Source organism: Fibrobacter sp. UBA3629 (genome assembly GCF_002374005.1).
GTDB lineage: Bacteria > Fibrobacterota > Fibrobacteria > Fibrobacterales > Fibrobacteraceae > Fibrobacter.
Genome location: NZ_DFLC01000012.1, coordinates 142,398 through 199,826 on the forward strand (window position 1 = coordinate 142,398; position 57,429 = coordinate 199,826).

Consider the following 57,429-nt stretch of genomic DNA (forward strand, 5'->3'; position numbering starts at 1 on the left):
TTCCGCAAGGATCGCCCTGTATTCACCGAGAGCCATTTCGTATTCACCCTTCGCCTCGAAAATTGCCCCCTGTTCTATGCGGGGGTCAGCGGCAAAGGCGGCGCCAAACGCGAGCGCCAACATGACAGCAGATACACGAATATTCATGCATAAAATTTAATAAAAATCCACTACGGGGCAGACTTGAAAATCTTCATTTGACGCACAGAGCCCGCCATCGTAAGCCGTACCACATACACTCCCGCACGCAGGCCCGAAAGGTCGACCACGCGGGAGGCGCTGGAGAGCACCTTCGTGCCGTCCATCTGCAAGACATCTACACGGGACGGGCCCGCCGCATAGACTTCCAGGCGGGATTCGCGGGCAATATAGCGCATGGGCTCACCATGCAGGGATTTCGAGACCACGAGAGCGTCCGTACCATCCGAGGATTCCGCACTCGACGAGCTTTCCGCTTTTTCGGACGAAGAAGATTCCTCGGACGAGGAACTCGACTTCTCGGAACTGCTGGACAGATCCTCGACCGGTGCCGAGGATGACGAAGAAGCGGGAGTCGAGGATGACGAAGAAACCGGCACAACATTCCCGTTCCAGCCCTTGTACGCCACGAGCGCATCCTTGAGCGGCTGGTTCACATCAGAAGAAGCATCATCAACAGAATTGTCGAAAATCCACTTGAAATCGCCACCCTGCACACGGCCCGCATACCGGACAACGTTGTCCCTAGCCGTTACGGCATCGTCCGCCTTGTAGCTGTACATCACGGAGTTGTCGGTATCGAAGTTGTTGTAGGTGTTTGCGCCGTCATACGACTTGACCGTAGAAGGCACCTTCGCGCTGCGGCTATCCACAACGTACGCATCGAAATCCTCGGAGGTATTGATTCCCTGGCTTGCCGCCGTCGTTTCTACCCCCTTTACCTTGTACGAGGTCGCGCCATACGGAATGAACGTGTAGGAACCTTCAAAATGGTTGCCGTAAGCCTTGATGGTACCGCCCGCTTCCTTGCTGAACGTGCCGTTGTTCGTCGGGTCGCGCTTGGTGCCGCTCGCATACACGTCCGTCCCCTGCATCGAGGTGAGCATCGGGTACTTGCAGTTACGGAAGTAGTTGTTTTCCATGAATACCGAGGAACCCAGCGTAGAGCCCGCGCCATACTTCGCATTGCCGTCGTAGTAGTTGTTGTACACGTGGGCGCTGTAGTAGCGCACGCGCGGATGGCGGCTGTCGGAATGGTCGTACCAGTTATGGTGATACGTGATGTAGTAGCCATCGTTCGTACCTTCCTTAAGGCCAAGCAAGTTCGACTTGCCGTTGTCCCAGAAATGGTTATAGCTGAACGTAATGTACGTGGAAAGTTTGCAGTCAAGCGCGCCATCGCCCTTCACCTGGTCCTTGTCGCTGCCCGCATCGCCGTAGAAGAAGTCGCAGTTGTGCACCCACACGTACTGGTTGTTCTGCTGCAGGCCAACGTTGTCGCCTTCATCGCTGTTCACGTTCATGATTCCGAGATTACGGATTTCCACGTTCTGCGCGTTCTTGACGCGAATTCCCCAGCCGTTCACCGTCGCGTCGGGCCCGACACCTTCCACCGTTACGTAGGAGTTTTCGGACTTGCCGAGGTCAATCACCATGTCGCCCTGCACAAGCGAATCCGAATCCGTCACGTTGCCGACAAGGCGCAGGTCGAGCGGAGTCGTCTCGTAGCCCTTCTTGTAGCAGTTCAATATGCCCTGGAAGCTCTTGCAAGTTGTCTTTGTACCCTTTGAACTTGTAGCCACGTCCATCGTCACGGTATTCTTGGTGCTTTCGGTAATGTAGAGCACCACGGCGCCATCCTTGAGCGTGCCATCGGCCTTGTACGCACCGGGAACGCGCCCGTTAGCAAAAGCAAAACCGCTGCGGTCGTGCGCCTTTACCGAAAGCGTCTTTGTAGTGGCAGAAGCGCCTTCCTTGCCGCTCTTCACGCCCACAATCTTGAGCGTGTAGTCGCCCGCCTTGAGTCCCGGAACGTCTACGCGCCAGGTGGAGCCGTACTTGCGGACAAGTTCCGCATCGACCTTAACATTGCTCTTGCCATTACCCGAGTAATACACGTTGTAACTGTCGGAGCCGTCCGACGCCCACTGGGCATAGGCAGATTCGAGCCAGCCACCGGCATCGCCGAGGGTCACCTGAGCACCCGCCACGGCCACCAAACCGAGGCAAGAAATAGCCATAACCAAACATTTCATACATCCATCCCTTTTTCGGGAACACCGCGAAGACATTCCGCTATTTGTTCTCAAATTGTCTCTCAAAAATATAATTCATTTTCAGCATAACTTGCAATTATTTTCTCTATTTTTAAGTAATTTTACAAAAATACGTTCTCAAAATTTTATAAAAATATCATTTTCAACGCAGATTTTGCGTAGAATATTGTAAAAAACACGGAAAGTCATGATACAAAAGCCAACAAAAAACAACGCTTATTCCGGAAGTCGCCCCCTTTTTCACGCCTATTTTTTATTCTTGTAGAAAATCAATTTGGAAAAAAGATGAAGTCTAGATTACTTTTGACAATGTTGTCCCTACTTTTTGCAACAACATTTGCAGAAAACGCACCGGACACAGCCAATTTCGATATTCTTCACGGAAGCGCCTACTACTATTCCGTAAATGCGCCGAGTGAAGCCCCTTCCACACTAAGAAACCTCTACACCCCGCACCTCATGTTCGGGCACAACCTCGCCTCCATCAACCTCAACGTGAACACCGGCGGCATCGCAAGCTACGCCTCCGGCAGCCACACCTCCTATATCGCCCTCCAGGGCAGAGAGGCCATGTTCGGCATCGCTACCAAGACCTTCGGCCTGGGCTTTGGGCTCATCATCGACGAAAAAGTGGACCTTTCCAGCGAAAAGGACGCCTACCACAAGGACGAATCCACAGAAATCGTCAGCAAGAACGCGCTCTCCCTCCGTTTCTCCATGCCCCTGCAATCAGTCGACTTCTTGGCGTTCTTGAGATTCACGCAAGGCGTCGATTCCGTTGCCATAAATGAGTACGCCGACAGCGAAGGCAAGAACAACCTGGATTACCACAGAAACAACTACGAAATTTCCGGTTCGCTGAGCCTCACAAACCGGCCTTCCGCCAAAAACTTTTTCTGGAGCTCCGGCATAGGCGCAACCCGCAACAACAGGACAAGGGAGACGACCTACAAAAGCACAATCGACCCCGACGACAACTACCACAACCAGACCAACGCACAGGACAGCTACATCTATGCGAACCTCTTCTACAACTTCAGCAGCATCGTCCTGAAATCGAAGAACGCGCGTCTCCATGTCGGCAACAACGCCCGCCTCTACGCCACCCTCTACGACCAGGTCGAAGACAAGGATAGCCATCGCAAGGACTTCTACGTAACCGGATCGCTCATTCTCACTCCCAACATACTCGCCGAATACGCATTCAACGAGAACTGGATGTTCTGGGGTGCGGCAAGCTACACCTGGACCACCTCCGGCAACCACGAAGACTACATCGAATACTGGAAAGACGAAAACGAAACGAAGAACAAATTTACGCGATTCTCCACCAATACCGGTGCAGTCGACGTGAGCACGGGACTCCTTTTCAAGTACAAGAAGCTGACTCTTGAAGCGGGAGTCGCCTCCAATTTATTCAGCAACCCCTTCAGGGGCTTCAGCGGCAACAACGTCCAGTACAACTTTACCGGGATTGTCGAATTTTAATCGGGAGAAAACATGAAAAAGACGCTATTCCTTTCTCTGCTCTTGATTCTAGCCCTTATTGTCGCGTGCACCTCGGACTCCGCCATCACAGGGCCGCACAACAGTTCCACCCCGCATGACAGCGCATACGTCTATTCCAGCAGCTCGAAGAAGGCCTCCAGCAGCAGCAAGGCCATCGAGAGTTCTTCCAGCGCAAAGTCCTCGTCCAGTGAAGACGACGAAATTTCCAGCAGCTCCGCAAGGTCGAGTTCTTCCGTAGCATCGAGTTCCAGCGAAGACGACGAGGAAAGTTCCTCCAGCGCCGAAGAAGAATCGAGCTCCAGCGAAGACGACGAAGAAAGCTCTTCCAGCGCCGAAGAGGAATCGAGTTCCAGCGAAGATAACGAGGAAAGTTCTTCCAGCGCCGATGAAGAATCGAGCTCCAGCGAAGCCGGAGAAGAAAGCTCATCAAGCGAAGAGGATCCGGGTTCCAGCAGTTCGGCGGAGCCGTCATCCTCGACATCAAACGAGGAGACCTCCAGTTCGTCGGACGACGTGGGAAACTCTTCTAGCAGCGAAAAAGTTTAAGAAACAATAACAAAGGACAAGCAATGAATATCAAACTGATTACCTTGACTGCGGCAGTCGCCTTCGCAACCGCCATGGCTCAGGATTCCAGCGAAGACACAAGCGCAGCCCCGCAGGCAGAACCTGCCGTGGAAGCTCCGGCGCCCGCACCAGCCCCCGCTCCCGCCCCCGCTCCCGCCGCCCCGGCTCCGGCAGCCACTGCGCCTACCACCGCACAGGCGACCGATTCCACCACGGAAACTCCGAAGGCAAACCGTATCCACGGCATCGCCTACAACAGGGTCGGCAACCAGGCCGCAGACGCAACAATCCGTGACAACCTGAACAAGCCCTACAAGATGGCCGGCGCCAAGCTTGTCTATATGGAACCCACGAGCAACTTCAGCGCAGTCGCCTTTGGCAACGGCAACACCAAGTTCCTCTCGTTCGATATGGAACAGGGGCTGGGCCTTGCCACCGCGGGTATCGCCAACGGCATGATGGGTATCTCCTTGAGCTACGCCCTGAGCAAGCAGATTACCTTTACCAAGAGCAAGGACGCCTACGAAATGGAAACCGAGGACACCTACACGGTCAACGCGGGTGACATCCTCCGCCTCCGCTTCGCCATGCTCCTCGGCGCCATCGACCTGAACGCATCCGTCTTCTGGCTCACCTACCAGAACGAAACGTCCACTAGCGAAGAATACAAGGACGCCGACACCAAGAGATCTACCGACATCGACCGCGACTACTGGGATATCGGCGGAAACGTGTTCGTGAGCAACGACCCCTCCGCCAAGGGCATCTTCTGGAACGCGGGCGTGAACTTCACCCGCCACGAAAGCGCCTACGAAAGGGAAGCAAAGAACGGCAACTCCACGTCCACCACCGAAACGACCGGGGAAGACGCGAACATCTACATCCAGCCGTCCATCAACATCGGCGCAAGCATCCTCCAGAACAAGTTCGCCAGGGTGCTTCTCGGCATCTACGCCCGCGCACCCTTCGTCTTCTACGATGAATTCGAAGACGAAACGAACAAGAACAAGGATTCCTACTTCACCATGGGAATCTACGCCGTACCCAACATCTTTGCCGAACTTAGGCTCGGCAACTGCTGGAAGGTATTTGCAGGCGCGAACTTCAACTGGACCGTATTCGCCATGGAAGACGAAGAGTTCATCACCGACTACAACGACGAACTCGACATCGTGAAGAACAACACGACAAACATCAGCATGCGCACGGGAACGACGAACGTGGATATCGGAGCCCGCTTCCAATACAGCAACTTCGCCGTGGAAGCCTCCATCGCCAATACGTTCTACTCGAATCCGTTCGGCGGGTTCGCGGATGAAAACTTCAACTTCATTGCCAACTTCGGCGGGTTCATCTACTTCTAACAGGGAGGCATCATCATGAAAAAAACATTTGCCATTCTTCTTGCGTCCTTAGCAGCAGTCGTCCTTTCTGCATGCTCCGCCGCAGACGACAGCACGATAACCTCCCCGCGCATGGGTAAAATTGCGAACGACATCTGTCCCAACCCCACCGCCATTACGGTCACCGCCTCGTACACCACCATCAAGTGTGACGACGGAACCACGTACAAGTGCGATGATCTCGGCTGCGAGAAGGATTAATTTATTATAACCCTACGGCAAGCACAGTTTGCCACGCGCCCGAAAGGGCGCGTTTTTTATAGTTTTTCAAGCTGGGCGTACAGGTCGTAAAGCCTCTGCACCCCGTTCTCGAGTCCGAAGTAATGCCTTATGTAGGGCACGAGAAGCACAAGGAACATCACGTCGAGGCAAAACACGGCAAGTGCGGGGTTAGAGACGAAGAAAAAGAAACCGCCGACCGTCAACAGCGCAAACAGCACCAGGACAATTTCGTGCGCAAGCCTCTCGTGCTGGAAGAATCCGATATGCGTACGTACCGACAGCAGCTGCGCTTCCGTCAGCGGGGTACCTTCTGTGACAAGGTCCTGGAGCGATTTTTCGTAGTCGGAGAGTTTCTTGAGCATGGCGAATCCTTTTTTGTGCAAAATAATCAAAATATTTCAAAAAAAACATGAAATTTCGTAATAAGAATAGTATTTTAAGGGCATGGAACCGTTACAGTTTACCTCGCTTGTGTCTATGTTCTTTGCCAACTGCTCCCGCAATGACTTTGGCGGGTGGTACAAGCGGGTCGAAGGCCAATGGCTGCACTACTCGCGCGAATTCCTTCGCGACAGTTCCATCTACCTATCCATCGCCCTGAACAGCCGCGGACTCAAGCCCCGCGAAAGTGTCGGCATCATCGCACCGAGTTCCCCCGAATGGTTCATCGCGGATATCGCGACGCAAATCAACCATGCGCAGGTGGCCCCCCTGTTCCCGAACATCTCTTCAGAAAATTTCAAGTTCCAGTGCGAGGATTCCAACGTCCAGATTCTGTTCGTGAATTCCGTCTCCGAGCTGGAAGCTCCGCTCAAGGAATTCCTTCCACAGTTCAAGCTGGTCATCTGCATCGATTCCAATTCCGAGCTCCCCGAAAACGCCATCTACTGGAACACCCTCATCGACGAGGGCAAGGAGCTCGCAGAAACGAACCGGTACTTCAGCTGGGTAGACGACCAGATCCAATCGATACGCCCCGACGACCTTTTCAGCATCATCTACACGAGCGGTTCCATGGGAGCCCCGAAGGGCGTGGAGCTCACGCACAGGAACATGCTAGTGCAAATCCAGAACCTCCTCGAGCTCTACCACATGAACCGGAAAGAGGACTGCTGCCTCACGATATTGCCGGTCGCGCACGTGTTCGAGCGCATGGCGGTCTACTTCTACACGCTGAACGGAGTGCGCATCTACTTCGGCGACACCCCGAAAAACGTGGCGACCATGCTGACCGAGGTCCGCCCCACCGTGATGATCGTCGTCCCGCGCATCCTCGAGCGCCTCTACGAAAGCATAACCATCATCGGCGACAAGGCGAGAGGCCCCAAGCGGCTGCTCATCCAGAACGCCATCAAGCTTGCAAAGATAAGCGAGCCCGGAAAGAGGCGTTCGCCCATGCAGCGCATCTACGACCGCCTCGTCTACCGCAAGATGCGGGAAGCTCTCGGCGGAAGGTTCAAGCTCATCGTGAGCGGCAGCTGCGCCTTGAACAAGTCTATCCTCCGGTTCCTCCTGAACATCGGGCTTCCCGTATTCGAAGGTTACGGCATGACGGAATGCAGTCCGGTCGTCACCGCGAACAGCCCCAATTCCTCGAAGCCCGGGACCATAGGCAAGCCGCTCGCCCACCTCCAGGTAAAGATCGGCGACAACAGCGAAATCCTCGTGAAGGGAGAAAGCGTGTTCCGCGGCTACCACAACGATCCCGAGGCCAACAGCAGGGCTTTTACCGAAGACGGTTTCTTCAAGACGGGCGACCAGGGATTCTTCGACTCCGACGATTTCTTGAACTTCACCGGGCGTATCAAGGAACTCCTCAAGACGAGTACCGGCAAGTACGTGTGCCCGAGTCCCATCGAACTCGAAATCTGCCGCCACCCCGTCATCGAGCAGGCGCTCGTCATCGCGAACGATCGGAAGTTCACCTCCGCGGTCATCTGGCTGAACCCCGAAGGCGCACGCAGGCTCCTCAAGTTCCAGAAAGAAGAATTCAGCATCGAGAAGGCGCTTCAGTCCGGGCGCGTGCGCGAGGCAATCAACCGCCACATCACGCGCGTCAACAAGAAGCTGAACCACTGGGAACAAATCCGCAAGTGGACGCTCGTCGGCGACGAACTCACCACCGAATCGGGACTTCTCACGCCTACGCTGAAAATCCGGCGCAAGGTCGCGGAAGCCATGTACGCCGACAAGATCGAAGCGATGTACAAATAAACTACTTGGCGATAGCCTTGAAGCTTCCCGTCGGTGTCGTTTCGCCCGGCGGCAAAATCATCATGACCTTTTCCATGCGAGTGCCGTCCATCTTGAGGACGCGGAAGGTGTAGCCCTTGACCTTGATTTCGGCACCCGGGGAGGGAATCACGCCGAGAGTCGCCTGGATGAGTCCGGAGAGGGTTTCCACATGGGAATTCTCGGGAGCCTCAAGTTCGACGCCCAGTTCCTCTTCCAAATCCGAAAGCGTCATGAGCGGGTCGAGGATGTAGCGGCCGTCCTTCAGTTTCTGCACGTCGTCTTCCTCGTCGGCATCGTCCTCGTCCTTGATTTCGCCGACGATTTCTTCGAGGATATCCTCAAGCGTCACGAGGCCCGCGGTTCCGCCGTATTCGTCGATCACGATGGCAAGCTGGTTGCCCGTCTTGCGCAGTTCGGTCAAAAGATCGTCAATTTTCTTGTGGTAGGGCACGAATACCGGCGGCATCACTATCTTCATGATGTCGAAAGGTTCATCGCCATGTTCGGTATACCATTCCAGGAAGTCCCGGTTCGAGAGGATTCCCACGATGTTGTCCATCGTATCCTTGTAGACCGGCAAGCGCGAATGGCGTTCGTTGTTCAGCACCTTCACCAAATCCTCGAGCGGCGTATCCACGTCGATGGCGCACATTTCCACACGCGGGGTCATGATTTCGCGCACGGGAGTTTCCACGAAGTCGAAAATATTGAGGATCATCTGCTGTTCCTCTTTTTCCAGGCCCTCGGCATCGCCGGACTTGACATCGGAAAGGTCGGCCTGCACGGCATCGCGCATCTCTTCGGGCAAGAAGTTCAGCTTGGAATCGTAGCCGAGAAGGTTCAGCATCTTGACAAACACCACATGGCAGAACTTGGCCACCGGCACAAACGGGAGGCGAATGAGCCTGAACAGCGGCACGAGGACGACAGACAACGTATCGGGCTTGAGACTGGCGAGCAGGTACGGGATGAACACCGTAAGCGTATAGAGAACCGCACTCGCAAATACCAGATACGCAGCGACACTCAAGTAGGGATAGGTGCGCACGAAATCCCACTGCGAATTGGCGAGTACAAAGAACCCGAGAACGCCCGCGCTCACGTTGCCGAAGATACGCCCGATAGAGACGCACTCGTTGAATCCGTGCCAGCGGACGAGCTTCGCTATTTTTTCTTCGCGCTCGCTGCGGTCATGCGGATCGCGCTTTGCGAAGATGAGGCTGAACGCGCACTTGGTCGCGGAGAACGTCGCCGAAGTCAGGACAAAGATGCAGAGGAATACGATAGCGAGGATTTCGGACGTTTCCATCATGCACCTTCCTTGTAAGGGTCGAGCCCCAGGAATTCGCATTCTCGCTTGCGCATCACCTTTCTATCGGCAGCCTTGATGTGGTCGTAACCCGAAAGGTGCAGAAGCCCGTGGACAATCACGCGCTTCATTTCGGCATAGAACGTATTGCCATATTCGGGAGCCTGACGTTTCACCTGGTCACGCGCGATGTAGATTTCACCGAGCATTTCTTCGGCACCCGGGAATCCGTCATCGTGCCACTCGAACGAAAGGACATCGGTCACCTTGTCGAGCCCACGGTAATCTCGGTTCATGTTACGGACAAACTCGTCCGTACAAAGTACGATATTGACGCTCCTTTCCTTGCCTTCTTCGGCAAGGAGCTTGCGCGCCATTTTTTCGAACTTGTCCTTATACGGAAAGCTTTCGATATCGCCTTCGCAAAGGAACTCTATACTGTAAAATTTCTTTTTACTACTAGCAGGGTCTGCCATTAAATGTTATACCACTTCTTGAGATTTTCAATAATGGCTTCGGCCTGGGCCTTGCCACTGATATTGAACTTGCTGCGGGCCTTGAAAGCACCACCAGCCTTCTGGTAGCGGCGGAGGTACACCTTCGGTTCCCCGAATTCGCCCGTTTTCGCGTTTTTTTCCTGACAAAGGAACATCATCGTCTGCCAGGCGCCCTTGGTGAGGACGGCCTTGTCCAGTTCCTTGATCACTTGTTCGCCAGTTTCGGCATCGACCATTTCGACGGTCGGTTCTTCAACTTCCATGCTCATTTTGGACCTCGCTAAAAAAAAATCACAAAACACTCACACCAAAGATACATTTTTCTTCCACCTCGGGCAAAATAATACATATATTTGTTTATGGTATTCATCTTGCAAGTGAGGCTACATGTCTTTTTCGCAAAATTTAAAAACATCCGTTATCCTTCTGGTGGCACTCGGCACCATGGCCATGGCAAAGAGCACCACAGGCAGAGTGACCGACCGCGTCGGTGACGTCAAGGTCCAGAGCGCCAAGACCGGGAAATGGGAAGAAAACATCCAAGTAGGCGCGCGCATCCGCGAAAGGGACCAGATCAGTACCGGCGCCGAATCCTATGTGACGGTGCGCCTCCCCGACGGAACCTCCATCACCGTGCAAGAACAATCCCTGGTCCAACTGGACACCCTGGATTCCGAGAACGGCGTCCAGATGGCCTTCACCGACGTGAAGACGGGTAAAATCAAGTTCGAAGCCCAGAAGCAGAAAAACGGTGGATACCTCAAGTTCAAGACCGGTGTGGCAACGGCAGCCATCCGTGGAACGGTCGCCTTCATCGGTATAACCCCCGGCGGAAAGGCGTTCGTCTCGGCCAGCGAAGGTAAAATACGCACCACGCACAACAAGACCGGCAGGGAATGTGACGTGAGCGCGGGGCAGACGCTCTTCTTCACCAAGAACAACGACAACTGCAACGTCGTGGAAACGCAGACTTCCGGCGACCCGAGTTTCGTCAATGAGCTCGAAAGAATCCTCGACAACGACAGCCTGTCCATCGAAGAAATCACGAAATCTCTGAAAGATGCGGACGCGAACCTGCTACAGCTACTCTCCAAAATCAGCACGGAGAGCGCCTGCACGTTCGAAAGCCTAGAAGACACCGTAACGGTCAACAAGGTTTCCATCAAGGGATCCTGCCCCTCCGGTACGACCCTGCAGATCGCAGGCGCCTCCCAGAAAGGTACCGGCAACGCGTTCGACATTCCGGCCGAATGGGCCCCGAGTGCGGACGGCGATAAGAAATTCCCGGCTACATGCTCCATTGTAGCAGTCACCCCTTGCGACAAGAACAGCACCGACAAGAATTCCAAGAAAGGCAAGCAGAAGAAACCCGAAACATGCTCGAAGCCACTCACCTTCAACTGCGGCGAACTGCATACCTACTACAAGGCTCCCGTTTCCCCGGACACCGTCGTTGCGGACACTGCCGTGGCAGACACCTCGGTTCAAGACACCTCCAGCACCAAGTCTTTCTCGATAAAGACGGCCTCCCCGGTAAAGGTTTGCGACCCCGGTTCCGTGACCATCGAGGGTACGTTTGACCCGAGCGACCCCGAAGCCTCCCTCTATGTGAAGCTCGGGAACTACACATCCCGGAACCTTGTCCCGCTAAGCGCGAACGGCGAATTCTCTCACACCGTTACCATCAACGACATCGTCGGGAACTGGAACGTGAAGAAGGCGACCGTCGAATACAAGGGCAAGAGCGGAAATCGCAGCGCCCACATCGAACTCGACATCGACAAGACCTGCAAGCAGGTGAACCAGGGACGCCCGATCGTATCGTTCACGTCGAGCGACTCACTCCGCTGCAAGGCGACCTTCATGGTTTCCGGTGCAAAGAGCGACATCGTCCTTGTCGAAAGCGAAATTGACGGAGACCTCATCAAGGAAACCACCTTCATGCAGGACGACCCCATAAAGATCAAGCTCAAGAGCGGCATCCACACCTACACCTTCACGGCCAAGGACCAGGCCGACAACAGAAGCACCCTGCAAAAGAAACTCAGCTGCCATCCCCAAAGCAACACGTCTGTGGAATTCACCGGCGGCGATTTCGAGCGCCTCCGCGTTCCGCCTCCGCCGCGAGGAATGTCAAGCACCTTCGTCAGGAACATGCATTTCAGAATCACCAATGTCCACTCGCTTAACCCGGCCCACATCAGGCGCCTCCAGGTAACGCAGGGGAACAAGTCGCTATTAAACATTAGCAATGGCCAGATTACCGACCTTGACTACGACGTTCAAGTCAACCTGACCCGCGGAGAAACGACAAAAGTGACCGTCACCATAGACATGAAGAATGGCATGAAGGTCGTTAAATCCAAGACTTACGAGGTCCGCTAATGAAGTATTCCTACAAGACCCTTATTTCGACCATTGCACTCGGTTCCACCCTGGCTTTTGCCCAGGCTACCCAACCGGCAGCGCCGGCCCACGTAGCAGAAGAACCAGCCCCGGCAGTCAAGGAAGCTCCTGCAGCGGCGTCCGCCGACTCCTCGCAGGCAGCGGCAACACCCGCAGCCACCCCTGCTCCCGAAGCTACAACCGCACCCGAAGCAAGCCCTGCGCCTGCAGAAAGCTCCACAGCCGCGGCAACACCTGCCGATTCCCCGCAGGCTGTAACCGACTCCACTGCAAGTGACAGCACAATGGCAGCTCCCGAGGAGCAAGCTGCAGCGCCCGCAGCAGAACCCGCCGTGGCCAAAGCCGATTCTTCGGCAACTGTCAATGCCGATTCCGCAGCCGCAGGATTTGTCGCCGACACGACAACACCCCCGCCGTCACTGCTTTCGGGAACAGAAATCTCGGGCAACGTCCATGGCTTCTTGAAACTGGACAAGTCGCCCTACCTCGTCACCGAAAACCTGACCGTCGCCCCCAATACGAGCCTCATTGTCGAGCCGGGCGTCGTCCTCTACTTCAAGCCCGGGACCGGCCTCGTCGTCAACAAGGGCCAGCTGGTCATCGCCGGTTCCAAGACCTCGCCCGTCATTATGCGTTCCGCCTTCGACCGTCCGAAAAGCGGGGACTGGAAAGGCATATCCATTACGGGTGACGAGCGCGCCGAAATCCGCCACCTGCAGATCAGCGATGCCGAAGCAGCCATCGCCGTCGAAAACGGCTCGATGGACTTCCAGAATTCGAGCGTCGAGAACACCTCCGTTCGCGGCGTCTTTGCGCGCAATTCCGAAATCAAGGTCAGCGACTGCGAATTCAAGGGAAACCGCGTGGCGGTCCACATATCCAACTATGCCGACGGTTCCATCGAACGCAGCACGTTCACCAAGAACGAAATCGGCATCCTGAATTCGAAACTCGCAAGCGTATCCATCTCCTCGACCGAAATTTCGGACAACGAGCTCGGCCTTCTGAGCATGGACAACAGCATCGTCTCGCTGAGCAACACCAAGATCGAAAAAAACAGGCTGGGCGTTGCTTCGGCAGAAGTTCTCGCTCCCGAAATCATCGAGAACGTCAAGGGCAATGAACTCGACATGAACAACGAGGCCGTGGCAGCCTCCTCGGCGCTCCCGCCCAACCCCGAAATTCCGGGCGTCGAGCAGCGTCCTGTCCGCGAAACCGACAAGATTGCCGACATCGTAAGCGAGAGGGCCGCAGCAGCCGACACTACCGCCAAGCGCTGGACAGTCATCGGAAACGCCATGCTCGGCGGAACGTTCCACCTCGTCACCACAAGCAAGAACGAAACCGGCAAAGATTACATTTCCAACGGGGACACGATCGCTCCGGGCAAGGACTACAAGAACATCTTCCAGGTTCCCGGACTTGCAGGCAGGGCCAGCGCTTACCTCTACATGCAGTCTCCCGACGGCAAGACTATCGAGTTCAACACCGACCTTACGGTGGATTCCTGGAACCATTTCTCTCCCAATCCTGTCAGCCTGCGCTATGCGGACAGCTACAATAACGTAGCCCTCGGCGACTTCCAGCTCGTCGGCGGGGAAACCTACATGGCGAACCTACCGGTGTTCGGTGCCGACTACACGGTATCGCTCCTGAAGAACAACGCGAACCAGCCGCTCTTCCAGCTGAACGGATTCTTCGGAGAAGCCAAGAGGAGCCTCGTGGAAGGCGCTCGCCATCCCTACATCTACAACGACTACATCGACGACGGTGAACTCCAGGCCCAGCGTCTCGCTTCTGGCGGTTTCATCAAGTGGGCCCCGGTGCGCCGCTTCGATGCGAAGTTCGGCCTCGTCTACGCGACCGACGAACTCGAAGACCCGCTCCTGCGCGACGGTGCTAGCGGCAACTGGACCACGAGCGACCCGATCCAGAAATCCCTCACGCTCTATGCCGACGGGAACTGGCTGTTCTTCCCGGGCGACATCGAGCTCAACGGCCAGATTGCCGTCGGCCGCGCCGACACTGCCGACGTCATCCGCCAGCGCGCCATCAACAAGGTTTTCGCCGAAGAAGGAATCAGTTCGGCCTCCTACAACCTCCTGCGCAAGCTGATGAGGAACCCCAACAGGATTGACCAGCTTACCGAAGCGGAACTTCTTTCCATCTTCGGAGACAACACGACGCTCCGCAAGGGCCAGATGATCGAAAAGCTGAAGACCCTTATCGAGAAGGCAAAGCTCGTCCAGACGGAAGAAGAAAACGACCGCGACGACGGACGCGTGCTGGGTCTCAACTGGGGCAGCCAGAATTTCGCCATCGGCGCATCGCTCAACTGGAACATCTACAAGACAAGCATCAACGGCCACATCAAATACGTGGGCGAAGAATTCTACAGCGCAGGCTCTCCCGACCAGCTCTCCGACACCCGTGAATTCGGTGGCCGCATCGAGCAGGAAATCCTCACGTTCTGGGATCTCGGATTCGAATACCAGATTAACGTCGAGAATGCAGCCAAGGGAGACAAGACAAACATCTTCGGCCTGGGCGAAGGTTCGGAATGGGGGCTCTTCGCCGATGACGAAGGTTCGTGGTTCGACAAGCACGAGCTCGACAACGACCGTACCAAGTACATCCACAATATCGGCCTCGACAACACGTTCAAGATTAACAAGGACATCGACGTGACCGCGGCATACAACTTCGAATACAAGAACCAGTACCGTCCGTTCCAGCTGCACGGAGACTACATCCTCGAAGACGGCATCTATCGTGACGACTGGTTCGATGCTCGCAAGGGCAGGGATTCCACCGCGATTGACGACAACGGCGACACCACCTACGTGGATGCAGAACGCTGGGGCGAATACATGAGCCTCGCCACCAAGCCCTGGATTGCGAGCCGCTTCAAGGAACGCCTCTTCAAGCATACCTGGAATCTCGGAGCCTCCCTCCGTGCCCTCAATTCCGTATTCAAGGTCAACGGTCGCTGGACCTACCGCACCGACGGCTCTGTATTCGAACGCGACAGCCTCATCGACGGCATGGAACTTTCGAACACGACCTGGGACAAGCTCGGTTACTTCTTCGGCGGTTCCGACTACTTCGAACAGAGCTACCCCATGTCCGTCACGACGACTCTCAACATTCTGCAGAACCGCTTTGCCGTCACTCCGCGCTTCAAGAGCTACAACCGCGACAACATGGGCGAATTCGAAATCACCGTCGAGGATGAATTCGAGATGCCGTTCAAGAACCGCTTCTTCGTGCTGACCGTGAACGCCTCGTTCCGCTACATGAACACCGACTGGGAAGAAGAAGGCGAAAGCTTCGACGAAACCGAAATCGATGTTCTCAGCAACGCGAACCTCCGCGTGAACCATAACAAGAAGTTCTACACGGAATGGTTCCTGGGCAATGCGCTGTACTACCGTCCGGACAATCCGAGCAACGAATACAACGACTTCTACGTGGGCGTGAACGCACACTACGTGTTCTAAACCTAGATTCAGATTTCAAAAGGCGGGCCGAACGGTTCGCCTTTTTTTGAACGCAGAGTTTTTTATTTTTGACAGCAATGTTCACCTACCGCTTCAGAGAACTGCAGGTCGCACTCGACCGCAAAGGCCAAGTCCGCGAGGCCCTGGCACGAGAACTGCGCGTGCATCCCGAATGCATTTTCAATCTCGAGGTGGAGAGGTTCTCGCTGGATTGCCGCAGGAAGGGCGATCCGAAATGGAACTACAACGTCATCTTCGACGTGGAAAAGCCGTTGCGCGTTTCGGGAAACGCGGCGCGTGGCCTCGTGGAGGCTACGCGGGAGCGCGAGGCGCTCGACGGCGATGAATTCGCACACAGCATCCCGATGGCTTCGCACGTGGACATCGTAGGCGCGGGACCCGCAGGGCTGTGGGCAGCCCTCCACCTGCTGCGTCGCGGATTCACCGTAGATTTATACGAGCAGGGCAAGCCCGTAGAGGAGAGATTCCGCGACATCCGCAGGTTCTTCGTTGACCGCAAGTTCAACGCACATTCCAATGTGCTGTTCGGCGAAGGCGGGGCCGGTGCTTTCAGCGACGGAAAGCTCAACACGCGCACCCGCAACATCTTCAGCGAAACGGTTCTGCGCGACATGGTGGAATTCGGAATCGACGAAAGCGTCGTCACGTTCGCAAAGCCGCATATCGGTACCGACAGGCTCGTGCTGATGCTGAGGAAAATCCGTGCAGAGATTGTGCAGCTCGGCGGAAAATTTCATTTCAACACCGCGCTCGAAGATATTGAAATCAGCGACGGAAAGGTAAACGCCATCAAGATACGCGATGTCTCGACAGCAAACAGTGCCGCTAGCTGGAAAAGTTGCGAAGCGCTCGTGCTTGCCACGGGACATTCCGCCCGCGACATCTACACTATGCTGCACGCACGCGGAGTTGCACTCGAAAGCAAGGCTTTTGCGATGGGCGTCCGCGTGGAACATCCGCAAACGCTCATCAACATGAGACAGCTTGGCAGGAGTGTCGACACGCGCCTCACGGGTTCCGCCGAATACTTCCTCGCGACCCCGACGCTCTCCAAAACGAGCAGCGCCTACAGTTTCTGCATGTGTCCCGGCGGAGTGCTCGTGCCCTGCGCCTCGGAACCGGGAACGCTCGCCACCAACGGCATGAGCTACAGCAAGCGCAACGGCTGGGCAGCAAACGGAGCCATCGTCGTTCCCGTGGAAGCAAGCGAGACGCTTTTCGGCGGCCTCGAATTCCAGCGGAAAATTGAACGCGACGCATTCGACGTCGGAGGCAAAGGCTACGCCGCCCCCGCACAGACCATCAAGGCATTCCTCGCCCACCACGCCGACAAGAGCCTGCCCAAGTCCACCTATCCGTGCGGGCTTGCCGCATGCAACTTGTGGGACTGGCTCGACAAGAAAATCTGCAAGTCGCTCGCCGAAGGGTTCCTGAATTTCGACCGCAAGATTCCGGGATTCATCGAAGAAGGCCTGATTGTAGCCCCCGAGACGCGCACGAGCTCTCCCCTGCGCATCACGCGCAACAACGACACGCTCGAAAGCATCAACACGCAAGGACTCTTCGTACTTGGCGAAGGCGCCGGATATTCCGGCGGAATCGTCACGAGTGCGGCAGACGGAATTCGCCTCGCCGTGCGTGCAAAAAAATCCCGCTAATGCAGAGGCTTTCCCTGAGCCGGCCCCCGGGACACAAGCCAGAGAACCGCGACCGTATCTGCAACACAAAATCCCAATAGCCATGCGGCCGTGCCGCCCTGGAATCCGTAGCTGTGCAGCCCGACACCGAGCAGGTTCACGCCGAACCAGCAGAGGAACGTAACGATCACGTTGAAGCAGTTGAGCAAGGCGAAGTTGCGCATATTCACCAGGCGACCCGCACGCAAATGCAGCAGGAGCATCGCCCACAGGATGACAAACAGCGCACCACATTCCTTCGGGTCGAACCCCCAGAAGCGCCCCCAGGCAAAATCAGCCCACACGCCGCCCAGAAGCGTGCCAATGATGGTAAAGACCGCGCCAAAGACGAGCGTTCCATACAGGAGCGAATCGAGCGGGGTGCGTTCTGAAGATGCGCGGAACAGCGCCACATGTGCGACAACTCCCGAAAGAATCATGCCCGCAAACCCGAGCGCAATCGTAAACACGTGTATCGTGAGGAACACGGAGGAATTCAATACGGCAGGAATCGGCCGGAACGTATCGCCCGGCTCCAGCACGAACTTCGCAAAGAACAATAGCAGCGCCGCCATGAATGTCACGGGAACCATGAGCGAGAAGGTGCGGCGCTTGCAGAATATAAACGCTCCCGATTCGAACGCCATCAGCAGCATCGCCACAAGCAATACGATTTCATACAGGCTCGAGAGCGGAGCTCGCGCGGCAACATACGTGCGCAAGGCAAACGCCACCGCAAGAATTCCTGCCGTCGCGATACAGGCCACGTTCGCGGCAACATCCATTTTCCGCGACTTGAAAACCATATTCAGCGATGCAAGCATGCAGGCGATAAACGCCAGGATAAAAGCTATCAATGCAAAATTCGCCTTGTGGTAAAGCACTTCCGCCGCTAGGCGTGAATTATCCACGCTAGTTTTGGAGTCAACCACGACCGAAAACGCCACCCGCTTCGCAATCGATTCGTATTGTTGGACATTCGCAAGCAACCGGCGCATTTCAAGAGTCGCCGGATGGCTGTCATCCCGGCTCGCATAGAGTTCCAGCAAGTTCCGCGCCGGGAGCAAGTCCGCATAGCTCACATAACGGCGGTCTTCGGGCAAGTGCAGCGCCTGGGCCACATCGCTACGGAGCACCTTGAATATTGCAAGGTCTTTCGCCTCTTCCGGGTTGTTCAGTATCAAGCGGACAACATTCCCTGCCGAAATCTTTCGAACATCCTGCTTTTCGCAATACGGGACTCCAGCCCCGCACTTGTAAGTCACGCGCCCGTTCACATCGTCCAGGAACCCGCGGGCAAAAGATTCGAAGGGACGCACCGCAGAATCCACAAGAACAGGAGAATCAGCCTTCAAGCCTACCCAAATAGGAACCGGTCGCGCCGACGCCTGCGAATTGGCGGGCACCATCGCGACAAGGCACGCAACATACGCCAGCACTGGCACGATTTTTGAAGCCACGCGAGTAGCCGATGCTTGAGCAGCGCTCTTTCGCGCACCGCGCACCTTCACCACGTAATGGAACACCGCCCCCAGCAGGAACAGCGCCATGAACGCATACGGCACAAAATGGAACGGGTCGTAATAGGCCTTATACATCGCGACATTCTTGTTTCCCGCCATCGGGACATCGCCACGGAAATGCACATAGTAGGGCCACGCATCCGCAATCTCTACAGGACGCATGCCAAGGCTATCGTCTGCAGCAAAGAACTTCAGGTTCTTCCCCAAGGATACATCCAAAGCCGTCGAATCCGCCGTTACGACACCGAACCCGTTATATTCCCGCTTGATTCCGCTTCCGGCAACGCCACCCGCAAGAAGCACGAGGAGCGCCACGTGCATAAGCCAGAGCCCCGCATTCTTCCAGCCGCGGGGCATCCGGAAGACCATGCTCGCGACAAGATTCACGCACGCAAGAATTGCGATACTCTTGAACGCAGGCAGCGGCACCACACCCAGCGTCCATATGAAATAGCTGTCAAAAAAACGGTCGATGGCAACCGATGCCGAAAAACCGGCCGATTCCGCATTCGCCTGCGCCAGGGTTCCCCAGAACGTAAGCACAAGGAAAGCGACGAGAATTGCGACAGTCACCTTCAGCGAAGCCAACTTTTTCAAAAAATCTTTCGTCCTTCGTCTTTCCACTTTCGTCTAAACAGCCTCCACCCAAACGAACTTGCGTTCGTCGAGTTTCTGTTCGCCATCAAAACGGTAGGCGACAAGCCGTCCATCACCGCGGTAACCCGCCACACTGTAGTCCAGGCAACACACGTTGTCGCGTATGAGTTTCGGGAGTCCGGTAAGCCAGTAGTGTCCGAAGAACACGGGCCGTTCGTTCTCACCGTAATAGCCATGCCCAAGGACTTCCGCGGGCGCATCGCAGGCCGGCAGTTCCACTCCCGGCTGGAAAGCGAGTTCCCGCAGGCTACTGCCCTTCGGGTCAATCCACCATTTTAGCCGCGCACGCTTGCGAAGAACGTTTTCGCCATCGCGGAACGTGATTCCCGCAGGCAGGTCCATCTCGGGGCCCTTCAGGAAAAAGTTTATCGGGTCAAAGAGTGAATCGGCGTATTCGTTGAACTGGTCGTTCGCGCGGGCAATAAGTTCGTCAAAGTTCCCGTCGGCAAAACTGCGGATGCCCACGGCATCCAGCGCACGTGCGGCCCCCAAGTCAAAGCAGGCATGCTGCGCCCGGAACGAATCCTCTTCAATAAAGAACGGGAGCGTCCTCAAAAACAAGAGCATGTCCTCGAATTCTGCACGGCGCCCACGGTAGCTGTCCACGGTCTTCGCATGAATCGCCACCTTGTTGAAGCTGTGCTCGCGCAGGTAGCCCCCAGGAATGCAGTGAATCACATGAGAGCCGCCGGCGCCGTTCATTTGCCAGAAACAGAGCGCGTTGAACTCGTGGTTCCCCATTAGGGCGACCGCCGAACCTGCGTCGCGCATGGCACGCACCAGGTTTATAACCTCGCGCGACTGGCTCCCGCGATCGATGTAGTCCCCCAAAAATACGACGGAACGCTCGCCACCCGGGTAGCGGAATGCGCCCATGGATTCCTCGTAGCCAAGCTTCTGCAGCAGGGCTCGAAGTTCATCGCAATGGCCGTGAACATCGCCAATAAAGTCAAGGGAATCCGTCATACCTCCAATATAACAACTAATGGCTCCGCCCATGCATGCGCCATGCTTTTTCAGTTGCTATCTTTCTCCACAAACACTTGAACGGAAGGTCCCCCATGGAAATAGGAAAATATAACCGCGCACGCGTCGAAGCAATCATGCCCCAGGGCTACTACCTGGAACTCGAAACGGGAGGCCGCGTGCTCCTCCCCGGCAAGCGAGACGAGTTCACGCTCCAAGAAGGCGAAATTCTCGACGTGTTCGTCTACATGGATTCCGAAGACCGCCCCATCGCGACCCTCGACAAGCCGCTCGCCACCGTCGGCGAATTTGCCGTTCTCGAAGTAAAAGACGTGAACCGCTTCGGCGCATTCCTGGACTGGGGTTTAAACAAGGACCTCTTCCTCCCCTTCAAGCAGCAGCTGGGAGAACTTGAACGCGGCGACCGCTGCGTCGTATTCGTGCTCGAAGACGAAAAGAGCGGACGCATCGTCGCGACCGAAAAAATCAAGAGCTTCATCGACACCGACACCTCGGAACTCCACATCGGCCAGAAAGTCCAGCTCGCCGCCTACGAGGTGACCCGCGACCATATCGACTTCCTCGTCGATTACCGCTACACGGGACGCCTCATGGTCAATCCCGCGACGCCGCGCATCTACATCGGCGACACGATGGCAGGCTACATACAACGTTTTACCGAAGATGGAAAGATAACCCTCAACCTCACTCCCGTGGGCTACAAGGGCATCATGAAAAGCGAAAGCCCCGCGGCCATCCTCCAGAAACTCGAAGAAGCGGGCGGATTCCTGCCCTACGGCGACCACAGCGATCCCGAGGACATCCGCCGCGAATTCGGCATGTCGAAGAAGACCTTCAAGAAAATCCTGGGGACGCTCTTCCGCGAAGGGAAAATCATGCTCGACGACGACGGGTTCCGGAGCATCTAGCACCTTACAACAACAAAGAGAAGGCTCCCCTGCGGGGAGCCTTTCGAATATCGGTTCAAGCCGGATTCGACTAGAAGAACTGGGGCGGCCAACGCGGGTTCTTCGAGGACATGTCTATCTTGTAGAAGTCCCTTTCGAAGCGTCCGTCGTCAAGTCCGTACATCTGCATCACGTGGCGGGCAATCCACTTGCCGAGTTTCATCACGGTGAGCTTCTTGCGCAGGCGACCCTGGCAGTCGCGGTTCATGATGTCCGGGAGGGTGGACGTCGTGAGGATTTCGTCGATGGCCGGGCTGTTGAGCTTTTCGCGGGCCTCGGGGCTCGTGTGGAAGTGCGTCACGCCGAAGCACACGCGGTTCGGATTACCCTTCTTGATATGCTCGCAGCACTGCACGATGGTCGTACCCGTACGCACCATGTCATCGAACACAATCACGTCCTTGCCCTGGATTTCCTCGATGCTGATGTCGGAGAGTTCCGGGTTGAAGGTCATGCTGATTTCACGTTCGCCGGTACGCACCTTGTCCATCACCACGCGCTTGCATTCCGGCAGGTCGAGTGCCTCGTAGACGGCGTTCATGAACGGGCGAGCGCCCTTGTCCGGAGAGACGATTACCAGGTTGTTGCCGTCCTTGCCGGTCTGCACGAAGTTGCTGTTCTTGATGTAGTGGGCATAGACGTCGGTCGGAATCAGGTTGTGGAAATTGTCCTTGCCGAAGATGTCGGCAAACAGGTTCTGCACCTTGATGCTGTGGTTGTGCACGGTCACCACGGCGTCGACACCGGACTTCTTCAGGAGTTCGGCATAGAGGAGGCTCGTGAAGGCCTGGCCATCGAACTTCTTGAGGTCGACATCCGGACGGTCCTTTTCGAGTTCGCCGATGCGGTGGGGGCCTCTGTCCTGAGCGCTGTAGAACAGGTCGGGTTCAACAAGCACCACCTGCTCGGCACCATTGTCCTTCGCGGCGCGGGCCAGGATGCAGTTGCGCATGGCGTAGTCGTTACGGCTGCGTTCATGGTTCGAAACCGAGCAAATCAACACGATCTTACCTTCCAGACGGCGGCCGATATGTTCCATGTCGTCCACGTCCAGCATGTAGCGAGGGCAGAATTCGGAGTTGGCGAAGGTCTTCAGGGAGACCACGTCGGAGATGTCTTCACGGATTCCTATGTACTGCGCCATGTCGATGGCGAACGGATCATCGGTAAAGTTTCCGGTCACGATAAAACGATCTGACATATTTTTGCCTTGATTTGAGAGTTGAACCTTTGAGAGTTAAACCTTTGGGTGGGTAAAATATAGCTTTATTCCTCGGAAGCCCCGACTTCGTCCTTGTTCACGACGCGGATTTCGATGCGGCGGTTCGCCTTGCGGCCCGCTTCTGTAGCGTTGTCTTGCTTGGGATGGCTGGAACCGTAGCCCACGGCGCTCACGCGGTCCTTCGCGATTCCCTTGCTAATCATGTATTCCATGACGCTATTCGCACGGTCTTCGGAAAGTTTCTGGTTAAAGCTTTCGCTACCTTCGCTGCTGGTGTGGCCTTCGATTTCGATTTTGGCCTTCGCGTTCCGCTTGAGGCCGGCAATCGCATTGTCCAGCGTCTTGAGAGAAGAGGGAATCAGTTCCGCGCTGCCCGCCTTGAAGTTCACGCCGGTAAGTTCGGCACGGGTGTCGTCAAAGAGCACCGTAATGCCGCCCGTGCTTGCCGTCCTGGATACATAAGGAGTCTCGCCACATTCGAACGGGCCAGTCAGGCTCTCGCAAAGGATCGTATAGGAATCCTCGCGCGGAATCATGAAGGCGGCCTCGCCGTAAGTATCGGTCGTCACCGTAATCTTGTTCTTCGGCTTTTTCTGCCCCACGAATACGAGTTTTTTCTTAACCTGCGGCACGTCATCGTAGTTCGTGTAGGTGACGTTCAGCACGGCGTGCGTCTTGTTGGGCGCAAGCGAGCCCGCATGAACAAGCGCAGTTCCCGGAAGCAAAAAAGCGGCCACAGACACGGCCAAAGCGGATACCTTCATAAAGAACCTCTCAATTTACGCGCCAAAAATAGAATTTTATCGCACAATCGTGCAATCATGTATTTGAAAAAAGGGTGCACAATTCTATCTTTGTCAACGGATTTTCAAGGAGTGTGTACACCGTCTTCCCAGGCGGTTTCCTGTAGGAGAAATAAATGAAACATTTGAAGATTGCAGCTGCCCTTCTAGTCGCCGGCATGGCGACCTCCGCCTTCGCCCTCGATGGCGAATTCAGCCTCAAGGGCAACATCCAGACCCAGGTCACCAAGTCCATCGCCAACGACTCCACCAATTTCAACAAGGGCTGGTTCCGTGCCAACGTGGGTGGCCAGTACAAGAGCGACAACCTCGAAGGCCTCATCATGCTGCGCATCTTCGCGCCGGAATTCGGCAACAAGATCGAAGGCAAGATGTACGACAAGATTCTCGCCGACCTCTACTGGGCGAACTACAAGTGGAAGCTCAGCGAAAACGACGTGCTGAACCTGAAGATCGGTCACTGGAAGACGGACTGGTCGCAGTCCACCCATTTCGGTACCTACGTGGACAAGGAACTCACGGCCCGCGGCCTCTGGATGCGCGACTACAGCCACAACGCCCTCGAACTCGGCTGGAAGCACGGTCTCAGCTACCTGACCGCCATGCTCGCCACAAAGGATGAGTTCGCGAACCGCGGGTACGTCCGCGTGGAAGAAGACATGAAGTTCACCTTCCCGCTCGAAATGAAGGTCGCCTACCGCGGAAACCTCATCGACGTCCTGCAGAACACCGCCTACATTACGCACCGTATCGCCGCCTACGCAAGCTACAACGTCCTTCCGATTCTCCGCTTGTACGGCGAATACTCCTGCGTCTACACCCAGGACGACGACCTCAACAAGGACGCGAAGAACTACATTGCCCCCGAAACGAAGTACTACCAGCCGGGAATCTACTTCCAGCCGTTCTACCTGGGCCTCGACTTCGCCCCCAAAAGCGGTTTCTGGAACATCCTCATGAGCGACCTCATGGTGGAATGGGAATTCATCGACAAGCGCGACAACCTGTACGCCGTCTCGAAGCATACCTACGACGACTGGGCCTGGACCGTCGCCTGGAACAAGAAGATTGGTTCTTCGAGGCTCCAGTTCAGCATCTACAGCGAAAAGGAAATCAGCGACGTGGCTTTCGCCTTCCGCCTGACCTCCACGTTCAAGTAATTAATAGAAGTTCATGTTGAACCAGGCCTTGGTGCCGTCACCGCTATAGGCGATGCCACACGCCAGCGAGGTGTAGCGCGTATTCTTCATGTTCAGGTAATGTCCGATGTAGGAATAGTCCTCGGACTTGTTGGGGTCGCGTTCGCCGCTCGTCACGAGCTTCTTCTCGTCGTCCCACATCATGTTCACGTAGGTATCGACAATCTTCTCGGGGGTACCATACCACGTGGTGTTGACGTTAGGGCCGGTATTCTGCGCCGATTCATTGCAACTGCCGAAATTCGCATGCCCCTTGCCCGCTTTCATGTCGGCGGCGGCCTGTTCCTCCACGCAGGATTCACGTTCCGCAGTCGCTCGTTTAAGGGGCGGAAGGTCTTCCGTCGCGCGCTTCGCATTTACCTTCTCGAGGCAGTAGTCGCGCCAGTCTGCCGATGCCGCCTCAGAGCTTGTGGGAGCCTTCTCGCTAGAACTTGACGCCGCAGGCTTGCTTTCGCTCGAAGCCGCAGCCTCTTCCTTGGCAGAAGAACTTGCCGGGGCCTTGGCGCTAGAACTTGGAATCGGGAGGTTCACCTCGCCGCGATCGATAAAGTCGTCGCCACTGGTCGCCGAAGAATCGTCGGAACAACCAACGGCAAAGAAAGATGCCACGGCCAACGCCGCACAGATTTTCAGGAAACTAGCTTTCTTCTTCATCAGTTCAACTCCGTTACACAACGAACATAAAGTCCTTTCTGCACATTCTGGTCGGTGCGGTCGATACTCTTGGCCTGCCGCCTGAATTCCCATGAACGTCCCGTGTTTTTCATGATGGAGGTCGAGGACCAGTAATGGCCGGTCATGTCGCTATTGCAGTAGCCGTCCCAGTCCTTGCAGCCGCCACGGCCCAGGTTATCCCAGTTGAGCCTCGCTCGGTCCTTCTGGAAATCGCGCCATTCGCCGTCGTCGGGCAGGTGCCAGCCGCTCGGGCATGCCTTTTTCGCCTCGGTATGCGTGTAATAGCGGCCGAACTTCTTGCAGAAAGTCGTGTCTTCGAGCAGGCACTGCTTCGCGCTCGTGAGGCTATATTTCAAGTTCGAGACCATCCACAGCCTATCGTCGCGCTGTTCGACCTTGTAGACCTGGTTGTCGCGCGGGTCGGTGAGTTTCATCGTCTTGCTGTCCACGAACTTTTCGGCATAGAAGTCGCGTTCGGAGACACAGCGCACCGTCACCACCGCCTCGGGAGGGAGCGTGACCATCTTCGCGTTGCCACGCTTCACGTCGAGCATCATGGCCCGCGCCCCGTCGGGGTCGGCAACCGCGAAATAGGCGGCGTCCTTGCCCTGGATGTTTCTCGCAGGGTCCGCCATGTCATAAAAGCCTCTCGTCTTCCCGGCAAAGGACTTCACGTTCGAAAGCTTGCGGGGGCCCGTAAAACGGTCCTTGGCAAAGAGAGTCCATTCCTGGATGTCGGGAAGGTGCGTCCCCGCAGGGCACGATGCCATCCACCCCGACTGCTTGTAGAAAGCGTTTTTGTCTTTATCCCTGAAGGCGACCGTCTTCTGGTAAGAAAGATTATCGGTAAACCAGTTCAGTTTTCCAGATGCGATTGCCCTGTAGGTTCTCCCGTCGCGGCTATCCCTCACAACGGGGTCCGCATAAGCAAATTCTGCTACAAAAATAAAGGCCACAGCCAAACGGCCAACAAGTCGAAACATTCAATACACCTCTAGAGGTAAAAACTTTTCCTTAATATATATACAAGCTCGGGAAAAAGGAGCTTCGTCAAAAAAAAATGTTAAAAAACTAGAAAGCGAGGCTCAATCCGAGCGCTCCGGGTTCGCCCCAGACTCCGGCAAGCGAAAGTGGGCCAATTCGTACCGATTTTTTATGGAGTTCAATCACGGCGAGGCTTATTCCGGCCCCCGCGAGCGAACCTATCACGACATCGGTCAGGTAGTGCTTGCCCGCCGCGATGCGGAGCACCCCCACAAAGCCCGCCAGCGAGAGCGAGCCCGCCCAGACGAGAGACCTATACCGGGAATTCGGGTACATTTCCGAGAACCACTCGCCCGTAAACACGGCGACCGTAAAGGCTGCCGAGGCGTGCCCGCTAAAGAAGCTCCCGTAGGCCTCCCCCGTGGCTTCAGCAGCAGCATCCGCGCCCGCCCCCCCGGTCGCATACATGTAGGGACGCGGCCAGAACTTCATGGAACGCACGGCAAGATTGAACCCGTTCTGCAGAGCGAGCGCCTGCGCGAACATCAGGGTATAGGCAGCAAAATCTCCCCCGGCGGCATCCCCCCGGAACCAGGAGATTCCCGCAAGGGCCACAGGAGCCGCCCCAAGCACGGCAAACCACGTACTCACATCTCCCGCCGCCTCGCTGTAGCGCCCCGCAATGGCGCGGTCCCACGGCAAAAGGTCCTCGCGCGCAGGCATGTCCTCCGGTGCGGACACCGGCATGTTGCCCAGAAGATAATTCCCGTAGACACTCGCAAAAGCAGAAAAAAAGGTCAGCGGCATGTCCAGCGGAAGCGAGACTTCGTAATGGCGCTCCACGGTTTGCGATGCAGGCGCCCCCGCAACACAACAGGCAAGGATAGCGAAAATGCAGATTTTCAACGAAAAGCGCGACACTCCGTAAAGTTAAATAATTATATTGCATAGCGTATGCAACGCGAACCGATTACCCCGACGATGGATTTGTTCGGCGCCATTTCCGACGAGATGCGCCTCAAGATTCTGATGCTCCTCGACATTGCGGAATTTACCGTCAACGAAATCAAGGATATTCTCGACATCCACCAGAGCAACGCGAGCCGCCACCTCTCGAAGCTTTCCGCCTGCGGCCTCCTCAAGGACAGGCGCGATGGCATCAAGGCCTACTACCGCCTGAGCGAAGAACTCCTGCTCAGCAACCGCGTGCTTTCCGTAATCCGCGACGCATACGGCGAACTTGCTGACAAGGATATCCTGCGTTGCCGGGCCGAACAGGTGCTCGAAGAACGCACCGACCAGACCAAGGGGCAAATCCACAAGCTGAACCAGGCGGGCGGAAGCCTCAAGGCGCAAATCAGCCTGTTCAGCAAGCTTATGATTCCCTTTGAAAACGCGGTCGATATCGGGTGCGGCGAAGGCGGCGACCTCTCGCTCATGCTCGCAAGCCGCTGCAAGAACGTCACCTCGCTCGACTACGACCCGAAGGTCATCAGCGGGCTTACGAAAATCCTGAAGCAGAAGGGCATCAAGAACATCACGCCGAAAGTCGCCGACATGACAAAGACAGGCCTCCCCGACGACTACGCCGACCTCGTGCTCATGAGCCAGGTGCTGCACCACGCGACAGACCCGCGACTCGCCCTCAAGGAGGCTGTGCGCATCCTCAAGCCGGGCGGAACGCTTGCTTTCCTTGACCTCGCACAGCACAAGGAAGAATCGTTCCGCACTACGCACGGGCACATCTGGCTGGGCTTTGACCGCGGCCAGCTCGAGTTCTTCATGAAGGAATTCAACTGCAAGATTCTCGAAAGCGAAATTATCCCGAGCGAGAACGAGGTGGACAAGAAACTCCCCGTCATCTGCATGATTTTGACGAAAGAGAACTAATTAACGGATTTTCAGCTGAGTGAAAGATTCGTAGTGGTCTGACGTGTAGTAGATTACGCAGTCCGGCTGGTACACGAGTCTTTTGGTTCCGCGATTTGCTCCGGAATAATCCACGTCGGCTTCGTGGTAAGAACCTTCGGGCAACGTCTCGTGAAAGTTCTCCGGATTCGAGGCCAAATTGTCAAAGTTGTCGCCACCGATCATTACACCGATTGTGGTCAACGGGTTGAAATTCCACTTTTCGAATGTATTTCCCGTCTTGGATTCGTAAAGCTTTTTGCCTTCGTTCTTGCCGACATAGTTCGCGGGCAACTTGTCGAACTTGCACAGGTATGCAGCCACGGAATCCCTGGTCGTGTACAGGCCGGTTTCCTCTACAACCTCGTAGATGCGTTTGGCATCTGCATCGGACGATTCTGCGACACTGCTCGAAGAAACCTTTTTGAAGCTAGGCGAGGAATCATCACTGCCGACAGGCTCTCCCGTCGCGGTGCATGCAGCAAAAAAAAATGCGGCAAGACCGGCAAGTAGAATCTTTATGGAAACATTCTTCATACGATAAATATACATTAAAAAGGCCCAAGCACACAAAACAGCAAGGCAACAGACGATAAAAGAACTATATTGTGGGCGATTACTAAAAACTATTAACTATCAACTGGCAACAAAAAATGGATATTAACGAACTCGCACAACAGCACATCTTGAAGCAGCCCGTCTACGTGACCGGCAAACCCATCGCCTACACCGCCCGCGAATTCGGCCTCGACCCGAAAGACGTGGACAAGCTCGCGAGTAACGAAAACCCCGTAGGCCCGAGCCCGAAGGGCATGGAAGAGGCCCGCAAGGCCCTGGAAGAAGTGAACCTTTACCCGGACGGCGGCAGCTACGACCTCATCGGAAAGATTGCAGAGTTCCGCGGCGTGAAGCGCGAACAGATTGCCGTGGGTAACGGCAGCAACGAGCTCCTGGACATGATCGCCCAGGTGTTCCTCGGCGAGGGCTGCGAAGCCGTGATGGGCAAGCACTCCTTCGCCGTCTACAAACTCGCCACTATGGCGATGAACGCGAAGATTGTTGAAGTCGACATGCCGGCCCCCGCCTACAACTACGACCTCAAGGCCATGCGCGCCGCCGTGAACGAGAAGACCCGCATCGTGTTCCTCGCGAACCCGAACAACCCGACGGGCTCCGACCTCACCGCCAAGGAAATTCTCGACTTCGCCGACAGCCTGCCCGAAACCTGCGTGCTCGTGATGGACGAAGCCTACACCGAATTCATCGAAGACACGCCGGAGCTCGTCCCGGATTTCAAGAGCCGCATCGATGCCGGCAGGAACATCATCTGCTGCCGCACGTTCAGCAAGATTTACGGCCTCGCGGGGCTGCGCGTGGGCTACTGCATCACCCGCCCCGAAATCGTCGGCCTCATCAACCGCGTGCGCGAACCGTTCAACGTGAACAGCATCGCCCAGGCGGCCGCCATCGGCGCCCTTGACGACCAGGAATTCGTGAACAAGGTCCGCGAAATCAACAAGAAGGGCCTCGAACAGCTCAAGGCCGGCTTCCGCGAAATGGGCCTCCCCTATGTGGATAGCCACGCGAACTTCATCGCCGTAAGCGGTTTCAAGGATCCGATGGACGCGTTCAAGTTCCTGCAGATGAAGGGCACCATCATCCGTCCGCAGCCTGCCATGGGCGACGTGCTCCGCATTACCGTGGGCACCGAAGCGCAGAACGAAAAATGCCTCAAAAACATCAAGGCATATCTCGGCAAGTAAAGGCTCACGGAGTCGCGCGAGTCATCTCGAAGCGTGGCTTCTGTAGCCGCAGCGCAGCAGAAAACCTGGTCCGCGAGGGCCGGGTTTCTTTGCGTGGTAAAATCGTGCGCACCCCCGAAACGCCCGCCTACGAGAACGACGAAATCCTTGTGGACGGCACGCCAGTCGAGGCCGCCCAGAAGTTCTATTTCGCAATGAACAAGCCCCGCGGAATCGTCACTACCGCAAGCGACGAAAAAGGCCGCAAGACCGTGATGGACTTGTTCCGCGAAGAATACGCCAAGATGTTCCCCTGCAGGCCCGTACCGCACATATCGCCGGTGGGCCGCCTCGACGCCGCCAGCGAAGGATTGTTGCTTTTTACGAACGACACGCAACGGGCCGACACACTGCTGAGTCAAACCCGCTGTCATTCTGGAGCCGCAGGCGATAGAATCCACAAGCAATCCCACTTGAAAATCTACCGCGTGCAGGTCGCGGGCAAACCTTCCGCTGACGACCTTGCGAAAATGGAAGCCGGCTTCAACGTACCGCCCCGCGTCTTCGGCGAAAAGGAAGAATTCATGCATGCCGAGCGCGCAGCCATCGCGAGCGTTGGCGAAAAGAACTGCTGGCTCGAAATTGAATTGTCCGAGGGCAAGAACCGTGAAATCCGCCGCATGCTCGCCCACCTCGGCTACGAAGTCATGCGGCTCATGCGCATCCAGTTCGACAAATACACACTGGGCAATTTAAAGCCAGGCGAAATCAGGGAAATCAAGCCACTTTAAAACAACTTACTGGCGGCGGTCAACGACAAACCCAAGTGGAAATTATTCCATTCATCGACGGGGTCGCGTTTCGGGTTCTCCCCTATCCGGAATCTATCGTCGCCATATTCTTCGTTATTGGGGCCAGCGGCAGTGACGTGAAATCCCGCAGTCAAGGTGAACCCGACAAGGTAATATTCCGATATGCTCCAGAGTTTGCCCGCCTCGACCTTGAAGCCGACATCAAAATCACAATACTCCATCCCATAATTTTCCCACTGGTTGTCGCTCCACATGAAAGAGAGCGTAGTACCCGCAAACAACCCGTACAAGGCAGAGTTTTTGGACGTGAAGGGGAAAACCTTGAGCCCGAAGCCGAAGAGCGGGCGGACCATAATCTCGGTTTCGGCGTATTCATCCTTGTCGCGGGAATAAAGTTTGTAGCGTGAATCGCCTATCGATACGAAAAGACCGAAATCCAACAAGAAGACGAACCTTTCGCCAGGAGAAAATCCCGCCTGCACACCGAGCATCGGGCCGCCACCTTCAAAAGAGAAGATATCGTACGTGAGGTCCTCGTCATAGACCATCTCGTCGCGTTCCGTATCGTGATACCAATGCGTGAAGGATTCCGTCTTGATGCTGTACGACGCATAATGACCACCCAGGGACACCTCGAAATACGCGAACCCCGAATCATCCAAGGCGAGCGCCGCACAGGCCAGGCAAGCAACTAATAGCACCATCCGTGGGAACATTTCAACCTCAGGGCGGCATAATTCACGAACTTGCCACAGGACGTATCCTCGGGCGGCAGGAATTTCTCGAACTCAAAATCTCCACGGACGGAGCGTTCGTCATATTCCACAAAGCGGAAATTGAGGTCATCCGGTTTCCAGTATTCCGAGTGGCTGTCAATCTCGTACGTGGGCAGTGCAACGACCTTGTCGCCGCAATAGAAGGAGATATCTACAGAAACCTTGTTCTCGCGACCTAGCGAAAACAGGCTGTCGCAAGTGTCCCTGCAAACAATCCTATTCACCGAATCCTGTACTACGGATGTATCCGCCCAGACCGTGTCCCCGGCCTGGTACGTAACGCGTAATTCTAGGGAATCTACCTTGTCGGGCTTATATGCAGCAATGTCTGTCCAGTATTCGGGATCGCCCCATTCATCCACTGGGTCACAGGCCATGCAACAGAATGCAAGCCACGCCAAAACGAGCGCGTAAAACACTGCAAATCTGAACCTGATAGACTTCATCAAGTTCTAATATATAAACAAATTAAATGTTGTGCAACAGGCGCCGGTTAAAAATCAGCAGCAGAAGCTGAGTGCCGCAACCAGCGGGGCATTCCAGTTGATGGCGGTCTCGTTGCTCGCAAAGGAGCAACGTTCGTCCGTGTACGAGAATCCCGGCTGCGGGCCCGGATAATGCGGGAACCTGTGCATGTCCTGCCTGTCGGCATTGATGCCGCCCGCGAGAAGCCCGGGGATAGGTTCCGCGATGCCGTCGGAATGGCTTATGCGATGATGGATGAACTTCGGGGAGCTCCACGCGGAACCCGTCACGAAGCAACGGTCCACCGGATTCTTGCCGAAAATAAAGTCGAGCATGCGCTTTGCACAGTCCGCATAAGCGGCCGACGGGAACCATTCGTTTGCGAGGAACAACGTTAGCGCGTGGTTCGCAATTTCGCCGTTGGAACCCCATACGAACTTGCGGATAGAAAGCCCGTAGGCATCTTCGGCAGCAAGCTTCACGATCTTGTCCGCAACGCCCTTCAGCGTGTTGCGTGCGCGCACCTGCAAGTCAAGGTCCTGCGACTGCAACGCAAGCGCAATCCAGCCCAGGTTCTGCGTATCGCGCCAGCTCATGCCCAAATCGGGCGGGCATTTTTCCATGTCCGACAGCAGATGATTCCTGAAGTGGTCGCAATCATCCCGTTCGCAATCCGCGCAAATCTTGATACTTCCGCAGACCTCGCGGAACAGCATCGCGCGCGCCCAGAAGAACTCGTCATCGTAGCGCTCGTCACCATACCCGCCGCTACCCTCGGTATTGTGCGGGTAAGTGACATCGGGATTCTCGACGGCCCAGCGGTAAGCACGGAGGGATGCATCCAGGCACTGCTTCGCAAATCCAGGATACGCACGGGCAAACACGTGATGCGCCTGCGCAAGAGCACCTGCAAAATTCAGTGTCGATGTGGTCGATTTCCCCAGAATCTGGCGTTTCTGCAGGGCATCGGACTGCGACGGCGAAACAAAACCGTCCCAGCGCACCGGCGACACCTTGAAGAACACGCCACCGTCATCGTCCTGCATGCGGAGGAAAAATTCAAGTTCGAACCGGATTTCCTCGAGCAAGTTCGCACGGAACGAGCCCGCGTCGAAAAAGTCAGCATTGGCGAAAGTCACACGCCGGTCATCCGCGAATTCGGCAGCCAGAAGGAGCGTCGCCACCGAAACGCCGCCATTCACGATATACTTGCCGTAGTCGCCCGCATCGTACCAGCCGCCATGCGCATTCCAGGTTCCCTTCCGTTCCATGCTCGGGTGGAATTCGATATTGTCATCCAGATGGGCCGCAGGCCTCGCCCATTTCCCTGCACGGTCCGGAGTCAGTTCCACGCCGCAACGCTGGAAATAGAACGAGCGGAGCGCCGACGAAAGCTGTTCCAGCACAAGCCTGTCCGAAATTTCGAAGAATTTGGATTCGGCAAGCACGTTCCCCTTCGCGTTGATTACCGAAACACGATACTTTCCCGACTTTTTGATTGTCGAAAAATCCCCTTCCCATACAAATTCGTCCGTATAGGTGCATGGCCCCTTCTCAGCCATCGAGGCACCGAACACGCGTTCCCCGTTTTCGGAAAGGATTTCGAACCAGGGCTGAATCCCCTTCAGGGGATTGTCCACCACGTCGCACGACAGCAAAAACACCTTCGGCCCCCTGGGGGCGTAGCCGACATGGTTGTAGCGGACGCTGAAATTCATGCCCTAAGAATAAATTTTTCACAACCCAAAAGAAAGGGCCTTGACCTCTTTTCCGTTTACAAAAATAACCAGCGCGATTAAATCAGGTCACGGGTCAGGAGTTCGCCGTGGTCAAGCACCAGGCGGCGGAAGGGGCTATTCAGGTAAAAGTCCGGATTATGCGTCGCCATCACCACGGTCGTCCCGCGGGCATTGATTTCCTTGAAAATCTTGAACACCTCGTCGGCGTTTTTCGGGTCGAGGTTTCCGGTCGGTTCGTCCGCAAGGAGCAAGTACGGGTTGTGCACCATCGCGCGGGCAATCGCCACACGCTGCTGTTCACCGCCCGAAAGCGTATAGGGCATCGCAAATCGTTTCTGGCTTATCCCCACCAGGGCAAGCGCATCAAAAACGGCCGCATTTATCTTGCTGCTCGGGGTTCCCACAATGCGGAGCGCGAGCGCCACGTTCTCGAAAACGTTCCTGTCGGGCAAAAGCTTGAAATCCTGGAAGATGATTCCCATCTTGCGGCGGAACGCCTGTATCCTGTTGTCCGGGGAACTCTTGCTGTCGTAAACGCAATCGCCGGTGAATTTCACCATCACCTGGCCACCGCGTTCCGCATCCGGACGTTCGTCCATATAAATTAACTTGAGCACGGTTGACTTTCCCGCACCCGAATGGCCAGTCAGGAACACGAATTCACCCTTGTTGATACGGAAGGTGATATTGTTCAGCGCCTTCCAGTTGTCCTCGTAGGACTTTGTCACGTGGGTGAAGTGAATCATGGTGAACCTCGCGTCTCGCGACTTTCCCGAAGCTATTCCGTCATGCGGATTTCGATATGGACTTCCTCGCGCCACTTCTTGATGAGCGCGTTCAGTTTCTCGTTTTCCAGGTGGTTTGCCGCCATCGCCTCGATCTTACCGTAATCCTCTTCGAGCGTGAGTTCACGAATCTGGCGGGAATCGTCCAGGCGGAACAAATGGTAAGAACCGTCGATTTCTACCGGAGCCGACACTTCGCCCACATTCAAGTTCGCAACCGGTTCGACATACGCAGGTTCCATCTCGTTTTTCTGGAACCAGCCCAGAAGCCCGCCAGCAAAGTTGCTCGACTTGTCCGTACTGAACTTTTTGGCGGCCAACGAGAAATCGGCCTTCGTTTTAATCGTGGTCCGGAGTGAATCGGCAAGACGCAATACGCGGGCAGAATCAGCAGCCGTCGGAATCGTACGGAGAAGGATGTGCGCCGAACGGACGCCATCTTCCTTACGGCCGATTACACGAACGATATGCCAGCCGCGGTCCGTCTTGACAGGGGTCGAATAGTACTGGCCGTTCTTCAGCTGATCGAGAGCGCGTTCAAATGCCGGATCCAGAAGTCCGCGCCTAAAGTAACCGAGATCGCCGCCCTTTTCGGCAGATGAATCCTGCGAATGATTCTTGGCCAGAAGTTCGAACTTGATTCCATAATTCAGGCTGTCGATAAGCGCTTCCGCAATCCGCTTCACGGAATCCACGATAGCGGGATCCGGTTCAATCTTCAACTGGATATGGCTCAGCTGCACGCAGTTGAACTGGCGCGGCAGGGAATCCTTGTAGGCCTTGTAAAAAGCGTCCACTTCTTTTTTCGTGGGGCTCACCGCACCCACATGGCGCTGGCGCACACGCTGGGTCTCGACATGGCTACGGATCTGCTTTGCAAGCTGGTCGCGGTACTGCGCCATGCTCACACCGAGCTGCGAACGGATAGCCTTTTCAAGCGTCGCCATGTTGATGTTCTGGCTTGCCGCAAGCTGGGTCAGGTGCGCCGTTACGCGCTGGTCGATTTCGGCATCGCTCACCACGATGGAATCACGGTCGATACGGCTCAAAAGAACTTTTTCTTCGATCAACTTGTCGAGAACGTAATCTTTCTGCTCCTGCTCGCTCATCGAGGCAGCCGTAGGAGTCTCCTGGAAATGGTAAAGATTGTTCAAGAACTCCGAACGCATAATGGGCTTGCCGTCGACAATCGCCGCAATGCCTTCCATAAGCACCGGGGCGGCAAAAGACGCCGACAAAAGGGTTCCCAGAGCAAAAACTAACAGACCAAACTTTTTCATTGGCTTTCCTTTTCATTAAACACGTTCATCTTCGAAAAGATAGGACGCTTCATTTTCCATTCTTTCTTGAGGCGATCCATGACAGCCCTGCGATGCTCAATCCACACCATGTTGGACACGTCTTCGGACACTTCCTTGTAAGGACGGACATCGGCAGAATCCAGACGTTCCGTGACCACCGCCATCTTGAGCGCCCCATTGCAATAGCGCATTACGGAGAGTTTCCCGAGAGGATAGCTCACGATATCGGGAATCATGCAAGAATCCGGCGTGGCAGCCACGTTCTCGAACTCCACAATCGAACTAACCTGGGGAGTCTGCGTCGGGACCACATTGAACACGCGGGTTTTCATTTCCTTATAGTAGGCATCGGCACTCGCCCAATCTTTGAAATGGAGGATAGCACCCGACACGGTCGTCTTTCCACGGAGATAGTCATTCCGGTGCGTCTGGTAGTAGTTCAGTTTTTCGCTGTCCCCTATCATCATGGTATCGGCAAACGTCTGCAGGTAGAAATCGACCACCATCTTGCGAATCGTGCTTTCGATCTGCGTCGAAAGGATGGTGTCGTTCATGACATTCGCATCCATCGCCTCTTGGTAGATAACCTCTTCGTCAATCCAGCGTTCCAGAAAGCCCAGTTTTTCACGGTCGGAAATGGAATCCCACTGCGGCACCATGCGATAGACTTCAGACTGCGTAAGTTTCCTGTTTCCAACCGATACCACGACCGGATCATCCTTGCCGAACGGCAGGTTACACGCCGAAAGGCAAAGGAAAACAAGACACGCCAGTATTTTCTCAAATAGTTTCATCGCCCCAAATTTAGCAAATTTGACCCGTCCAAGGCCAATCTTCAACTATTTCAGGCGACCGAAACGCCCCTTGAGTTTGGCAAGGGCATCGTCTTCGATGATTTCTTCGCTATCGTCGCCCTTGCGCTTGAACTTGAGGATTTCAAAATCCTCAATCATGGCTGATGCCTGCAGGTAGAGCTCGGGGTATTCCGCATCGTCCTGCTGCATGCGTTCCATTTTCGAGAGGATTTCGCGGGCATTTTTGAGTTCGTGGTCCTTCATGAAGCGGGCCTTGAGGAAGGGGCGGAACTTTTCACGAAGGTCCTTGACGGAGAGGTCGACTTTATCGCCGATTGAAGATGCAAGCAACTTGTCGCCGGCATCAAGTGAGCTACCGAGCGCGGCCAATCTTTCGAACAAAGTATTTTCCTTGTGGTCAGGCAGGTAGAGCGCCACGATTTTCGAGATGGACTTGTTCTTTGCCATGAGCGCGGCGATGGCATCGCGGGCATGGTCTCCGCCCTGGCGCATCGCCACCGAGAATTCGCGGAGGATCTCCCAAATTTTCACGAAAGCGTCGGCCCCGAGAAGCGCCGATTCATAAGTTGCACGCACGAGCGCGAGGCGCATCTCTTCGTCTTCGCTGCGGGTGTTTGCGGCAAGATTCTTGAAGTCGCGAATTTTCTTGCCACGGGAATACTCGAGGCCCGAAAAACGCACGCAACGGTTTGCGTCCAGATTGTCGGCAGCGAGCGACTTCAAAACCCACGACTTGAGAGCCGTCTTGAAACCGTCGGAATAGAGGCCGCCCGTCTCGAGCATATTCAGGCGATCAACGATAAGCGAGGAGTCCCCCTCTGTCATCCCCGACCCGGTCGGCGATCTTCCTTCCACGCGCTTGCGGAACGATTGCCAGAAGGCAGATTCTGCCGGGGTCATGAGCGCCGATTCGCCCAAGCGCCAGCCAAAGCGCATGTCGCCAAGCGCAAAGTCGATACCGAACGTTACGAGGACGGGGCGCACCGCCGCAAAGAGCCTGAAACTTCCCCATTCCGGGTTAATCTCGCAAGGGAATTTTTCCGCAAAGCCCTGCTTGAAGATTCTCGCATGAATCCGCAGGTGGTTTTCCATTTCGGGCGTGACCGTCGGGATATCGCAATCGAGCTGCTTGATTTCGGCAAAGACCTCGTAGAGGCTAAAAAGCGGGGCCTTGTGCGGGTTCGCCTTGAGCTTGTCGCAGAAGGCGTCATCGATAAACGCGCGTTTGCCTTCCAACTGCTTTTTTGCAGCCTTGGGCATCTCGCGGATAATGGATTCTGTCATCCATTCGCGCCACTGGTGAATCGAAAGTGCAAGCGTCGCAGGCGTCACCTGCGGGAGCATGTCGTAAGGCAGGTCCAGTGTAATGCCGTCGCAGTCGCGCATCGCATCAAACACCATCTCGCCCACCACCATGCGGCTAGAGCCGTCGAGCCCTTCGATGCGGAACTGTTCGAGGGAGCCGCCGAGAGTGGGCTCCTGCGGTTTTGCAGCCTTCTTCTTGTCGCCCTTCGCCAGGGCATCGAAAGCGCGGTTGCTGAAACCCGAATCCGTATAGCTTACACCCGTTTCGCTCTGCTCCAACCAGAACTTCGCATCGAATTTGAGGAACTGGTCCGTGTGTTCGCGGATGTAGTCCTTGAGCGTCTTGATGGAATTGACTTCATGCGCAATGCGCGTGTAGTAATCCACCAGGGCGTCTTCGCTCGGGGCAAGCCCGAATTGGCGCTTGCGGGCTTCCAACGCATGCAAGTCATCGACCACACGCTCGTTGTGCGTCATGAATGCGAAGGGGCGCGCCATCTGACCAAGCACAACGGCCTCGCGCCAGAAAATCTCGGCACATTCATCGGGGTTCACGCGGGCGAAATCCACGCGGTGGCCGCGGCTAATCACGAGCCCGCGGAAGCTCACCTCTTCCACCGCTTCCACGAAACCGCGTTCCTGGTTCCATGTGGGCGCATACCAGCGGCGCGTGCAGAAAGGATCCGCCACCTGCATAATCCATTCGGGCTTGATTTCAGCAGCCTTGTTCAGGAATATGCGGCTGGTCTCCCGCACCTCGGCACTAAAAAGCCATTCCACGCTCTTGCCGTAAAGGTCACTGCCCGGGAACACGTGCGTCTCGCGCCCGCTCACTAGGCGATAGCAACCGTTCTCGATATCGCGCAGGGCAATACCGCCTAGGAATCCCGAAAGAAGCGCAATGTGCAGGTTGTCGCGATGGAAACTGTCGAGCGGGCACACGCGATTCTCGAATTTCACGTCGAGGATGCGCCCGAACTGTTCGTACAGATCGATCCATTCGCGGCAACGCAAAAAATGAAGGCTGTTCTTGTCGCAGAACTTGCGCAACTTATTCCAGGTCTTGCCATCCCATTCGGCACAGAAGGCATTCCACATGCAGATGAACGTGAGGAAATCGCTCTTGTGCCCCGCGAACCTGCGGTGCAGTTGGCGGATGCGGGTGCGTTCGGGTTCTTCGCTCGGCACCACGCGCGGGTCCTGGATGGAGAGCGCCGAGCAGACAATCAGCGCGGGCTGCAATACGCCGGCATTCCGCGCCCGCAGGAGCACCGCCGAGAGTGCCACGTCCATCGGGAGGCGCGTCATCTCGCGGCCAAGCTTGGTCACATGCCCGCTGGCATTGTCGGCGGTAAGCGCACCGAGTTCAAAAAGCGTCTTGTACGCGCCACGGAACGCCGAATGCGGTGGCGACTGCAGGAACGGGAAGTTCTCGAGTTCCAGCCCGAGGCTGCGCAACTGCAGGACAACGTTCGCAAGATTACTCCGCCGGATTTCCGGCTCCGTAAACTCGTCGCGCTTCTCGAAATCCTCGGGAGAATAGAGACGGATGCAAACACCGGGCTTTACGCGCCCCGCACGCCCTGTGCGCTGCCGCGCAGACGCTTTCGAGATATCCTCGACAGGCAATCCTTGGATACGCGACTGCGCATTGTAGCGCGAGATGCGCGCAGTACCCGTATCCACCACGTAGGCGATTCCCGGAATCGTGAGCGACGTTTCAGCGATGTTCGTCGCAAGCACCACGCGGGTCTTTTCCGTATGCCTGAAAATGCGTCGCTGTTCATCGGGGCTCATGCGCCCATAAAGCGGGAGGATATCGAACGTCGCGGAGTCCAGTTCGTGCGCAAGTTCGCCCGCCAAGTCCTGGATGTCACGTTCCGTCGGCAAAAAGCAAAGCAGGTGGTCGCGGTGGCGCGTTTCCAAATCTAGAATCGCATCGCGCGCCTCGTCGAGCAAGCCCGAATCGCCCTTGCCGCTGGTGTCTCGGCCCGTATTGTCATCCCCGCGAAGGCGGGGATCTCCATTCCCGCCGCCGAAATAATACTCCACATCGACGGGGAAAGTTCTTCCCTCGGCTTCGAGCACGCAACTGTTGTCGTAAAATTCCTCGAAAAGTTTGGCATCGAGCGTCGCCGACGCCACAATCAGCTTGAAATCCGGGCGAGCCTGCAGAACCGTCTTGAAAATGCCGAGCAAGATGTCGATGTTCAGCGAGCGCTCGTGCGCCTCGTCAATCACGATGGCCGAATACTGCCTAAAGAGCCTGTCGCGGCGGAATTCCTGCAACAAAATGCCGTCCGTCATCACCTTGATGGGGGCGTCACTCTGGCCCTGTTCCCAAAAGCGGATCTTCGTGGAGACAAGCGTTTCGTCCTTGAGTTCTTCGCGCAGGCGGTCCGCAATGGAAATCGCCGCCAGCCTGCGGGGCTCCGTCACACCTATTTTGAAACCACTCATGTCATCCCCGCCTTCGCGGGGATCCCCTTCTCGAACACCATCCACGAGATTCTCGCCTTCGCGAGAATGACGAACTGTAGCATACCACTCTAAAAGAAACTTTGGCAACTGCGTCGACTTGCCGGAACCGGTATCTGCCTTGACAATCACTACCTGGTGCTTTTCGAGCATCTCGAAAAACTCTTCACGATGTTCGACAACGGGAAGCTCCGGATACACGATTTTCAAGGTGGACAAATCCATAAGAGCAAAGCGACTACGTTCCACCCAAATATATTAAAATCGGCACCATCTTTTTCAAAAAAGTTTTATCTTTAAGGCAAGCCCCTAGCTACAGAATTGAAAATGAAAAAAATCGTTTTTCCCCTGCTCTTTATCTTGACGTTCCTTGCCCTCACCGCCTGCAAGGAACAAAAGCCCGCCGTCATCCGAATCACCAACGAAAAGACGGCAGTCCCTCCCGCCAAAGCGCCCGCATTCCTCAAGAAGGGCGACAAAATTGCGCTCGTTTCCCCTGCCTACAACACACCCGATTCCAACACCTACAACACCGCCAAAGTCCTTAAGGAATGGGGCTTCGTCCCTGTCATCGGAGAAAACGTCAGCAAACTCTACATGGGCAAATATTCCGGGACGCCCGAAGAACGCGCAAACGACTTCATCAACGCCATCCGCGACACAAGCATCAAGGCCATCATCTGCAACCGCGGCGGTTTCGGCGCCATGCACCTGATCGACCTCATCAACTTCGACGATATCGCGAAGAATCCCAAATGGCTTGTCGGCTTCAGTGAAATTTCCACCCTGCACGCACTGGAAGCAAAGATGGGCAACATGAGCATCCACGGCACCATGAGCGCATTCATCGGGAAGTCCGCCGGACGCGATGCGGGTAGCCTTCTCGTGAAAGACATCCTCCTCGGGAATATACCCACCTACAAGATTCCCGCCAACATCCTGAACCAGAAGGGACACGCCAAGGGAATCCTCGTCGGCGGCAACATGGCATCCTTCGTCCCCCTCATCGGCACGCCCATCGACGTCTACTCCAGGGACAGCATCATCCTCTTTGTCGAAGAGCTAGAAGAAACCATGCGGAATGTCGACCGCATGTTCAGCTCGCTGGAACTCCGTGGCATCATGGGAAACGTGAAGGGCGTCATCATGGGCGATTTCACCGACTGCGATACCGACCTCGATGTCGATAGCGCGCAGGCCATGCTTGCCGAGCGCCTCAAGAAATACAACATCCCCGTCATCAGCGGATTCCCGGCCGGTCACGGAAACGAAAACCTGCCGCTCATCATGGGCGCAGAAGTAGAGATGGATGTTTCCGATTTCGGGGCAACCCTATCGTTCAATGTCGACGGCAAAAAAGAAACCATCTTCACCGACGACTTTATCTTCAAGGCGAACAGGTCCAGATAGACCCTAGATTCACTCCTTGATGTGCCCGCACTTGTCGCAGGTGAGCTTGTAGCTGTTGTCGGGGTCGACGACCATCACGCCGTCGCATTCCGGCACTTCACACGGGAGTTCTCCCGGCATCACTTCGCGGTAGGTTTTCTTCTCTTCCATCGCTAGCCCCCGATTTCCTTCAGGTAACGAGCAAGGGCGTCCTGCCATGTGGGGAGCGGCTTGAAACCGGCTTCCACGAGTTTGCTCTTGTCGAGCCTGCTGTTGAACGGGCGCGCAGCCTTGCTGAGGCCATATTCGGCCGTAGTCACCGGAACGACCTTCGTCGCAAGCCCAGCCTGCCTGTAGATTTCGCAGGTAAAGTCGTACCAGCTGATGAACCCGCCCTCGTTTGTGGCATGGTAGTAACCGTATTTTTCGGTTTCGTTCATGTCGATGAGCAGACGAGAAAGGTCGAGCGTGTATGTCGGCGTTCCAATCTGGTCGTTCACCACGCGCACGGTGTCGTGAGTTTTGCCCACATTGAGCATCGTCTTGATGAAGTTCTTGCCGTTGAGGCCGAACACCCACGCGATACGCACAATAAAGAATTTTTCGAGAGTCCCGCTCACGGCAAGTTCGCCCTCGAGCTTGGTCTGACCGTAAACATTGAGAGGCTTGTAATCCTTGCAGTCGGGCTTCCAGGGTTCCGTTCCCTGGCCATCAAACACGTAGTCCGTGCTGATGTAGGTCATCTTGCAGCCGAGTTTCTTGCAGGCATTCGCGATGTTCTGCGTACCGCCCGCGTTCACCGCACGGACCTTCGCCACATTCGCATCGTCTTCGGCCATATCGACTGCAGTCCATGCAGCACAATGAATCACCGCATCCGGGTTCACTTCCGAAATCGCCTTTTCGACAGCAGCGGCATCCGTAATGTCGAGCTGCACGTAGGGCATCGTCGTCACTGCACTGCCATCGGCAACACCGCTATAGGCGGGAGCCATGTCCGAGCCCACGCCCGTATGCCCGCGCTTCGCAAGTTCATTCATCACGTCGTGGCCCAGCTGGCCACCAACACCCGTCACAAAAAATTTCATAGTAAAACCTCTTGTGCAAAAGATAGTTAATCCTAAAGCCCTTGAACTATGGTTCCTTTCTTTTACTATATTTAACGCATGGCTTATGTTCTTCTGATTCTCGCATCCATTGTCGGCCTTGCCGTATGCGCCTATTTCTGTCGCAAAAACGTTATCGCCATCCACGAGAAAAACAAAAACGAACCCAAGGCCTACAAGCGCGGGCTCAACTACGTCCTCACGGCGCTCTGGTACGGCTACTTGACGGTCTTCTTCGTCGGGTTGACCGTCAACAATTTAGGGAACTGGTAGAGGCCCACAACCTCATTTGTGGCTCTGCAGCCAGCGTTCGTACAGGAACAGCGCAATGAGGTTCTTCCCGTCCACGAACTGGCGGGCAGCCTCCTCGTAAGGCAGCACTTCTGTCCGGATCCACTCGATTTCCTCGGTATACTGCTGGTCTTTCCCGTCCATCGCCCTCAGCTGTTCGGGTGTCACGTCACGCTCTATCGCATACAAGCGAATACGTTCGTCCAGGAGTCCACAACTGGCAGCAAAGCCGTCGCTTTTTCCCTGGTACCAGAAATCCATGAGGTCAATGAGTTCCGATTCCTCGGCATCTATCTGCGCTTCTTCCTTGAGTTCGGAGAGGGCCACCTTGCGGTAGTCCCCTGTCCAGTCGAGGATCCCCGCCGGAATTTCGAGCGATGCCTGCTCGCTAATGGCAAAACGCGGTTGCCGCACCAGAAGCAGGTATTTCTTGCCTTCGCAGCGGAGCACCACCAAGATTCCAACCGCGTTGCCGCGGACCAGCACAATCCCGTGCACCGGGCGCCCATCCGGAAGCGTCGCAGTCGCAGTCAGCTTTATAAAGAGCGGCTGGCGTCCTTTCCGCAAGAAATCGACCGAAGAAAAGTGGACCTTGGTCACGACAAATTTCTTTTGTGACGCTTCCAGCCATTCCCTGTAGATGCGGGATTCCAGGACCACCGGGCGGTCCGCTTCGGCAATTTCAGGAGAGAACGAATATTCTATTTCTTGCATGTTACTTTATCTTGCGGGCCTCGGATTTCCACAGGCCATAAAGTGAATCGGCATCGAGAGAATCGGGAAACACGCGGTTGCGTCCGATATCATAAATGAAGACATCGCGAAGCGCAGACGGGCCGCACGCCGTTTCGGATTCATCGGGAACCATGATTTCGCGGGCAAAGTTCACTTTTCGCCCCACGGAGAATGCGTCAAACGCAAAAGAGTTCATCGATGCGCAATCGGGAATTTCTTCGACATAATAGAGGCTCGTATGCCATAGGGTGTCGGTCCGTTCCTGCACATCGCCTATCGAACTGGAATCGTCCACCCAGCGGTTATTCGAGCAATAGGTCGAATCTCCCAGCGCACACGACTTGCGGATGGGAACCAGGGCCGTATCGGACATGTTCCACACCGTCGGGAAAATCGTATCCGCCACGACCGAGCCGCACTTGTCGACAATCAGGCCACATTCGGATTTTATCGGCCGCCAGTAAAAGACACGCGGAGTGAGGCTATCGACAACCTTCAGAATCGAAGGCGAGCCCTTGGTACGCAGCGGCAAGGCCGACACAGAATCAAAAAGGGAATCCACATAGATGGCGAAGGTGTCCCGTTCGAAGCGTCCACGACGCAGGAGGATTGTATCGAGTTCGCGCCCTTCATCGTTGCGGATGCGGAGTACGGATGCGCCGGAGACGTCGTCGGCATCCAGCAGAAGCTTGACGGTCGTATCGGGATGAAGGAACGGGGACGGGCAATCCTCCCCATCGGATTTGATAATTATCTTCGGAGAAATCACCAAGGAGCCGCCGTCGTTCGAAGCATCGAGCTCAATGCGCTTGAGAGCGCAGTTGGAATAACTCCAGAGGCTATCGAGATTGATAAAAAGCGTATCAGAGACGAGGTGGATGAACGCCCCAGAATCCAAGGTGGCCTTGCGGAAAAAACCCGTCCCTACAAAGCTATCGTCTTCCGCAGAAACGGGAATCGGTCCATCGTCGCCCTGCGTGCAGGCAGCCCAAAAAAATGGAGCAGCGGCAAAGGCGACAGAAGCCGCCGCAATCTTAAAAAGCCGATCGAAAAAACGCCTGCACATTCCCGGACCCATCAAAAATCTATATCTTTTACGAATCTAGCAATTTCGGTCTTCTCCAAGGGATGCGCTTCGGAATAGAAATCCTTCCAGCGCACGAAAAGGCCGTTGCGACGGACCGAAAGGAAAAACGTCGAGCTGTCCCTAGGCGCAAGCCTCCCGACCGTAGTTGCGACATCGACGGAATCTCCGACCTTGAGCGAATCAGAAACTTTCGACGGATACAGCCCGGACATCTTTGAGACAACGTTGTTCCCATGGTCAAGTTCGATGAAGTTGCCCATGGAATCCTTCCCCGCGGCAAGCACAATGCCAGGCAAAATTGGATGCACCGGCGCTTCGCCAATCCCGAGGAGAGCATCCATCGCCAGAAGCGATTCCTGGCCCTCGAAGTCAAAGTCTTCCGTAATCGGAAGCGCAGACCAATCCAGCGGCTGCTTGGGGCAAAGCCCCGGGAACCGGCATCCGTCATCCATGTTCACCCAATAAAACGAGGAATCCGCCCCGAGAACATGGAGGTAGGTAGACACCACAGAATCTTCCACCTGGACAAGAGTCGCCTCCGAGAAATTATCACGGGGAGCCACCCAGTGCAAGCGCGGACGCGAAGACCTGGTCGTCTGCGAAAGGTAGCGCAAAAAACTGTTGGGCAGGTAGAATATGGAATCGGAGAGCACCCAGGAGCACTGGCCAAGACCGTTCTTGAGTTCGAAAGCCCTGCCATGCAATTCCTTGCACCGCGAATCCCAGGTCACCTCTGCCGTTTCGGAATTCCCGGGTAGCGGGAGGAGGTTCACCACCTTCTCGGCAATTCCCAGCTTGATGAAGAGGAACAGGAGGATGCCAAACAAGAGCAGCCGTACAACGGGGATGTTACGGCGGCGTGACTTGTACTTTTTCTTGCAGTGATGCTCCGAGAAGCCTTCCGACATCGGTCAAATCACATCAGGAAGTAGGCGACGGCGCCACCGAGCACCAGGAGTATCAGAATGATGAAGAAGACCGTCTTGCCCGACGAAGATTCTTCCTCGAACGGCATGTTCATGCCCTTGGCGGCTAGTTTCTTCTCGTCCTTGACGACCGCGTTGAAACTCTTGGTAAAGCGACGGTTGTGACCAGTGCGGCGTTCTGCACGGGGCTGTTCGGCATCCAAGGCCGAATGGACATTCTGGGACGCGACCGGCGCGACTTCCGGTTCCGGAACCGGCGATGCAGGAGGAAGCGGTTCTGCCGGGCCATGGCTATGCAGCGAGAAAGACATCATCTCCGCTTCGGCCGCGAACACCTTGAGCGAGCGGTCGAGGCCAGCCTTCTTGAGGCCGTCCGCTATCGTCGCGCTGTTGCTCAGGAGAGCGAGCATGCCCCCCTTTCCCGAAAGTTCACCCTGGAACTGGACAAACGCATTATAGGCATCGCTATAGACAAAATCGAGACCCGTCAGGTCAACGGCGACAAACTTGTCGTCGGGGTTGTCATCGATCAGCTTCCGGGCATCCTTCTTGAACTGCTCCGCATCGAACGCCCCGATAGGGTTCAGGGGTGCAGACAACAAGTCAAAAATGCCGACTTCGCGATAGTTCTTTAATTCCGTCATACGATTGAAATATAGACTAATTTTTTCGTAATGTGACGGATATCGCCAATAAAATGCAAAAAAAGTTAATTTTCGCCCTATTCTTCCCAGTAGGTTCCGCCGGCGGGACGCTCTTCGAGCACCTCTTCCGACGCATCCTCGACCACCGGAGCCGCCGGGGCGGCCTCAGACTGGGCCTGTTCTGCAGCAGGAGCCTCCGGGGCCGATTCCTCGGGATGGGGTTCCTCTTCTAGCAGGGAGCCCTTGTATTTGGACGGGCCGCGATCGCGTTTCGGTTCCGGACGGGGAGCGCGGGCGAACAGGTAAGGGCTCACGCTGATGCTCACGCGGTGAACAGGCGAAAACACCGGGTGCGATTCGAAGGCGTAGTCAACCTTCAGGAACTTCGCAATGACAAGTCCGGCACCCGCAGTAAAGCTTTTGAAGGTGGTGAAGCTCGAAAGCCCCGCACGGACGCTGAGCCCGAAATCGAAGGCGAACTCGATGCCGCCCCGGCCGCCCGAAAGCCAGTCGAGCGGGCTTTCCCAGATGGGGCCCCCCACTTCCTCGTCGGTTTCAAAATCTAGCGCTCGGGCTTCGTGATGGAAGAGCCCGGCCCCCTGCCAGTAGAAATTCAACTTGCCGTAAAGGTAGGCCACCGGCAAGCTGTAGCTTACCGCCAGATAGACTTCGGGAGCAGAATACTCGAACTCCCCCGATTCCCATGTTGTCGCAGAAGAAGTCCAGCCCTTCAACATCGCCGACACGAAAAGGCTGTCGACAGCCCGGAAGCGGAGTCCGGCATCGCCCCGGAAGCCAAAGCCCGTCTGGTCCATATCGCGATACAGTAGGTGGAAGCCCACGCCCAAGTCCAGCCGATCGGTGAGGCGTCGGCCCCACGAAACAGAAAACACCCAGTCGGCAATCGAAAGCGTCTTGTAGTCGCTACCTTCGGGGAGCGGTTCGCCCTCGCGGATATAGGGAATGTCATCTGCAGCGAATCGCGAAAAGGACACGCCAATGCCCTGGCCCTCGGACAGCGGAATCGCCGCTGATGCAAAATCGAACTTGGTATCTTCGTAGTATTCCGTATGCGAGAAAGACGCCCAGGCGTAGTTCACGTTTGCGAGCTGGTACGGGTTGGCCGTGAGCCCCAGGTAATCCCCGTCAACAGCCATCGTCGCAGAACCAAGGGCTGCAGAACGGGCTCCCGGTTCCATGTCAAGCGTCGCATTCGCCCCCACCACGCGGTCGGCAGCAGAGGACACACCCGCAAGCAGCAGGGTCGCAGCCAAAGCGACCACCGCCCATCGGCGGCAGTCCACAAGCGTCGGTGTGTCAAGTTTGCACGCGAAATTCATACCTTACCCTCTAAAATAGATTTTTCGCAAGGGCGTGACCAACAAGGAGCCCCTTTATTATGGTCTTTTGTTTGTTAAATTATGCGGCATGAACCTTCCGGAACACATCGAGCAATTCTTGCAGTATATTGCGGAGCGGCGACGTTTTTCACCCCGCACAGTAGATACCTACAAGAAGTCGCTCACGAAGTTCCTCGAACACCTGGGCTGCACGCCCATACCCGCGGGCAAAGCGGGCGTCGAGAATGCGCCCGCGCTTTCGGCATTTTCCGAGATGAATGTAAAGGGCTTCGTGTGGGACCTGAAGATGAAGCAGAAACTGGCGCCCACTAGCATCTGCGAGCACCTCGCCGCATTAAAAAGCTTCGGCAAGTACCTGGTGCGTTCGAAAGTGCTGGAAACAAATCCCGCCGAAGTAGTCCCGATGCCAAAGCGGCCCAAGCGGCTCGTGAACGTGCTCGGGCAAAAAGACCTCGCGCCCGAAAGATTCCCGGAGCTGCCGGACCCTCCGACGCTACAGCAGGTACGCGCCCGCATCCTGCTCGAACTCATCTACGGCTCGGGCCTGCGTATCTCGGAATGCCAGAACCTCACGTGGGACCGCATCGACGTTAACGCGAAACTCGTGCGCGTGCTCGGCAAGGGCAACAAGGAACGCATCGTGCCGCTCACCGAAAGTTTCATCGACCGCATCGCGAACTTCAAGCAGATGGAAGCTGAAGCGGGCCACCTCCCCACCGCAACGGGATATGTATTCCTCAGCGAAGACGGCAAGCCGTTCGGGCTGCGCACGCTCCGGAACGACATCCACGACCTGCTGCGCGACATCGGCTGGGAGGGCAAGGCATCCCCGCACGTACTGCGCCATAGTTTTGCCACGCACCTGCTCGAAAACGGCGCAGAAATCATGAGCGTGAAGGAGATGCTCGGGCACTCGAACATCTCGACAACGCAGGTCTACACGCATGTAAATGCAGAACGCCTGCGTGCCGCCTTCAAGAAGACGCACCCGCGCGCATAGTACCCGCGAGCATAACGCTCATAAAAAAAATCCCGCAGGCAAATTCCCGCGGGCTTATTTTTTAGAAGAAACTTCCCTTTATGCCGACAGCGATGGTCCACTGCTGCAGAATGTCGCCCCAGTCGGGCGCATTCCATTCGCGCATCGGGGATTCATCGTATTCATCGCTCGGGTCAGCCGCATTCGCCTTGTCGTGTATGGGCACGGAGAGTGCGAGGAACACCGGGAAGTCCGCATTCGAGAACTCGATACCATAGGCAAGCGCCACAGACCACGCCTGATGATCGGGGTCGGGACGCGGGTCATACGTGCCCGCCTTCTCGGAACTAATCCATGCAACGCCCAGCGGTACAGACAAGTTAACACCCAGGCTCTGCACGATTCCTGCACGCCCGCGGTAACCGTAAGCCACCGATGCGCCCACAGAAGGCGGAGTGAAGGCACCGAGGTCGTTTTCGCCATAGGGCTTGAAGCGGTACTCGAAGCGGTCGCCATCGTGCTCGATGTTTTTCCAGTAGCTGTCGTTGAACTCGTTCTCGCCCGAAATCAGATGCATCGCGAACGGGTACGTGAACGTAAGCCCGTAAAGCCAGATTCCCTTGTCGGTATCGCGGCTGTAGTCCCAGCCGAGCGTGAGCGAATACAGGCCCGAGCCCTTCTGGAAACTTGCAGGCAAGATTTCTTCGGAAGCATCCGTACCGCGCTTGATATCGTACTGGCCGGTAGGAATCGTGAGCGATGCAGAAAGCGATGCCGCTCCCCCGCTACCAATCGTCTTGCTAAAGTCAAACGAGATATCGCCAAGCCCGCCGGTACTGCGGTCGGTCGGAGCCTGGTTACTGCGGTACTGGACTTCGCCCTGGTGCGAGACGAGCGGGACAGAAACGCCGAGTTTTGTAGACCACGTGGGCTTTATCGAAAAATGCGGGGTGAGCGTAAGGCCCGAGAAATTCTGGCCGACGCTGTACTTGGTAAACACTTCCGTTTCGAGGTAGCCGCCCGAAACGCCCTGACCGATCCACTTGATGCCATCGCTCGCACCTCCACCGGAACCGCCGGCACCGCACCCGCCAATGGATTCCCAGGGGGTAGCGGGTTCGACCGGAGCGTTGTATGCCGCAAGGAACGCGCAGATAGCGACAGCCGCGAGAGATGCGACCGCACCGAACTTCTTGCCAGACTTCAATAAGGATTTATTCATCATCTACCTCACGGAAGTTCCAGCAAATAGCCGTAGTTTGTACCGGTGGCAAGGAACCTGCCATCGGGAGAGCGCCCGCCAATCATGGGAATGGAGGCGATTTCACGAACATCTCCGACCCACTCTACCGCAAGGTCGCTCGGGGCACCCGCATTCAGGCGAACTTCGCGCATCACCGTGCGACCCACGGAACCGTCCTGCACGGATTCCTGCGTGAGGTCGTTCTTGTTGAGCATCTGCGAGCCCTGCGGGAATTCCGTCCACATCACAAAAAGTCTGCCGTTATAGGCAAACCAGTGCGGTTGTGCGGGTTCCGAAAGCGAGTTCTGCCCGCGTTCGATTTTCACCGGCGAAGAGTTTGCGGAAAGTTCCTGGATGTAGGCTTCCCACGTCGTCGGATTCTCGAGCACGTTATAGACGATGAAGTTACCGTCGGGCGAAATCATCGGGGCATCAATGCTCCAGCCGGACTTGCCGGAAGGCCTTGCAAGCGTCTTTGCCTTATCGAGCCCGCCATTCGCAAAATCAACAAACACAATCTTGTCTTCGTCGTTCACGTAAGTCAGGCGCACCTTGTCGGTGCCAAAGAAGCCTTCCACCGTGGAATCCGCGGCATCCTCGTCAACGGAGGCATCCGGCGAAACCCACAGGTGCGGGGACGCCGTCTCGATAATATCCTTGTCGTAGAACCAGAACCTCTTGCTATCCGACATGCGCACGGCGAAAATTCCGTAGTCAAGATTCTCGCAGGCCTTCTTCCCGTCCAGATCGTAGGCGCGGAGCGCAACGGCGTAGTCGGCGTGCGTACTCCATTCCGGGTCCTGGAACTGGCATTCGCCCGCGGCCGTATCGCGCATCATGTACCAGAGCACCTTGCCCGAGGTATCGGAAATAGTCAGGCGGTCATGCTGGATTACCCCGCTTGTCGTAAAGCCAGAATCCGGCGGAGTCACCTTGAGCGTACCGCCAAAGTTCAGCCAGAGCATCGCAGCCGGATAGTTTACCGTATCCTGGGATACGGAGGGGTTACAAATCTGCTTCTGCGTGTTCACCGGGAAGACCGTCCCGATATCGGACTTGCCACTGGACGCGGACTCGACCGATTCGGCCTCGAAAGGTTCCGGCGAGTAGCACGCGACAAGCAGTACGGGCAGGAGTAATCCAAATAACTTTTTCATCAAAACTCTTTCCCCACCCCCAAAAATTTACAGCGAGACCTTCACCTTCTCGCGCATGGCCATGACCTGCGCCTTGGCCTCTTCCACCGTGTCGCGGCGGGCAAGCAACACGCCCAGGCGGCGGTGGCCCTTGAGTTCGGGCTTGCCGAACAGGCGGAGCGCAGTGTCAGGTTCTGCAAGCACTTCTTCGAGGCCGCCGAACTTCACGTGGTCGGAATTGCCGTCCACCACGATAGCCTTCGAAGCACTCGGGCCGTGGAAAGCGATGTTCGGGATAGGCAGGCCCAAGATAGCGCGGGCGTGCAGCGCAAATTCAGACAAATCCTGCGAAATCAAAGTCACCATGCCCGTATCGTGCGGGCGCGGAGAAACTTCGCTGAAGAGCACCTGGTCCTTGCACACGAACAGTTCCACACCAAAGATGCCGCGGCCACCGAGGGCATCGGTAATCTTTTTTGCGATGTCCTTCGCCTGTTCCAGGAGTTCGGGTTTCATCGGCTGGGGCTGCCAGGATTCCTGGTAGTCGCCGCCCACCTGATGGTGACCCACCGGTTCAAGGAAGCTGGTTCCGCCCACATGGCGAACCGTAAGCAATGTAATCTCGTAATCGAACGGCACGAAACCTTCCACAATCACGCGGCTGGCATGTCCGGTGCGGCCCTCGTGCTGGGAAATGTCCCACGACTTCTGGATGTCGGCCTCCGTCTTGATGACGCTCTGACCGTGGCCCGAAGAACTCATCACCGGCTTCACCACGCAGGGGATACCGATTTCCTTGACAGCCTTCTGGAATTCCTCGAAACTGTCGGCAAAGCGGTACGGGCTCGTCTTGAGGCCCAGTTCCTCAGCGGCAAGGCGGCGGATGCCCTCGCGGTTCATCGTGAGCTTGGTAGCCTTCGCGGTCGGGATGACGTTGAAGCCTTCCTTCTCAAGTTCCACGAGCGTGTCGGTCGCAATCGCCTCGACTTCCGGGACGATGTAGTCGGGCTTCTCCAGTTCAATCACGCGGCGGAGTTCGGCACCGTCGAGCATGTTGATGACGTGGCTACGGTGGGCCACCTGCATGCCGGGCGCATTGGCATAACGGTCCACGGCGATAACCTCGACGCCGAGACGCATCATCTCGATGATAACTTCTTTGCCGAGTTCGCCGGCTCCGCAAAACAGCACCTTCGTGGCGCTAGAACTTAGAGGTGTACCGATTTCTGCCATAAAAAACTCCTTGGTTTAGGAATAATATAAATATAGTTAGTCCTTGATGCAACGGACTGATAAACTGAAGTTCTCGTCAGCGAAGCTGAGGGTCGCACCGATCGCATTCAAGTACCAGTAGTCAGCGGAATGGTTATCATACTCAGTAAACTCAGCGGCACTCCAGAAGCGGGCGTACCCGCCGACATCGTAGAAAGCGCTACGCATGTAGCCGCCGGCAGGAAGCGCGGTGAACCCGTACGCATCGGTTGCATCAGGCCAATTGTCAAAGCCCTTCGCCTGCATGGCATTCGACGATTTGCCCATCACGCTATACAGCGTTCTCCATTCCGTAGAATCCGGGATATGCCAACCTTCCGGGCAAATACCACGCGCAGGAGTCTTTATGGTACATTCTACATCATAGCCACAGCCCTTGGCATTATCCGAAAATACAGCTGCACTGTCCATGGCATCGGCCCAGGTATAATAACGGCCGTACTTGGCGCAGTATTTAGCGGAGTCATTGTAGCAACGGCTGCCATCTGTTTCAAAGTTGAGGTTTTCCGCCATCCATGTCTGGGTCCCGATGGTCACCTTCTTGTATATCTGCTTGTCACGAGCATCTATGAAAAAGTTCTCGGCCCCTTCGATGCTCTTGCCGTCTTGACCATCTTTACCATCGTTGCCGTCTTCGCCCTTGTCGCCTTGTTCTCCTTTTTCGCCGTTCAGCACAACGCCGACGGAATCTCCGCCACAGATGACCTTGAAACCGCTGCTATCGGGCAAGGACTCCATTGTGCAAGAAGTACCAGCTTCACCAGTGTCGCCTTTGACTCCTTGGTCGCCCTTATCGCCTTTCGCACCATCTTCGCCGTCTTTACCGTCACGGCCATCCTTACCGTCGGCGCCGTCCTTACCGTTGAACGAAGTCCATTCGCGGTTGATGCAGGCGTACGACGCAGCAGAATCCAGCGCATAAACCATCGTGCCTTCGTTTTCCGTGGTGCACTCGGGCAACTTCTCGCCCTCTTCGACAATCTTCATGCCGGTCTCGTGGACTTCGGTCACTTCGGTGACTTCATCGCCGCAGGCTACAAGGAGCGTGGCTGTTAACGCCACAATTCGGGTTAAAGAGTGTTTCAGGGACATGGGTGCTCCTTTGAAGGGGTTAGCTTCTTTTAGAACTTCGTATCGACCGGGTTGAAGGTGAACTTCACGCCGGAACGCAGCCAGCCGTCGTAACCGTCGTCGCCCTTCACGTGCGCGAGATTTTCGTACTTGCGGAAACCGCCTCCCACATAAAAGCCGAACCAGCCGTTCACCTTCATCCTGTAGAGCGCATCTACCAGGTACTGGGCTTCTTCCACGCCGGAGGGAGAATTCTCGCCGCCGGCGAGGGCCACGTTGTAGTCGGTGTACATTTCCTTGTCGCCCTGGCGCAGCCATGCGAGCGTAAGCACGAGCGAGTGCTTGCCGTACTGCCAGCCGAAATCGAACCACAGGTCGAGAGCGTCGGCGCCACGGCGGTAGCCTATCGGGTAATCCACAAAGTAGGCGTCGGCGTAATCGGGGTCGTCCTGTTCGCGGTAGTTGCTGCGGTAGTTGCGGCGGCTCGTGTACTTGAGGAGCGGGAGCCTGCTGTTGCCAGCCACGGGGTCGGTGCGTACCACGTCGAGCCTCCAGCTGAACTTGCCGTAGAGCGCGGTCGAAAGTTCGTGATAGTAGCCCACAAGGTAGTTGATTACGGAGCGGCTCGTGCCCTTGTCATCGTCCTCACCCACCGGGCTGTTGATGTCTTCCATGTTTATCTGGCTGTAGAACTTCGCGCCGTTGCTCGTCTTGTAGCCGAGTTCCACGGAGGTCGCTGCCGACGTGTAGCCGGTCGCGTAGTTGTCGTGCCAGTAGATGAACGGGCTCATGGAGCGGAACTCGGGAGCCTTGCCGCCAATCATGCTCTGTTCGGCGATGTAAATCCAGAACTTTTCGGTCTCGATGCCGAACTTGTGGAACATGAAGGTCTTGATGTTGTCGTCGTACGTGCGGTTGCGCTGGTTTGCCACCTGGTTGTCGCGCTCGGTGCATTTTTGCGCGTAGGCCTCGGTACCCACGGGCGGGCAGCCGGTCGAATGGTCAATCACGTCGCCGTAGAGCCAAGCGTTAAGCGAGCTGAACAGGAAGTCATAGCGGAACATGCCGGCAGCGAATTTCCAGCGCAGGCCGTCGTGGTAGGGTGCGCCGCCCACCAAGATGTCGTTCTTCGAGACCATTAGGTCGTCAAGAGCGAACCGGCCGAACTGCACATAGCCCGCGGAGTTCTCCCACACGGCGTAGGCGTTGTTCGGAACATTTATGTCGAGTTCGCTCGGGTCATAAGTGAAATTCTTGTGAAGTTCGTCCTGATACCAGGCCTCGAGATCGCGCCGGAGCGGGGCTTCCAGAAGCACGTGGAAACTCTTGTAGCCCGCGCGGAAACTGAGGGTGAAGAACGGGTCGAGGTGTTCCTCGTAACTGCGGGCGGTTTCGAGCGGAATCTGCAGGCCGCGCCAGTTGCCCCCGAACCAGTCGGCGGTATCTACCGCGAAGGTGGGGTCGGTGGGGCCGCCGTTGAACCCGAAGTCGAAATCGGTGCCTATCTGGAAATAGCCGCGTTCGCCCGACTGCGGGGGCGCCGGGTATGCATGGCCCGAAACGGCAAACGCGAGCGCACAGAGAGCGAAGATGTGGGCACCGGACCTCATGAACGCTAAAATAGCAAAGATTCCCGAACAGGGACATTCAAAACACGAAAAAGGACTACCCAGGCAGGGAGACCCAGGTAGTCCCTTGTGTGTTGTGGGGATGTGCGTGGAATACGCACACCCTGTGTGTGTGTTATTCTTCTTTCTAGAAGTTCTTCAGAGACATCATTAGAAGATGTCGCTCAGGGCGTTTCCGCGGAGGAAGGCGGGCACGTCGTAGTCAACACCGTTGCTCTTGAGGGAACCGGCTTCGTACTGCGTGGACTTTGCCGCGGGGGCAGCCGCGAGGGCCTGCTGGCGGATAAAAGTCGGAGTGCCGAGGTTGGCCGGTTCTTCGCGCATGGCGCTCACAGAAGCAGTCTCATGGACTCCGTTCATATCGTCCACATCCGCGACGGCAGAGAATTCCTGCGTTTCGGGAAGGGAGGCGTTGGGAGTCCCGAGAATGGATTCTTCGGCAGCGGGAGCCGTAGCCGAGAATTCAGGAGCAGCATAGCCCTGAGCGGGCTGCTGCACGGCACCCTGCTGTGTGAACGTCGCCTGCGGAGCGGCAGGAGCGACGGCCGGCATGGCAACCGTGTTGTGCGCAAGGGCAACGAAATTCAGGCTGGTCGGACGCGGAGTCGGCTGCACCGGCTGCGGCGCGACGGGAGCCTGCTGGACCGGGGCCTGCGAGAAGCCTGCAGGGCTACCGATGGTGTTCACCAGGTCGCTCGGGCGGGGTGTCGGAGCCACGTAGGGCTGCTGAGCCACCTGGGCAGAAGCGGACTGCTGAATGCCGGTGTTGCCGCAGCCTGTCGCGATAATCGTGATGCAAACCTTGTCGCCGAGTTCCGGGAGGAGGATATCGCCGATGATGATATTCGGGTCACCCATGTCGCCTACGGCCTCGTAGATATGTTCCATGGCCTCGCTGTATTCGATCATGGAGAAACTTTCGCCGTGGGAAACATTCACCAGCACGCCGGTAGCGCCTTCCACGTTCACGTCTTCGAGAAGCGGAGAAGAGAGGGCCATGTCAACAGCCTTGATGCCGCGGTTTTCGCCTTCGGCAATGCCCGTGCCCATGAGGGCGGAGCCGCCGTTGGTCATCACGGTCTTCACGTCGGCAAAGTCAACGTGGATAAGGCCATGGCGGAACATGATGTCGCAAATGCTGCGGACGGCGTTACCGAGAATGTCGTCAGTCAGCTTGAACGCGCCTTCGAGGGTCATGTTCTTGTCGGTATTCTCGACCACGTTCATGAGCTTCTTGTTGTCAACCACAATCATGGTGTCAACCGTGTCCCTCAGGTTCTTGATGCCCTTTTCCGCATTCCTGGAGCGGACGGGGCCTTCGTGCCTGAAAGGCTTGGTGACTACGGCTATGGTAAGGATACCGAGTTCACGAGCAGCAGCGCCAATCACCGGGGCTGCACCCGTTCCGGTTCCACCGCCCATGCCGGCAGTGACGAAGATGAGGTCGGCCCCCTTCATGGCCTCCTTCAGTTCCTCGACGCTTTCTTCGGCAGCCTTGCGGCCCACGTCCGGCTTTGCGCCGGCGCCGAGAGTCTTGGTGGTCTTCTGGCCAATGGCGATCTTGTGATCGGCAAGGCTCAGTTCCAAGGCCATGGCATCGGTATTCACGGCGTAGTATTCCACGCCCTGAATGTTCATGCCGACCATGCGGTTCACGGTGTTGCCGCCGGCACCGCCGACGCCGAACACCTTCACCTTCGCGTTGTTGAGGGTGGATTCATCCATTTCGATATGGGATGTCCCGTTCATGTATTCACTCATAGTTTTTCTCCCTGGGATTGAGTGGTTGTTTTTTGTTGTTTAAAAGTATGTCTGGACCAAATCCTTGATCCACTGAA

The 57,429-nt window shown here is 56.1% G+C and carries 51 protein-coding genes (2 of these 51 running past the window's edge); 16 read left to right on the plus strand and 35 right to left on the minus strand.

Annotated features, from left to right (window positions below; genetic code table 11):
* A protein-coding gene (locus tag B2310_RS04275; RefSeq protein ID WP_290728939.1) for a tetratricopeptide repeat protein crosses the window boundary here: on the minus strand, positions 1 to 147 show its 5' end (the start). 1,248 nt of this gene lie to the left of the window's left edge; the window shows 147 of its 1,395 coding nt (coding positions 1-147); its start codon is at positions 145 to 147; its stop codon lies off the left edge, out of view.
* A 23-nt stretch (positions 148 to 170) separates the two neighbouring features.
* Complete coding sequence (locus tag B2310_RS04280) at positions 171 to 2,234, minus strand: pectate lyase family protein (RefSeq protein WP_290728941.1); 2,064 nt, start codon at positions 2,232 to 2,234, stop codon at positions 171 to 173.
* A 330-nt stretch (positions 2,235 to 2,564) separates the two neighbouring features.
* On the opposite strand from B2310_RS04280, the gene B2310_RS04285 reads away from it, so the two are divergent.
* Genes B2310_RS04285 through B2310_RS04300 form a run of 4 tightly spaced genes read left to right on the plus strand, consistent with a single transcriptional unit; the run spans position 2,565 to position 5,935 of the window.
* Positions 2,565 to 3,743, plus strand: a complete 1,179-nt coding sequence (locus B2310_RS04285; RefSeq protein WP_290728943.1) for a hypothetical protein — start codon at positions 2,565 to 2,567, stop codon at positions 3,741 to 3,743.
* A gap of 12 nt (positions 3,744 to 3,755) precedes the next feature.
* Positions 3,756 to 4,310 (plus strand): hypothetical protein, encoded by a 555-nt coding sequence (locus B2310_RS04290; RefSeq protein WP_290723126.1) that lies wholly within the window; start codon positions 3,756 to 3,758, stop codon positions 4,308 to 4,310.
* 23 nt (positions 4,311 to 4,333) lie between these two features.
* Positions 4,334 to 5,695, plus strand: a complete 1,362-nt coding sequence (locus B2310_RS04295; protein ID WP_290728945.1) for a hypothetical protein — start codon at positions 4,334 to 4,336, stop codon at positions 5,693 to 5,695.
* A gap of 15 nt (positions 5,696 to 5,710) precedes the next feature.
* Positions 5,711 to 5,935: a hypothetical protein gene (locus B2310_RS04300; RefSeq protein ID WP_290723130.1), complete on the plus strand. Its 225-nt coding sequence runs from the start codon at positions 5,711 to 5,713 to the stop codon at positions 5,933 to 5,935.
* Positions 5,936 to 5,991: 56 nt separating this feature from the next.
* On the opposite strand, the gene B2310_RS04305 is transcribed toward B2310_RS04300, so the two are convergent.
* A complete protein-coding gene (locus tag B2310_RS04305) occupies positions 5,992 to 6,318 on the minus strand; it encodes a hypothetical protein (protein WP_290728947.1) in 327 nt (108 codons plus the stop codon).
* An 82-nt stretch (positions 6,319 to 6,400) separates the two neighbouring features.
* On the opposite strand from B2310_RS04305, the gene B2310_RS04310 reads away from it, so the two are divergent.
* Complete coding sequence (locus B2310_RS04310) at positions 6,401 to 8,170, plus strand: AMP-dependent synthetase/ligase (RefSeq protein WP_173381286.1); 1,770 nt, start codon at positions 6,401 to 6,403, stop codon at positions 8,168 to 8,170.
* Between the two features lies 1 nt (position 8,171).
* Here B2310_RS04310 and B2310_RS04315 read toward each other — a convergent pair whose 3' ends face one another.
* The 3 genes from B2310_RS04315 to B2310_RS04325 are packed head-to-tail and all read right to left on the minus strand — an operon-like array spanning position 8,172 to position 10,266.
* Positions 8,172 to 9,503 (minus strand): hemolysin family protein, encoded by a 1,332-nt coding sequence (locus B2310_RS04315; RefSeq protein WP_290728949.1) that lies wholly within the window; start codon positions 9,501 to 9,503, stop codon positions 8,172 to 8,174.
* Positions 9,500 to 9,976, minus strand: coding sequence for an rRNA maturation RNase YbeY (gene ybeY, locus B2310_RS04320; RefSeq protein WP_173365635.1), 477 nt, complete (start codon positions 9,974 to 9,976; stop codon positions 9,500 to 9,502). The genes B2310_RS04315 and ybeY overlap by 4 nt, the downstream gene beginning before the upstream one ends.
* Complete coding sequence (locus B2310_RS04325; protein ID WP_173365634.1) at positions 9,976 to 10,266, minus strand: hypothetical protein; 291 nt, start codon at positions 10,264 to 10,266, stop codon at positions 9,976 to 9,978. The genes ybeY and B2310_RS04325 overlap by 1 nt, the downstream gene beginning before the upstream one ends.
* 118 nt (positions 10,267 to 10,384) lie before the next feature.
* Between B2310_RS04325 and B2310_RS04330 the strand changes: the two genes are divergently transcribed.
* The 3 genes from B2310_RS04330 to B2310_RS04340 all read left to right on the plus strand — a co-directional run bounded on the left by B2310_RS04330 (position 10,385) and on the right by B2310_RS04340 (position 17,582).
* Positions 10,385 to 12,382, plus strand: coding sequence for a FecR family protein (locus B2310_RS04330; protein ID WP_173381287.1), 1,998 nt, complete (start codon positions 10,385 to 10,387; stop codon positions 12,380 to 12,382).
* On the plus strand, positions 12,382 to 15,903 hold the full coding sequence (locus B2310_RS04335; RefSeq protein WP_290728952.1) for a right-handed parallel beta-helix repeat-containing protein: 3,522 nt from the start codon (positions 12,382 to 12,384) through the stop codon (positions 15,901 to 15,903). Before B2310_RS04330 ends, B2310_RS04335 begins: the two co-directional genes overlap by 1 nt.
* A 77-nt stretch (positions 15,904 to 15,980) precedes the next feature.
* A complete protein-coding gene (locus B2310_RS04340) occupies positions 15,981 to 17,582 on the plus strand; it encodes an NAD(P)/FAD-dependent oxidoreductase (protein ID WP_290728954.1) in 1,602 nt (533 codons plus the stop codon).
* Here B2310_RS04340 and B2310_RS04345 read toward each other — a convergent pair.
* Positions 17,579 to 19,720 (minus strand): cytochrome c biogenesis protein, encoded by a 2,142-nt coding sequence (locus B2310_RS04345; protein WP_290728956.1) that lies wholly within the window; start codon positions 19,718 to 19,720, stop codon positions 17,579 to 17,581. The genes B2310_RS04340 and B2310_RS04345 overlap by 4 nt on opposite strands.
* Before the next feature lie 33 nt (positions 19,721 to 19,753).
* Entirely contained in the window at positions 19,754 to 20,746 is a 993-nt protein-coding gene (locus B2310_RS04350) for a metallophosphoesterase (RefSeq protein ID WP_290728958.1), read from the minus strand.
* Positions 20,747 to 20,841: 95 nt separating this feature from the next.
* Here B2310_RS04350 and B2310_RS04355 point away from each other — a divergent pair, with 95 nt between their 5' ends.
* On the plus strand, positions 20,842 to 21,675 hold the full coding sequence (locus B2310_RS04355; protein WP_173365629.1) for a CvfB family protein: 834 nt from the start codon (positions 20,842 to 20,844) through the stop codon (positions 21,673 to 21,675).
* Between the two features lie 70 nt (positions 21,676 to 21,745).
* Here the strand turns inward: B2310_RS04355 and B2310_RS04360 are convergent, their stop codons facing one another.
* Positions 21,746 to 22,915, minus strand: coding sequence for a ribose-phosphate diphosphokinase (locus tag B2310_RS04360; protein WP_173381292.1), 1,170 nt, complete (start codon positions 22,913 to 22,915; stop codon positions 21,746 to 21,748).
* Between the two features lie 65 nt (positions 22,916 to 22,980).
* The gene (locus B2310_RS04365; RefSeq protein ID WP_173365627.1) at positions 22,981 to 23,700 is read right to left on the minus strand and encodes an OmpA family protein; all 720 of its coding nucleotides are present in this window, start codon (positions 23,698 to 23,700) and stop codon (positions 22,981 to 22,983) included.
* 155 nt (positions 23,701 to 23,855) lie between these two features.
* Here B2310_RS04365 and B2310_RS04370 point away from each other — a divergent pair, with 155 nt between their 5' ends.
* On the plus strand, positions 23,856 to 24,899 hold the full coding sequence (locus B2310_RS04370; RefSeq protein ID WP_290728960.1) for a hypothetical protein: 1,044 nt from the start codon (positions 23,856 to 23,858) through the stop codon (positions 24,897 to 24,899).
* On the opposite strand, the gene B2310_RS04375 is transcribed toward B2310_RS04370, so the two are convergent.
* From B2310_RS04375 to B2310_RS04385, 3 genes are all read right to left on the minus strand, one after another.
* Positions 24,900 to 25,592 carry a CAP domain-containing protein gene (locus B2310_RS04375; protein ID WP_290728961.1) on the minus strand — a complete coding sequence of 231 codons (693 nt, stop codon included), beginning with the start codon at positions 25,590 to 25,592 and terminating at the stop codon, positions 24,900 to 24,902. It lies immediately after the preceding gene.
* The gene (locus B2310_RS04380) at positions 25,592 to 26,596 is read right to left on the minus strand and encodes an FISUMP domain-containing protein (protein WP_290723155.1); all 1,005 of its coding nucleotides are present in this window, start codon (positions 26,594 to 26,596) and stop codon (positions 25,592 to 25,594) included. Before B2310_RS04380 ends, B2310_RS04375 begins: the two co-directional genes overlap by 1 nt.
* 88 nt (positions 26,597 to 26,684) lie before the next feature.
* Positions 26,685 to 27,518, minus strand: coding sequence for a phosphatase PAP2 family protein (locus B2310_RS04385; protein ID WP_290728963.1), 834 nt, complete (start codon positions 27,516 to 27,518; stop codon positions 26,685 to 26,687).
* A gap of 33 nt (positions 27,519 to 27,551) precedes the next feature.
* On the opposite strand from B2310_RS04385, the gene B2310_RS04390 reads away from it, so the two are divergent.
* Positions 27,552 to 28,487: an ArsR/SmtB family transcription factor gene (locus tag B2310_RS04390; RefSeq protein ID WP_290728965.1), complete on the plus strand. Its 936-nt coding sequence runs from the start codon at positions 27,552 to 27,554 to the stop codon at positions 28,485 to 28,487.
* Here the strand turns inward: B2310_RS04390 and B2310_RS04395 are convergent, their stop codons facing one another.
* Positions 28,488 to 29,042 (minus strand): ribonuclease domain-containing protein, encoded by a 555-nt coding sequence (locus B2310_RS04395; RefSeq protein WP_290723160.1) that lies wholly within the window; start codon positions 29,040 to 29,042, stop codon positions 28,488 to 28,490.
* Positions 29,043 to 29,158: 116 nt separating this feature from the next.
* On the opposite strand from B2310_RS04395, the gene hisC reads away from it, so the two are divergent.
* Positions 29,159 to 30,268 carry a histidinol-phosphate transaminase gene (hisC, locus tag B2310_RS04400; protein ID WP_173381297.1) on the plus strand — a complete coding sequence of 370 codons (1,110 nt, stop codon included), beginning with the start codon at positions 29,159 to 29,161 and terminating at the stop codon, positions 30,266 to 30,268.
* Positions 30,232 to 31,038 carry a pseudouridine synthase gene (locus B2310_RS04405; protein WP_290728967.1) on the plus strand — a complete coding sequence of 269 codons (807 nt, stop codon included), beginning with the start codon at positions 30,232 to 30,234 and terminating at the stop codon, positions 31,036 to 31,038. The genes hisC and B2310_RS04405 overlap by 37 nt, the downstream gene beginning before the upstream one ends.
* Here B2310_RS04405 and B2310_RS04410 read toward each other — a convergent pair.
* From B2310_RS04410 to B2310_RS04440, 7 genes are all read right to left on the minus strand, one after another.
* Positions 31,035 to 31,763 carry a hypothetical protein gene (locus tag B2310_RS04410; RefSeq protein ID WP_290728969.1) on the minus strand — a complete coding sequence of 243 codons (729 nt, stop codon included), beginning with the start codon at positions 31,761 to 31,763 and terminating at the stop codon, positions 31,035 to 31,037. The two genes, B2310_RS04405 and B2310_RS04410, sit on opposite strands and share 4 nt — an antisense overlap.
* Positions 31,751 to 32,281, minus strand: coding sequence for a hypothetical protein (locus B2310_RS04415; protein WP_290728971.1), 531 nt, complete (start codon positions 32,279 to 32,281; stop codon positions 31,751 to 31,753). The genes B2310_RS04410 and B2310_RS04415 overlap by 13 nt, the downstream gene beginning before the upstream one ends.
* A gap of 54 nt (positions 32,282 to 32,335) precedes the next feature.
* Positions 32,336 to 34,018 (minus strand): glycoside hydrolase family 9 protein, encoded by a 1,683-nt coding sequence (locus tag B2310_RS04420; RefSeq protein WP_290728973.1) that lies wholly within the window; start codon positions 34,016 to 34,018, stop codon positions 32,336 to 32,338.
* 77 nt (positions 34,019 to 34,095) lie between these two features.
* Positions 34,096 to 34,785 carry a cell division ATP-binding protein FtsE gene (gene ftsE, locus B2310_RS04425; protein WP_290723174.1) on the minus strand — a complete coding sequence of 230 codons (690 nt, stop codon included), beginning with the start codon at positions 34,783 to 34,785 and terminating at the stop codon, positions 34,096 to 34,098.
* 32 nt (positions 34,786 to 34,817) lie between these two features.
* Positions 34,818 to 36,104 carry a peptidylprolyl isomerase gene (locus B2310_RS04430; RefSeq protein ID WP_290728975.1) on the minus strand — a complete coding sequence of 429 codons (1,287 nt, stop codon included), beginning with the start codon at positions 36,102 to 36,104 and terminating at the stop codon, positions 34,818 to 34,820.
* Positions 36,101 to 36,919, minus strand: coding sequence for a hypothetical protein (locus tag B2310_RS04435; protein ID WP_290723179.1), 819 nt, complete (start codon positions 36,917 to 36,919; stop codon positions 36,101 to 36,103). Before B2310_RS04435 ends, B2310_RS04430 begins: the two co-directional genes overlap by 4 nt.
* Before the next feature lie 45 nt (positions 36,920 to 36,964).
* A complete protein-coding gene (locus B2310_RS04440) occupies positions 36,965 to 40,948 on the minus strand; it encodes a DUF3418 domain-containing protein (protein ID WP_290728977.1) in 3,984 nt (1,327 codons plus the stop codon).
* Between the two features lie 102 nt (positions 40,949 to 41,050).
* On the opposite strand from B2310_RS04440, the gene B2310_RS04445 reads away from it, so the two are divergent.
* A complete protein-coding gene (locus B2310_RS04445) occupies positions 41,051 to 42,133 on the plus strand; it encodes a S66 peptidase family protein (RefSeq protein WP_290728979.1) in 1,083 nt (360 codons plus the stop codon).
* Between the two features lie 9 nt (positions 42,134 to 42,142).
* Here the strand turns inward: B2310_RS04445 and B2310_RS04450 are convergent, their stop codons facing one another.
* Both B2310_RS04450 and rfbD read right to left on the minus strand, forming a co-directional pair.
* The gene (locus B2310_RS04450) at positions 42,143 to 42,283 is read right to left on the minus strand and encodes a hypothetical protein (protein WP_012820363.1); all 141 of its coding nucleotides are present in this window, start codon (positions 42,281 to 42,283) and stop codon (positions 42,143 to 42,145) included.
* Positions 42,284 to 42,285: 2 nt separating this feature from the next.
* The gene (gene rfbD / locus B2310_RS04455) at positions 42,286 to 43,200 is read right to left on the minus strand and encodes a dTDP-4-dehydrorhamnose reductase (RefSeq protein ID WP_173381306.1); all 915 of its coding nucleotides are present in this window, start codon (positions 43,198 to 43,200) and stop codon (positions 42,286 to 42,288) included.
* 78 nt (positions 43,201 to 43,278) lie between these two features.
* On the opposite strand from rfbD, the gene B2310_RS04460 reads away from it, so the two are divergent.
* Positions 43,279 to 43,491: a hypothetical protein gene (locus tag B2310_RS04460; RefSeq protein WP_290728980.1), complete on the plus strand. Its 213-nt coding sequence runs from the start codon at positions 43,279 to 43,281 to the stop codon at positions 43,489 to 43,491.
* A gap of 12 nt (positions 43,492 to 43,503) precedes the next feature.
* Here the strand turns inward: B2310_RS04460 and B2310_RS04465 are convergent, their stop codons facing one another.
* The 5 genes from B2310_RS04465 to B2310_RS04485 all read right to left on the minus strand — a co-directional run bounded on the left by B2310_RS04465 (position 43,504) and on the right by B2310_RS04485 (position 48,241).
* Positions 43,504 to 44,223 (minus strand): NUDIX domain-containing protein, encoded by a 720-nt coding sequence (locus B2310_RS04465; protein ID WP_290728982.1) that lies wholly within the window; start codon positions 44,221 to 44,223, stop codon positions 43,504 to 43,506.
* Between the two features lies 1 nt (position 44,224).
* Entirely contained in the window at positions 44,225 to 45,322 is a 1,098-nt protein-coding gene (locus tag B2310_RS04470; RefSeq protein ID WP_290728984.1) for a hypothetical protein, read from the minus strand.
* On the minus strand, positions 45,322 to 46,239 hold the full coding sequence (locus B2310_RS04475) for a M23 family metallopeptidase (RefSeq protein WP_173365155.1): 918 nt from the start codon (positions 46,237 to 46,239) through the stop codon (positions 45,322 to 45,324). Before B2310_RS04475 ends, B2310_RS04470 begins: the two co-directional genes overlap by 1 nt.
* 8 nt (positions 46,240 to 46,247) lie before the next feature.
* Positions 46,248 to 46,901, minus strand: coding sequence for an STAS domain-containing protein (locus B2310_RS04480; protein WP_173381309.1), 654 nt, complete (start codon positions 46,899 to 46,901; stop codon positions 46,248 to 46,250).
* Positions 46,902 to 46,978: 77 nt separating this feature from the next.
* Entirely contained in the window at positions 46,979 to 48,241 is a 1,263-nt protein-coding gene (locus B2310_RS04485; RefSeq protein WP_290728987.1) for a hypothetical protein, read from the minus strand.
* Between the two features lie 88 nt (positions 48,242 to 48,329).
* Between B2310_RS04485 and B2310_RS04490 the strand changes: the two genes are divergently transcribed.
* The gene (locus B2310_RS04490; protein ID WP_290728989.1) at positions 48,330 to 49,262 is read left to right on the plus strand and encodes a tyrosine-type recombinase/integrase; all 933 of its coding nucleotides are present in this window, start codon (positions 48,330 to 48,332) and stop codon (positions 49,260 to 49,262) included.
* Positions 49,263 to 49,323: 61 nt separating this feature from the next.
* On the opposite strand, the gene B2310_RS04495 is transcribed toward B2310_RS04490, so the two are convergent.
* From B2310_RS04495 to ftsA, 7 genes are all read right to left on the minus strand, one after another.
* Entirely contained in the window at positions 49,324 to 50,463 is a 1,140-nt protein-coding gene (locus B2310_RS04495) for a hypothetical protein (RefSeq protein ID WP_290728991.1), read from the minus strand.
* Between the two features lie 8 nt (positions 50,464 to 50,471).
* On the minus strand, positions 50,472 to 51,641 hold the full coding sequence (locus tag B2310_RS04500; protein WP_290728993.1) for a hypothetical protein: 1,170 nt from the start codon (positions 51,639 to 51,641) through the stop codon (positions 50,472 to 50,474).
* Between the two features lie 27 nt (positions 51,642 to 51,668).
* Positions 51,669 to 52,853, minus strand: coding sequence for a formate-dependent phosphoribosylglycinamide formyltransferase (gene purT / locus B2310_RS04505; protein ID WP_290728995.1), 1,185 nt, complete (start codon positions 52,851 to 52,853; stop codon positions 51,669 to 51,671).
* A 36-nt stretch (positions 52,854 to 52,889) separates the two neighbouring features.
* The gene (locus B2310_RS04510) at positions 52,890 to 53,984 is read right to left on the minus strand and encodes a fibrobacter succinogenes major paralogous domain-containing protein (protein WP_290728997.1); all 1,095 of its coding nucleotides are present in this window, start codon (positions 53,982 to 53,984) and stop codon (positions 52,890 to 52,892) included.
* A 29-nt stretch (positions 53,985 to 54,013) separates the two neighbouring features.
* Entirely contained in the window at positions 54,014 to 55,573 is a 1,560-nt protein-coding gene (locus B2310_RS04515; protein WP_290723217.1) for a hypothetical protein, read from the minus strand.
* 168 nt (positions 55,574 to 55,741) lie between these two features.
* Positions 55,742 to 57,352, minus strand: a complete 1,611-nt coding sequence (gene ftsZ / locus B2310_RS04520) for a cell division protein FtsZ (protein WP_173365141.1) — start codon at positions 57,350 to 57,352, stop codon at positions 55,742 to 55,744.
* Positions 57,353 to 57,391: 39 nt separating this feature from the next.
* Positions 57,392 to 57,429, minus strand: partial view of a cell division protein FtsA gene (gene ftsA, locus B2310_RS04525; protein WP_290728999.1) — the 3' end only. 1,204 nt of this gene lie beyond the right edge of the window; the window shows 38 of its 1,242 coding nt (coding positions 1,205-1,242); its start codon lies off the right edge, out of view; its stop codon occupies positions 57,392 to 57,394.

What these genes read in the sequence shown, in the direction of transcription:
- B2310_RS04325 (WP_173365634.1), bottom strand. Translation starts at nt 10,266, where the DNA reads ATGAGCATGGAAGTTGAAGAACCGACCGTCGAAATGGTCGATGCCGAA.
- B2310_RS04340 (WP_290728954.1), top strand. Translation starts at nt 15,981, where the DNA reads ATGTTCACCTACCGCTTCAGAGAACTGCAGGTCGCACTCGACCGCAAA.
- B2310_RS04285 (WP_290728943.1), top strand. Translation starts at nt 2,565, where the DNA reads ATGTTGTCCCTACTTTTTGCAACAACATTTGCAGAAAACGCACCGGAC.
- B2310_RS04335 (WP_290728952.1), top strand. Translation starts at nt 12,382, where the DNA reads ATGAAGTATTCCTACAAGACCCTTATTTCGACCATTGCACTCGGTTCC.
- B2310_RS04355 (WP_173365629.1), top strand. Translation starts at nt 20,842, where the DNA reads ATGGAAATAGGAAAATATAACCGCGCACGCGTCGAAGCAATCATGCCC.
- B2310_RS04490 (WP_290728989.1), top strand. Translation starts at nt 48,330, where the DNA reads ATGAACCTTCCGGAACACATCGAGCAATTCTTGCAGTATATTGCGGAG.
- B2310_RS04435 (WP_290723179.1), bottom strand. Translation starts at nt 36,919, where the DNA reads ATGAAACTATTTGAGAAAATACTGGCGTGTCTTGTTTTCCTTTGCCTT.
- B2310_RS04390 (WP_290728965.1), top strand. Translation starts at nt 27,552, where the DNA reads ATGCAACGCGAACCGATTACCCCGACGATGGATTTGTTCGGCGCCATT.
- B2310_RS04475 (WP_173365155.1), bottom strand. Translation starts at nt 46,239, where the DNA reads ATGTCGGAAGGCTTCTCGGAGCATCACTGCAAGAAAAAGTACAAGTCA.
- B2310_RS04305 (WP_290728947.1), bottom strand. Translation starts at nt 6,318, where the DNA reads ATGCTCAAGAAACTCTCCGACTACGAAAAATCGCTCCAGGACCTTGTC.
- rfbD (WP_173381306.1), bottom strand. Translation starts at nt 43,200, where the DNA reads ATGAAATTTTTTGTGACGGGTGTTGGTGGCCAGCTGGGCCACGACGTG.
- B2310_RS04350 (WP_290728958.1), bottom strand. Translation starts at nt 20,746, where the DNA reads ATGACGGATTCCCTTGACTTTATTGGCGATGTTCACGGCCATTGCGAT.
- B2310_RS04365 (WP_173365627.1), bottom strand. Translation starts at nt 23,700, where the DNA reads ATGAAGGTATCCGCTTTGGCCGTGTCTGTGGCCGCTTTTTTGCTTCCG.
- B2310_RS04300 (WP_290723130.1), top strand. Translation starts at nt 5,711, where the DNA reads ATGAAAAAAACATTTGCCATTCTTCTTGCGTCCTTAGCAGCAGTCGTC.
- B2310_RS04470 (WP_290728984.1), bottom strand. Translation starts at nt 45,322, where the DNA reads ATGGGTCCGGGAATGTGCAGGCGTTTTTTCGATCGGCTTTTTAAGATT.
- B2310_RS04485 (WP_290728987.1), bottom strand. Translation starts at nt 48,241, where the DNA reads ATGAATTTCGCGTGCAAACTTGACACACCGACGCTTGTGGACTGCCGC.
- B2310_RS04295 (WP_290728945.1), top strand. Translation starts at nt 4,334, where the DNA reads ATGAATATCAAACTGATTACCTTGACTGCGGCAGTCGCCTTCGCAACC.
- B2310_RS04410 (WP_290728969.1), bottom strand. Translation starts at nt 31,763, where the DNA reads ATGGTGCTATTAGTTGCTTGCCTGGCCTGTGCGGCGCTCGCCTTGGAT.
- B2310_RS04395 (WP_290723160.1), bottom strand. Translation starts at nt 29,042, where the DNA reads ATGAAGAATGTTTCCATAAAGATTCTACTTGCCGGTCTTGCCGCATTT.
- B2310_RS04495 (WP_290728991.1), bottom strand. Translation starts at nt 50,463, where the DNA reads ATGAATAAATCCTTATTGAAGTCTGGCAAGAAGTTCGGTGCGGTCGCA.
- B2310_RS04415 (WP_290728971.1), bottom strand. Translation starts at nt 32,281, where the DNA reads ATGAAGTCTATCAGGTTCAGATTTGCAGTGTTTTACGCGCTCGTTTTG.
- B2310_RS04510 (WP_290728997.1), bottom strand. Translation starts at nt 53,984, where the DNA reads ATGTCCCTGAAACACTCTTTAACCCGAATTGTGGCGTTAACAGCCACG.
- B2310_RS04380 (WP_290723155.1), bottom strand. Translation starts at nt 26,596, where the DNA reads ATGTTTCGACTTGTTGGCCGTTTGGCTGTGGCCTTTATTTTTGTAGCA.
- B2310_RS04375 (WP_290728961.1), bottom strand. Translation starts at nt 25,592, where the DNA reads ATGAAGAAGAAAGCTAGTTTCCTGAAAATCTGTGCGGCGTTGGCCGTG.
- hisC (WP_173381297.1), top strand. Translation starts at nt 29,159, where the DNA reads ATGGATATTAACGAACTCGCACAACAGCACATCTTGAAGCAGCCCGTC.
- B2310_RS04280 (WP_290728941.1), bottom strand. Translation starts at nt 2,234, where the DNA reads ATGAAATGTTTGGTTATGGCTATTTCTTGCCTCGGTTTGGTGGCCGTG.
- B2310_RS04450 (WP_012820363.1), bottom strand. Translation starts at nt 42,283, where the DNA reads ATGGAAGAGAAGAAAACCTACCGCGAAGTGATGCCGGGAGAACTCCCG.
- B2310_RS04315 (WP_290728949.1), bottom strand. Translation starts at nt 9,503, where the DNA reads ATGATGGAAACGTCCGAAATCCTCGCTATCGTATTCCTCTGCATCTTT.
- B2310_RS04440 (WP_290728977.1), bottom strand. Translation starts at nt 40,948, where the DNA reads ATGGATTTGTCCACCTTGAAAATCGTGTATCCGGAGCTTCCCGTTGTC.
- ftsZ (WP_173365141.1), bottom strand. Translation starts at nt 57,352, where the DNA reads ATGAGTGAATACATGAACGGGACATCCCATATCGAAATGGATGAATCC.
- B2310_RS04290 (WP_290723126.1), top strand. Translation starts at nt 3,756, where the DNA reads ATGAAAAAGACGCTATTCCTTTCTCTGCTCTTGATTCTAGCCCTTATT.
- B2310_RS04310 (WP_173381286.1), top strand. Translation starts at nt 6,401, where the DNA reads ATGGAACCGTTACAGTTTACCTCGCTTGTGTCTATGTTCTTTGCCAAC.
- B2310_RS04480 (WP_173381309.1), bottom strand. Translation starts at nt 46,901, where the DNA reads ATGACGGAATTAAAGAACTATCGCGAAGTCGGCATTTTTGACTTGTTG.
- B2310_RS04405 (WP_290728967.1), top strand. Translation starts at nt 30,232, where the DNA reads ATGCCTCAAAAACATCAAGGCATATCTCGGCAAGTAAAGGCTCACGGA.
- B2310_RS04500 (WP_290728993.1), bottom strand. Translation starts at nt 51,641, where the DNA reads ATGAAAAAGTTATTTGGATTACTCCTGCCCGTACTGCTTGTCGCGTGC.
- B2310_RS04515 (WP_290723217.1), bottom strand. Translation starts at nt 55,573, where the DNA reads ATGAGGTCCGGTGCCCACATCTTCGCTCTCTGTGCGCTCGCGTTTGCC.
- B2310_RS04420 (WP_290728973.1), bottom strand. Translation starts at nt 34,018, where the DNA reads ATGAATTTCAGCGTCCGCTACAACCATGTCGGCTACGCCCCCAGGGGG.
- B2310_RS04360 (WP_173381292.1), bottom strand. Translation starts at nt 22,915, where the DNA reads ATGTCAGATCGTTTTATCGTGACCGGAAACTTTACCGATGATCCGTTC.
- B2310_RS04460 (WP_290728980.1), top strand. Translation starts at nt 43,279, where the DNA reads ATGGCTTATGTTCTTCTGATTCTCGCATCCATTGTCGGCCTTGCCGTA.
- ybeY (WP_173365635.1), bottom strand. Translation starts at nt 9,976, where the DNA reads ATGGCAGACCCTGCTAGTAGTAAAAAGAAATTTTACAGTATAGAGTTC.
- B2310_RS04370 (WP_290728960.1), top strand. Translation starts at nt 23,856, where the DNA reads ATGAAACATTTGAAGATTGCAGCTGCCCTTCTAGTCGCCGGCATGGCG.
- ftsE (WP_290723174.1), bottom strand. Translation starts at nt 34,785, where the DNA reads ATGATTCACTTCACCCACGTGACAAAGTCCTACGAGGACAACTGGAAG.
- B2310_RS04445 (WP_290728979.1), top strand. Translation starts at nt 41,051, where the DNA reads ATGAAAAAAATCGTTTTTCCCCTGCTCTTTATCTTGACGTTCCTTGCC.
- B2310_RS04430 (WP_290728975.1), bottom strand. Translation starts at nt 36,104, where the DNA reads ATGAAAAAGTTTGGTCTGTTAGTTTTTGCTCTGGGAACCCTTTTGTCG.
- B2310_RS04330 (WP_173381287.1), top strand. Translation starts at nt 10,385, where the DNA reads ATGTCTTTTTCGCAAAATTTAAAAACATCCGTTATCCTTCTGGTGGCA.
- B2310_RS04465 (WP_290728982.1), bottom strand. Translation starts at nt 44,223, where the DNA reads ATGCAAGAAATAGAATATTCGTTCTCTCCTGAAATTGCCGAAGCGGAC.
- purT (WP_290728995.1), bottom strand. Translation starts at nt 52,853, where the DNA reads ATGGCAGAAATCGGTACACCTCTAAGTTCTAGCGCCACGAAGGTGCTG.